Source organism: Streptomyces sp. NPDC057939 (assembly GCF_042887545.1).
GTDB lineage: Bacteria > Actinomycetota > Actinomycetes > Streptomycetales > Streptomycetaceae > Streptomyces.
The window spans coordinates 1-56,075 of sequence record NZ_JBHVPG010000030.1 but is presented as its reverse complement, the minus strand read 5'-3'; the positions used below and the strand labels follow the sequence as shown (position 1 = coordinate 56,075).

Annotated in this window: 47 protein-coding genes, 2 pseudogenes and 1 riboswitch; of the genes and pseudogenes, 28 read left to right on the top strand and 21 right to left on the bottom strand. The window is 73.5% G+C overall.

The window, feature by feature from the left end; translation table 11 throughout:
* Positions 1-28 precede the first annotated feature (28 nt).
* The 3 genes from ACFVS6_RS27690 to ACFVS6_RS27680 are packed head-to-tail and all read left to right on the top strand — an operon-like array spanning position 29 to position 2,768.
* The gene (locus ACFVS6_RS27690; RefSeq protein WP_389707933.1) at positions 29-1,570 is read left to right on the top strand and encodes an NAD(P)/FAD-dependent oxidoreductase; all 1,542 of its coding nucleotides are present in this window, start codon (positions 29-31) and stop codon (positions 1,568-1,570) included.
* On the top strand, positions 1,567-1,914 hold the full coding sequence (locus ACFVS6_RS27685) for a hypothetical protein (RefSeq protein ID WP_389707931.1): 348 nt from the start codon (positions 1,567-1,569) through the stop codon (positions 1,912-1,914). The genes ACFVS6_RS27690 and ACFVS6_RS27685 overlap by 4 nt, the downstream gene beginning before the upstream one ends.
* Positions 1,887-2,768 (top strand): DUF6545 domain-containing protein, encoded by an 882-nt coding sequence (locus tag ACFVS6_RS27680; protein WP_389707930.1) that lies wholly within the window; start codon positions 1,887-1,889, stop codon positions 2,766-2,768. The genes ACFVS6_RS27685 and ACFVS6_RS27680 overlap by 28 nt, the downstream gene beginning before the upstream one ends.
* Positions 2,769-3,030: 262 nt before the next feature.
* Here ACFVS6_RS27680 and ACFVS6_RS27675 read toward each other — a convergent pair whose 3' ends face one another.
* A complete protein-coding gene (locus ACFVS6_RS27675) occupies positions 3,031-3,900 on the bottom strand; it encodes a bifunctional 5,10-methylenetetrahydrofolate dehydrogenase/5,10-methenyltetrahydrofolate cyclohydrolase (protein ID WP_389707928.1) in 870 nt (289 codons plus the stop codon).
* A 27-nt stretch (positions 3,901-3,927) separates the two neighbouring features.
* Positions 3,928-4,020: riboswitch (ZMP/ZTP riboswitch) on the bottom strand.
* Between the two features lie 57 nt (positions 4,021-4,077).
* Between ACFVS6_RS27675 and ACFVS6_RS27670 the strand changes: the two genes are divergently transcribed.
* Complete coding sequence (locus ACFVS6_RS27670; RefSeq protein WP_389707926.1) at positions 4,078-4,839, top strand: methyltransferase domain-containing protein; 762 nt, start codon at positions 4,078-4,080, stop codon at positions 4,837-4,839.
* A gap of 237 nt (positions 4,840-5,076) precedes the next feature.
* A complete protein-coding gene (locus ACFVS6_RS27665) occupies positions 5,077-6,651 on the top strand; it encodes an RNA polymerase sigma factor (RefSeq protein WP_389707924.1) in 1,575 nt (524 codons plus the stop codon).
* 82 nt (positions 6,652-6,733) lie between these two features.
* Here ACFVS6_RS27665 and ACFVS6_RS27660 read toward each other — a convergent pair whose 3' ends face one another.
* From ACFVS6_RS27660 to ACFVS6_RS27650, 3 genes are all read right to left on the bottom strand, one after another.
* Complete coding sequence (locus ACFVS6_RS27660; RefSeq protein ID WP_389707922.1) at positions 6,734-8,179, bottom strand: amino acid permease; 1,446 nt, start codon at positions 8,177-8,179, stop codon at positions 6,734-6,736.
* A gap of 75 nt (positions 8,180-8,254) precedes the next feature.
* A complete protein-coding gene (locus tag ACFVS6_RS27655; protein WP_389707988.1) occupies positions 8,255-10,324 on the bottom strand; it encodes a phage holin family protein in 2,070 nt (689 codons plus the stop codon).
* Positions 10,325-10,631: 307 nt separating this feature from the next.
* On the bottom strand, positions 10,632-11,036 hold the full coding sequence (locus tag ACFVS6_RS27650) for a hypothetical protein (RefSeq protein WP_389707920.1): 405 nt from the start codon (positions 11,034-11,036) through the stop codon (positions 10,632-10,634).
* Positions 11,037-11,188: 152 nt separating this feature from the next.
* On the opposite strand from ACFVS6_RS27650, the gene ACFVS6_RS27645 reads away from it, so the two are divergent.
* Together ACFVS6_RS27645 and ACFVS6_RS27640 are read left to right on the top strand one after the other, a co-directional pair.
* Positions 11,189-11,965 (top strand): MBL fold metallo-hydrolase, encoded by a 777-nt coding sequence (locus ACFVS6_RS27645; protein ID WP_389707918.1) that lies wholly within the window; start codon positions 11,189-11,191, stop codon positions 11,963-11,965.
* Positions 11,965-12,588 (top strand): DedA family protein, encoded by a 624-nt coding sequence (locus ACFVS6_RS27640; RefSeq protein ID WP_389707986.1) that lies wholly within the window; start codon positions 11,965-11,967, stop codon positions 12,586-12,588. The genes ACFVS6_RS27645 and ACFVS6_RS27640 overlap by 1 nt, the downstream gene beginning before the upstream one ends.
* Positions 12,589-12,827: 239 nt before the next feature.
* Here ACFVS6_RS27640 and ACFVS6_RS27635 read toward each other — a convergent pair.
* From ACFVS6_RS27635 to ACFVS6_RS27625, 3 genes and pseudogenes are all read right to left on the bottom strand, one after another.
* Positions 12,828-14,036 (bottom strand): annotated as a pseudogene (locus ACFVS6_RS27635) (amidase); the annotation flags it as partial.
* Positions 14,037-14,154: 118 nt separating this feature from the next.
* Positions 14,155-14,823: pseudogene (locus ACFVS6_RS27630) on the bottom strand (formylglycine-generating enzyme family protein); the annotation flags it as partial.
* 42 nt (positions 14,824-14,865) lie between these two features.
* Positions 14,866-16,125, bottom strand: a complete 1,260-nt coding sequence (locus tag ACFVS6_RS27625) for an aminotransferase class I/II-fold pyridoxal phosphate-dependent enzyme (protein ID WP_389707916.1) — start codon at positions 16,123-16,125, stop codon at positions 14,866-14,868.
* Positions 16,126-16,388: 263 nt separating this feature from the next.
* Between ACFVS6_RS27625 and ACFVS6_RS27620 the strand changes: the two genes are divergently transcribed.
* The gene (locus tag ACFVS6_RS27620) at positions 16,389-17,255 is read left to right on the top strand and encodes a methyltransferase domain-containing protein (protein WP_389707914.1); all 867 of its coding nucleotides are present in this window, start codon (positions 16,389-16,391) and stop codon (positions 17,253-17,255) included.
* A gap of 13 nt (positions 17,256-17,268) precedes the next feature.
* On the opposite strand, the gene ACFVS6_RS27615 is transcribed toward ACFVS6_RS27620, so the two are convergent.
* The gene (locus ACFVS6_RS27615) at positions 17,269-18,642 is read right to left on the bottom strand and encodes an MFS transporter (protein ID WP_389707912.1); all 1,374 of its coding nucleotides are present in this window, start codon (positions 18,640-18,642) and stop codon (positions 17,269-17,271) included.
* Positions 18,643-18,764: 122 nt separating this feature from the next.
* On the opposite strand from ACFVS6_RS27615, the gene ACFVS6_RS27610 reads away from it, so the two are divergent.
* Positions 18,765-19,691 carry a LysR family transcriptional regulator gene (locus ACFVS6_RS27610; protein WP_389707911.1) on the top strand — a complete coding sequence of 309 codons (927 nt, stop codon included), beginning with the start codon at positions 18,765-18,767 and terminating at the stop codon, positions 19,689-19,691.
* On the opposite strand, the gene ACFVS6_RS27605 is transcribed toward ACFVS6_RS27610, so the two are convergent.
* The 3 genes from ACFVS6_RS27605 to ACFVS6_RS27595 form a co-directional block, all read right to left on the bottom strand.
* Positions 19,680-21,674, bottom strand: coding sequence for a DUF5107 domain-containing protein (locus tag ACFVS6_RS27605; protein WP_389707909.1), 1,995 nt, complete (start codon positions 21,672-21,674; stop codon positions 19,680-19,682). The two genes, ACFVS6_RS27610 and ACFVS6_RS27605, sit on opposite strands and share 12 nt — an antisense overlap.
* A gap of 64 nt (positions 21,675-21,738) precedes the next feature.
* Positions 21,739-22,638, bottom strand: coding sequence for an arginase family protein (locus ACFVS6_RS27600; protein WP_389707907.1), 900 nt, complete (start codon positions 22,636-22,638; stop codon positions 21,739-21,741).
* Positions 22,635-23,237: a GNAT family N-acetyltransferase gene (locus tag ACFVS6_RS27595; RefSeq protein ID WP_389707905.1), complete on the bottom strand. Its 603-nt coding sequence runs from the start codon at positions 23,235-23,237 to the stop codon at positions 22,635-22,637. The genes ACFVS6_RS27600 and ACFVS6_RS27595 overlap by 4 nt, the downstream gene beginning before the upstream one ends.
* Positions 23,238-23,274: 37 nt before the next feature.
* Between ACFVS6_RS27595 and ACFVS6_RS27590 the strand changes: the two genes are divergently transcribed.
* Positions 23,275-24,003 (top strand): hypothetical protein, encoded by a 729-nt coding sequence (locus ACFVS6_RS27590; protein ID WP_389707984.1) that lies wholly within the window; start codon positions 23,275-23,277, stop codon positions 24,001-24,003.
* 217 nt (positions 24,004-24,220) lie between these two features.
* On the opposite strand, the gene ACFVS6_RS27585 is transcribed toward ACFVS6_RS27590, so the two are convergent.
* From ACFVS6_RS27585 to ACFVS6_RS27565, 5 genes are all read right to left on the bottom strand, one after another.
* Complete coding sequence (locus tag ACFVS6_RS27585) at positions 24,221-24,460, bottom strand: DUF1049 domain-containing protein (RefSeq protein WP_389707903.1); 240 nt, start codon at positions 24,458-24,460, stop codon at positions 24,221-24,223.
* Between the two features lie 33 nt (positions 24,461-24,493).
* The gene (locus tag ACFVS6_RS27580) at positions 24,494-26,518 is read right to left on the bottom strand and encodes a prolyl oligopeptidase family serine peptidase (RefSeq protein ID WP_389707901.1); all 2,025 of its coding nucleotides are present in this window, start codon (positions 26,516-26,518) and stop codon (positions 24,494-24,496) included.
* A 13-nt stretch (positions 26,519-26,531) separates the two neighbouring features.
* The gene (locus ACFVS6_RS27575) at positions 26,532-27,875 is read right to left on the bottom strand and encodes a M20/M25/M40 family metallo-hydrolase (RefSeq protein WP_389707982.1); all 1,344 of its coding nucleotides are present in this window, start codon (positions 27,873-27,875) and stop codon (positions 26,532-26,534) included.
* 1 nt (position 27,876) lies between these two features.
* The gene (locus ACFVS6_RS27570; protein ID WP_389707899.1) at positions 27,877-28,710 is read right to left on the bottom strand and encodes a M55 family metallopeptidase; all 834 of its coding nucleotides are present in this window, start codon (positions 28,708-28,710) and stop codon (positions 27,877-27,879) included.
* A gap of 224 nt (positions 28,711-28,934) precedes the next feature.
* Positions 28,935-29,378: an SRPBCC family protein gene (locus tag ACFVS6_RS27565; protein ID WP_389707897.1), complete on the bottom strand. Its 444-nt coding sequence runs from the start codon at positions 29,376-29,378 to the stop codon at positions 28,935-28,937.
* A 174-nt stretch (positions 29,379-29,552) separates the two neighbouring features.
* On the opposite strand from ACFVS6_RS27565, the gene ACFVS6_RS27560 reads away from it, so the two are divergent.
* From ACFVS6_RS27560 to ACFVS6_RS27550, 3 genes are all read left to right on the top strand, one after another.
* Positions 29,553-30,620 carry an Rv2578c family radical SAM protein gene (locus ACFVS6_RS27560; RefSeq protein ID WP_389707895.1) on the top strand — a complete coding sequence of 356 codons (1,068 nt, stop codon included), beginning with the start codon at positions 29,553-29,555 and terminating at the stop codon, positions 30,618-30,620.
* A gap of 112 nt (positions 30,621-30,732) precedes the next feature.
* Positions 30,733-32,328, top strand: a complete 1,596-nt coding sequence (locus ACFVS6_RS27555) for an alpha/beta hydrolase (RefSeq protein ID WP_389707893.1) — start codon at positions 30,733-30,735, stop codon at positions 32,326-32,328.
* Between the two features lie 25 nt (positions 32,329-32,353).
* Complete coding sequence (locus tag ACFVS6_RS27550; RefSeq protein ID WP_389707891.1) at positions 32,354-32,773, top strand: RidA family protein; 420 nt, start codon at positions 32,354-32,356, stop codon at positions 32,771-32,773.
* Positions 32,774-32,842: 69 nt separating this feature from the next.
* Here ACFVS6_RS27550 and ACFVS6_RS27545 read toward each other — a convergent pair whose 3' ends face one another.
* Complete coding sequence (locus tag ACFVS6_RS27545) at positions 32,843-33,412, bottom strand: HEAT repeat domain-containing protein (protein WP_281206383.1); 570 nt, start codon at positions 33,410-33,412, stop codon at positions 32,843-32,845.
* A gap of 381 nt (positions 33,413-33,793) precedes the next feature.
* On the opposite strand from ACFVS6_RS27545, the gene ACFVS6_RS27540 reads away from it, so the two are divergent.
* From ACFVS6_RS27540 to ACFVS6_RS27490, 11 genes are all read left to right on the top strand, one after another.
* Positions 33,794-35,596, top strand: a complete 1,803-nt coding sequence (locus ACFVS6_RS27540) for a 3-hydroxyacyl-CoA dehydrogenase family protein (RefSeq protein ID WP_389707889.1) — start codon at positions 33,794-33,796, stop codon at positions 35,594-35,596.
* A gap of 163 nt (positions 35,597-35,759) precedes the next feature.
* Positions 35,760-36,572: a TetR family transcriptional regulator gene (locus ACFVS6_RS27535; RefSeq protein WP_389707887.1), complete on the top strand. Its 813-nt coding sequence runs from the start codon at positions 35,760-35,762 to the stop codon at positions 36,570-36,572.
* A gap of 418 nt (positions 36,573-36,990) precedes the next feature.
* Positions 36,991-38,328 (top strand): crotonyl-CoA carboxylase/reductase, encoded by a 1,338-nt coding sequence (gene ccrA, locus ACFVS6_RS27530; protein WP_389707885.1) that lies wholly within the window; start codon positions 36,991-36,993, stop codon positions 38,326-38,328.
* Positions 38,329-38,350: 22 nt separating this feature from the next.
* Complete coding sequence (locus ACFVS6_RS27525; RefSeq protein ID WP_389707883.1) at positions 38,351-40,411, top strand: protein meaA; 2,061 nt, start codon at positions 38,351-38,353, stop codon at positions 40,409-40,411.
* The gene (locus tag ACFVS6_RS27520) at positions 40,408-41,382 is read left to right on the top strand and encodes an HpcH/HpaI aldolase/citrate lyase family protein (RefSeq protein ID WP_389707881.1); all 975 of its coding nucleotides are present in this window, start codon (positions 40,408-40,410) and stop codon (positions 41,380-41,382) included. The genes ACFVS6_RS27525 and ACFVS6_RS27520 overlap by 4 nt, the downstream gene beginning before the upstream one ends.
* 16 nt (positions 41,383-41,398) lie before the next feature.
* Positions 41,399-41,911, top strand: coding sequence for a MaoC family dehydratase (locus ACFVS6_RS27515; RefSeq protein WP_112450492.1), 513 nt, complete (start codon positions 41,399-41,401; stop codon positions 41,909-41,911).
* Between the two features lie 2 nt (positions 41,912-41,913).
* Entirely contained in the window at positions 41,914-43,119 is a 1,206-nt protein-coding gene (locus tag ACFVS6_RS27510; protein WP_362882220.1) for an acyl-CoA dehydrogenase family protein, read from the top strand.
* A 186-nt stretch (positions 43,120-43,305) separates the two neighbouring features.
* Positions 43,306-43,962, top strand: coding sequence for a phosphatidylserine decarboxylase (locus ACFVS6_RS27505; RefSeq protein ID WP_389707879.1), 657 nt, complete (start codon positions 43,306-43,308; stop codon positions 43,960-43,962).
* 73 nt (positions 43,963-44,035) lie between these two features.
* Complete coding sequence (gene pssA, locus ACFVS6_RS27500) at positions 44,036-44,818, top strand: CDP-diacylglycerol--serine O-phosphatidyltransferase (protein WP_385577983.1); 783 nt, start codon at positions 44,036-44,038, stop codon at positions 44,816-44,818.
* A 164-nt stretch (positions 44,819-44,982) separates the two neighbouring features.
* The gene (locus ACFVS6_RS27495; protein ID WP_389707877.1) at positions 44,983-46,467 is read left to right on the top strand and encodes an AlkA N-terminal domain-containing protein; all 1,485 of its coding nucleotides are present in this window, start codon (positions 44,983-44,985) and stop codon (positions 46,465-46,467) included.
* A gap of 12 nt (positions 46,468-46,479) precedes the next feature.
* Positions 46,480-46,971 carry a methylated-DNA--[protein]-cysteine S-methyltransferase gene (locus ACFVS6_RS27490; RefSeq protein ID WP_389707876.1) on the top strand — a complete coding sequence of 164 codons (492 nt, stop codon included), beginning with the start codon at positions 46,480-46,482 and terminating at the stop codon, positions 46,969-46,971.
* 16 nt (positions 46,972-46,987) lie between these two features.
* Here ACFVS6_RS27490 and ACFVS6_RS27485 read toward each other — a convergent pair whose 3' ends face one another.
* The 3 genes from ACFVS6_RS27485 to ACFVS6_RS27475 are packed head-to-tail and all read right to left on the bottom strand — an operon-like array spanning position 46,988 to position 49,744.
* Positions 46,988-47,416 (bottom strand): hypothetical protein, encoded by a 429-nt coding sequence (locus ACFVS6_RS27485; RefSeq protein WP_389707874.1) that lies wholly within the window; start codon positions 47,414-47,416, stop codon positions 46,988-46,990.
* A gap of 59 nt (positions 47,417-47,475) precedes the next feature.
* Positions 47,476-47,973, bottom strand: a complete 498-nt coding sequence (locus tag ACFVS6_RS27480; protein ID WP_389707873.1) for an NUDIX domain-containing protein — start codon at positions 47,971-47,973, stop codon at positions 47,476-47,478.
* A 52-nt stretch (positions 47,974-48,025) separates the two neighbouring features.
* The gene (locus ACFVS6_RS27475; RefSeq protein ID WP_389707871.1) at positions 48,026-49,744 is read right to left on the bottom strand and encodes a BCCT family transporter; all 1,719 of its coding nucleotides are present in this window, start codon (positions 49,742-49,744) and stop codon (positions 48,026-48,028) included.
* Positions 49,745-49,887: 143 nt separating this feature from the next.
* On the opposite strand from ACFVS6_RS27475, the gene ACFVS6_RS27470 reads away from it, so the two are divergent.
* Together ACFVS6_RS27470 and ACFVS6_RS27465 are read left to right on the top strand one after the other, a co-directional pair.
* Positions 49,888-51,036: a glycerate kinase gene (locus tag ACFVS6_RS27470; RefSeq protein ID WP_389707869.1), complete on the top strand. Its 1,149-nt coding sequence runs from the start codon at positions 49,888-49,890 to the stop codon at positions 51,034-51,036.
* 151 nt (positions 51,037-51,187) lie between these two features.
* Positions 51,188-51,697, top strand: a complete 510-nt coding sequence (locus ACFVS6_RS27465) for a GNAT family N-acetyltransferase (protein WP_389707867.1) — start codon at positions 51,188-51,190, stop codon at positions 51,695-51,697.
* On the opposite strand, the gene ACFVS6_RS27460 is transcribed toward ACFVS6_RS27465, so the two are convergent.
* Complete coding sequence (locus ACFVS6_RS27460) at positions 51,658-52,305, bottom strand: cysteine hydrolase family protein (protein ID WP_389707865.1); 648 nt, start codon at positions 52,303-52,305, stop codon at positions 51,658-51,660. The genes ACFVS6_RS27465 and ACFVS6_RS27460 overlap by 40 nt on opposite strands.
* A gap of 113 nt (positions 52,306-52,418) precedes the next feature.
* On the opposite strand from ACFVS6_RS27460, the gene ACFVS6_RS27455 reads away from it, so the two are divergent.
* The gene (locus ACFVS6_RS27455) at positions 52,419-53,405 is read left to right on the top strand and encodes a GlxA family transcriptional regulator (protein WP_389707863.1); all 987 of its coding nucleotides are present in this window, start codon (positions 52,419-52,421) and stop codon (positions 53,403-53,405) included.
* Positions 53,402-56,075 (top strand): SpoIIE family protein phosphatase (locus tag ACFVS6_RS27450; RefSeq protein ID WP_389707861.1); only part of this gene is annotated, 2,674 nt, incomplete at its 3' end. The genes ACFVS6_RS27455 and ACFVS6_RS27450, both read left to right, overlap by 4 nt.

The following is a 56,075-nucleotide window of genomic DNA, read 5'->3' as shown; positions in this document are numbered from 1 at the left end:
CGTACGGCCCGACAGAGAGCACCACACGATGAACCGGTCCACCCCGCCCCGCCACGCCGTCGTCATCGGCGGCAGCCTGGCCGGCCTGCTCGCGGCCGCCGTGCTCGCCGAGCACGCGACGGTCACGATCATCGACGCCGACGCGCTGCCCGCCGGTCCGCGGCCCCGGCGCGGTCTCCCGCAGGCCCGGCACGTCCACGTCCTGTGGTCGGGCGGGGCCCGCGCGATCGAGGAGATCCTGCCGGGCATCGGCGAGGCGTGGACGGCGGCCGGGGCGATCCGCCGCAGCCTGCCCACGGACCTGGTCACCATGACCGCGCGGGGCTGGATCCCCCGGTGCGGCGAGAAGCAGTTCAGCGTCTCCTGCAGTCGGGACCTGCTCGATTCCGTGGTCCGTGCCCGCGTCACCGCGCTCCCCGGGGTCACCACCCTCCAACGGAGCCGCGTACGGGGCCTGGAGGGGACGGCCGCCCGGATCACCGGCGTCCGCGTCGACACCCCCGACGGGGTCGGACGGCTGGTGGAGGCCGATCTCGTCGTCGACGCGGGCGGCCGAGGCTCCCGGGCCCCGAGCTGGCTGGCGGCCCTCGGGGTGGACGGGGTCCGGCGGTCCGAGGTCGATTCCGGGCTGGTCTACGCGACCCGGCTCTTCAAGGCGCCCGAGGGGGCGCACGAGTTGGGGTTCCCGATCGTCAACGTGCAGTCCGACCCGCGGGTTCCCGTACCCGGGCGGACCGCGACGATCGTCCCGATCGAGAACGGGCTGTGGCAGGCCACCCTGTCCGGCACGCGGGGCGGCCGGCCCACCGACGACCCGGAGGCGTTCATCCCGTTCGCCAAGGCCGTCCGGCATCCCGTCGTCGGGGAACTCCTGGAGGGCCGCGAGCCGCTGAGCGACGTCGCCGTCACGCAGGGCACGGCGAACCGAAGGATCCACTACGAGAGGGCCGTCCTGCCCGAGGGGTTCTTCGCCGTCGGGGACTCGGTCGCCACCTTCAACCCGCTCTACGGGCAGGGCATGACGGTAGCCGCCCGCGGACTGCTCGGCGTCCGCGCCCTGCTCCGCGCCGGCGGCCTCGACCGGCCCGGCTTCGGCAACGCCGCCCAGCGCGCGCTCGCGCCGCCGGTCGCCACCGCGTGGGAACTGGCCACCTCGCAGGACATCCGGTACCCCGGGGCGATCGGCATGAGGCCCCGGCCCGGCGCGGGCCTCCTCGACGCGTACGTCGGCCGGCTCCTGACCGGGGCCACCACCCAGGAGCCGCTCACGGCGGCGTTCCTGGACGTCGTCACCATGTCCGGCCCGCCCACCCGCTGGCTTCGCCCCGGGATCGTCTGGCGGGTGCTGAGGGCCTCCCGGAGGGGCGCCCTCACGGCGCCGCCGCTGACCGCCGCCGAACGCGGCGTCGCGGGGCTCGACGCCGCGGACGGTACGGGTACCACCGGCGGACCCGCCACGGCCGACCGGCGCGCGCCCGGCACGGACCGGGGCGAGCCCGACCCTCACGAACCCGCCGCCGACCCGGGCGAGCCCACCGCGGACCAGGGCCCGACCGGCCGGGCCCTGTGAGGGAGGACCTCGCGCTGTACCCGGCGGGGTCGGTCATGGTCCTGGCCCTGCTGATCAAGGCCCCCGCGCTGCGCCGGAACTGGGACCAGCCGCTGATGCGGGCCGTCTGCGCGCTGCTGGTGGTCGGCTGCCTGCTCGCCTTCCTGGCGGCGCCGCCGTCGCCGGCCGCCGTCAACGAGATCACCGGCGTCGTGAACTGCGCCGCCCCGCTCGTGTACGGCGTGCTCACCGCGTTCTCGGGGGCCTCGGTCGTCCTGATCCTGCACTGGGCCGGGGGCCCGGCGGACGGGGTACGGCGGGCCACCCGGCTGACGGTGTGGGCGTTCGGCGCCGTGACGTCCTGATCGTCGCCCTGTTCGCGATCGGGGACGCGCCGGTGGAACGGCTGCGGGACCTCGACACGTACTACGCGAACACCCCCTGGCTCCGCGAGATGATCGTCTGCTACCTGCCGGCGCACACCGTGGGCAGCACGGCGCTGAGCGTGCTCTGCCTCAAGTGGACGCTGCGGGTCGACCCCGCGCTGCGGTCACTGCGGTGGGGGCTGGCGCTGCTGATGCTCGGCGGGCTGATGGACCTCGGGTACCTCGTCGCGAAGTGGGCCGCGGTGGGCGCGCGCCGGTCCGGGCGCGACTGGGACTTCCTGTCCACGTACGTGGCCCCGCCGATGGCCTCGGCGGCGGCGCTGCTGGTGGGCTCGGGGTTCATCGTGCCGATGCTCGGCGGGTCGGCGCTCTGGCGGGACTTCAGCCAGTACCGGCGGCTGCGCCCGCTGTGGAAGGCCCTGCGCGGGTTCGCCTCCCGGAGCGTGACGACGGTGCCGTTGACCTGGTGGTCGCCGGTCGGGATCCGGCTGATCCACCGCGAATCGGTCATCGACGACGGGCTGCCGGCCCTGGCGCACTGGTTCGACCCCGCCGTGCGGTCCGCCGCGTACGACGCCGCGCGCGGCCAGGGCCTCGGCGAACCGGCTGCCGCCGTGGTGGCGGACGCCGCCATGCCGGACGCCGCCTGCCGGCACCGGACGGCCGCCGAGCGTGTGTGCGAGGACGGGGCCACCCCGGCCGTCCCCGGGCCGGACGGGCCGGTTCCGTACCGGCTCGGCGGGCAGCCGCTGGGGCCGCCGGCCCGGGAGTTCCGGCGCTCCCCCGTCGTCGCCGCGGCCCGCCGCGCGGCCGCCGCGACCACTCCGGCCTGATCGGAACGCGCCGCAAGCCGCGAGCGCCGGTCGCCACGCGCCGCCTGCGGGACGGGACGGGGACGGTACGGGCGCGCGGGCCACGGACAGGCTCCGCACGGCGGGCAGGGTACGGCCCCCACCCGCCCCGGCGGCGGCGCCGGACACGCGGGACGCCCCGGACCGAAGGGCCCGGGGCGTCCACCGTGCGTCATCCACCGTGCGCCGTCGCGTCCGGTCCGGTGCCGTGCCGTCCGGTCCGGTGCCGCGCGGTGCCGTGCGGTCAGAGGGTCGCGAGGTCCAGGCCGGCCTGCGCGGCGGCGGCCCGCACGGTCTGTTCCAGCAGGACGGCGATGGTCATCGGGCCGACGCCGCCGGGCACGGGGGTGATCAGGGAGGCGCGGGCGGCGGCCGACTCGAAGTGGACGTCGCCGACGTTGCCCTCGTTGTAGCCGGCGTCCAGGACGACGGCACCCGGCTTGATGTCCTCGCCGCGGATGAACTCGGCCTTGCCGACGGCGGCGACCAGGACGTCCGCCTGGCGCACGATCGACGGCAGGTCGACGGTGCGGGAGTGACAGTAGGTGACGGTGGCGTTGCGCTCCAGCAGGAGCATCCCGGCGGGCTTGCCGAGGATGGCGCTGCGACCGACGACGACGGCGTGCTTGCCGGTGAGGTCCACGTCGTAGGCCTCCAGCAGGCGCATGATGCCGCCGGGCGTGCAGGACACGAAGCCGGGCAGGCCGAAGCCCATGGCCGCGAAGGAGTGCATGGTGACGCCGTCGACGTCCTTGCCCGGGGCGATGGCCTCGAAGGCGGCGCGCTCGTCGATGTGGTGCGGGACGGGGTGCTGCAACAGGATGCCGCTGATCAGCGGGTCCTCGGAGAGCTCGGTGAGCGTGGCGATCAGTTCGTCGGTCGTGGTGGTCGCCGGCAGTTCCACGTGGCGGGAGGTGATCCCGGCCTTGGCGCAACGGTTCTGCTTCATGCGCACGTACGTGACGGAGGCCGGGTCCTCGCCGACGAGGACGGTGGCCAGGCAGGGGGCGGTGCCGGTGCGCTCGGTGATCTTCGCCGCGTCGGCGGCGGTCTGCTCCGAAATGCGGCGGGCGACGGCGGTGCCGTCCATCAGCCGGGCAGTGGCGGTCGTCATGGGGTCTCCTGAACGTCGCTGCGGATCGCGGTTCGCCCAGGCGCGCGGCAGTCGACGTACGCGGTACGCCGGGCCGCTCCCCGGTGGTGATCCACCCGAACGCCAGTCACGGCCCGCCGCCCACTGTAGTCGACTTATCCACTGGTTCCTCGGCGCCGGAGCTGGGACGATCGAGACATGACGCGCACTTTCGACCATCTCGTCGCCGAGGCCGAATCCGTGTCCGTGGACGGCTGGGACTTCTCCTGGCTCGACGGGCGGGCGACCGAACAGCGACCCTCGTGGGGCTACCAGCGGCTCCTCGGGGAGCGCCTGGCCGGGGTGCGCTCCGCCCTGGACATCCAGACCGGGGGCGGTGAGGTGCTCGCCGGATCGGGCCCGCTGCCGCCGCTGATGGCGGCCACCGAATCGTGGCCGCCGAACATCGACAAGGCGACCCGCCTGCTGCACCCGCTGGGCGCCGTGGTGGTCGCCGACGCCGACGAACCCCCGCTGCCGTTCGGCGACGGGGCCTTCGAGCTGGTCACCAGTCGACACCCGGTGACCATCTGGTGGGACGAGATCGCCCGGGTGCTGACCCCGGGCGGCGCCTACCTCTCCCAGCAGGTCGGTCCGGCGAGCGTCTTCGAGCTCGTCGAGTACTTCCTGGGTCCTCAGCCGGATCACGTCCGGCGCGGCAGGCACCCCGACGACGCCGTCGCCGACGCGACGAAGGCGGGCCTGGAAGTGATCGACCTGCGTTCCGAACGACTGCGGACGGAGTTCCATGACATCGGAGCCGTGATCTACTTTCTACGGAAGGTGATCTGGATGGTGCCCGGCTTCACGGTCGGGCAGTACCGGGACCGGCTGCGCGAGCTCCACGAACGGATCGGGCGCGAGGGCCCGTTCGTCGCGCATACCGCCCGTTTCCTCATCGAAGCCCGCAAAACGGACTGAGAGGAGGGCCTACGGAAAGGCGTTCGCGGAGCGGACGGATCTTCGCCGGATCGGTTGCGCGGCCACAGCGTGGCGCAGGTCACTCAATTCAGCGCGTAACGAATCGACTCGGGCATGCGATGAACCGACAGGTGTCCTCGCGCGGCCCCGGAATACAGACCCCCCTCGGGTCTGTTTCCCGAGTTCGCGCGATGATGTCCCGCTCACCCCTTATCTGTTCGCAACGAGAGGCTCCTTGTGTCGCTCAGCCCGTCCCGTACGTTCCCTCCGGAGATCGCCGAATCGGAGGCCCTCGTCACGCTCGTCGAGCGCGGCCGCGAGCAGGGTCACATCAACGGTGACGACGTGCGCCAGGCCTTCGAGGCCGGCCGCATCCCGGTGGACCAGTGGAAGCGGGTCCTGCGCAGCCTGAACCAGGTCCTGGACGAGGAGGGCGTCGCCCTCCACGTCAGCGCCGCCCCCGCCACCAAGGCTCCCGCGAAGAAGCCCCGCAAGGCGGCCGCGGCCCCGGCCCGCACCGTGACCAAGAAGGCGGCCGCCGCGCCGCGCCCCATCGGCGCGCGCAAGACCGCCGCTCCGGCCACCGCGGCGGCGATATCCGCTTCGTCGACCGGCGCCGAGGGCGAGGTGGCGGCCGAGGCCGCCGCCGAGCCCAAGAAGCGCACGGTCAAGAAGACCGCCGCCAAGAAGGCGACGGCGACCAAGAAGACCGCCGCGACCAAGAAGGGCGCGAAGGACTCCGACGAGGGCGAGACCCCGGCCGCCGAGGGCGAGGACTGGGCAGCCGAGGACCTCGCCGACGAGCCCGAGGAGGAGGCGCCCAAGACCGGCGGCACCCAGGGCTTCGTCCTGTCCGACGACGACGAGGACGACGCCCCGGCACAGACGGTCATGGTGGCCGGTGCCACCGCCGACCCCGTCAAGGACTACCTGAAGCTGATCGGCAAGGTGCCGCTCCTCAACGCGGAGCAGGAGGTCGAGCTCGCCAAGCGCATCGAGGCGGGCCTGTTCTCCGAGTACAAGCTCGAAGAGGAGGAGGACCACAAGCCCGCGTTCAAGCGCGAGCTGGAGATCCTCGTCGAGGACGGCCGCCGGGCCAAGAACCACCTGCTGGAGGCCAACCTCCGTCTCGTGGTCTCCCTGGCCAAGCGCTACACGGGCCGCGGCATGCTCTTCCTGGACCTGATCCAGGAGGGCAACGTCGGTCTGATCCGCGCGGTGGAGAAGTTCGACTACACCAAGGGCTTCAAGTTCTCCACGTACGCGACCTGGTGGATCCGGCAGGCGATCACGCGTGCCATGGCCGACCAGTCGCGCACCATCCGCATCCCCGTCCACATGGTCGAGATCATCAACAAGCTCGCCCGCGTGCAGCGCCAGATGCTCCAGGACCTCGGCCGGGAGCCCACTCCGGAGGAGCTGGGCAAGGAACTCGACATGACCCCCGAGAAGGTCATCGAGGTCCAGAAGTACGGCCGCGAGCCGATCTCCCTGCACACCCCGCTGGGTGAGGAGGGCGACAGCGAGTTCGGTGACCTCATCGAGGACTCCGAGGCGGTCGTGCCGGCCGACGCGGTGTCGTTCACGTTCCTCCAGGAGCAGCTCCAGTCGATCCTGGGGACGCTCTCCGAGCGCGAGGCGGGCGTGGTCTCCATGCGCTACGGCCTCAACGACGGCCAGCCGAAGACGCTGGACGAGATCGGCCGCGTGTACGGGGTCACCCGTGAGCGCATCCGTCAGATCGAGTCCAAGACCATGTCGAAGCTGCGCCACCCGTCGCGTTCGCAGGTGCTGCGCGACTACCTCGACTAAACCGTCGGGAGTCACCCCGCGGTTCCGGGACGAGCGTGCTCGCTTCCGGAACCGCGGGGTTTTCCGTTTTCCCGTCCGGTTCCTACGGGGTGGGGTCGGTGGCCCGCCGGCGCGCGGCCATCAGGGCGTGCACGAGCACGCCCGCGAAGAGGAACAGGACGCCCTGGTGGACGGCCGCCTGACCGGAGCCCGCGACCAGCCACATGGAGAAGCCGAAGGCCAGGCAGGCCATGGTGGCGTCGCGGACCAGGCGGCCGCGCGAGACCTCGTCGGCGCGCCCCGAGGCGAGGAAGTACAGCTGCGCGGCGGTCGACAGCAGGTACGGAACGGTCGCGGTGAAGGTCGTGACGAGGACCAGGACCTCGAAGACGCCCTCGGAGCCGGCCGTGTAGTTGTAGACCGTGAGGCCGGAGGCCAGGACCACGGTGACGAGGACGCCCACCACGGGGACGCCGCGGCGCTTGACCGCGAAGGCCTTCGGGAAGAGCCCGTCCTCGGCGGCCGCGTACGGGGTCTGCGCGCTGAGCAGGGTCCATCCGTTGAGCGCGCCGACCATCGACACCACCGCGGCGCAGGCGACGACCGTGCCGCCCCAGGTGCCGCCGAACATGGCGTTGACCGCGTCGCTGAAGGGGGCCTGCGAGGAGACCAGCGCGTCGTGGGAGACCAGTCCGAACACCGCGAGGGTGCCGAGGAGGTAGACGGTGGCCGCGCCCGCGGTGCCGAGAACGGTGGCGCGGGCCACGTTGCGGGCCGGATCGCGGACCTCGCCGGCGCTGACGGCGGCCGACTCGACGCCCAGGTAGCTGAAGAGCAGGATCGCGGCGGACGCGGAGACGGCTCCGACGGCGCTCTGGTCGGTGGCACGGAACGGACCGAGGTTCGCCGGGTCGAAGAAGAACAGCCCTCCGACGGCGACCAGCAGCAGCGGAGCCAGCTTCAGGACGGTCGCCACGACCTGGACGGCGCCCACGTACCGGGTGCCCGCCAGGTTGGCGAGGGCGGGCAGCCACTGGACGGCGAGCGCCGCCAGGCACATGGACCACTTGTGTTCCCCGATCGCGGGGAACAGCACCGCGAGGTAGCCGACGGCCGCCACGGCGAGGGCGGCGTTCGAGACCCAGGTGGTGATCCAGTAGCTGTAGGCGGCGAGGAAGCCCGCGAAGTCACCGAACGCGGCGCGGACGTAGACGTACGGGCCTCCGGTGCGCGGGTGGCGTTCGGCGAGGCGGCCGAAGACCAGGGCGAGGGCGATCGCACCGAGGGTGAGGACGGCGAAGGCGACCAGGCTGATGGTGCCGAAGGGCGCCACCGAGGCCGGTAGCAGGAAGATCCCGCCGCCGATGATGTTGCCCATGACCAGGCAGAGGGCGACCGGGAGGCCGAAGCGCCGGGCGTGGGGGCCGCCGTTGCGGCCGATGCCGTCGTGGCTGCCGGCGTCGTGGCCGTGAACGCGGGGGTCGGTGGGGTCCGCGACCTCCGCGGGGCCCGTGGCCCCGGTGGTGGTCGGGGCTGCGGTGCTGGTCATCGGTGGTGCGCCTCGGAATGTCTCACATGCTGGGCAGGACGCCCCATGGTCGACCACCGTGAACTCCGTACCAAATCACCGGGTTTCGTCCGGTGCGGGCACCCCCGCGGAAGGAAGGCTTCCACCCGGGTCGGGCTCCTGCCGGGGATCCTCCGCCGACCGGTCCGTGAGCGGGACCTGGGGGCCGTCCGCCTCCCGCAGCCAGCCACGCAGGACGTCGTGCACGTCCTCGGCGCCCACCAGCTCCCGGCCCGGATCGGACAGCTCCGTGGGCCACATCAGGAACGGGCGGGCCTGCTCCCCGCCCAGGCCGCCGTGCGAGCCGATCTGTTCCTCGAAGGCGTGCACGGAGCCGCTCACCGGGTCGTACGCCGAGTTGACCATGATGTCGGCCACGTGCGGGAAGGAGTCCGTCCGGCGGACCGCCTCGGCCGCGCCCGGTCCGAACGGCGCCAGCAGTTCCTCCGCCGCGCCCGGTGCGTCCAGCCGTGCCGAGGCGCCGCCCGGGCCCAGCACCTCGCCGTCCACCAGCAGGAAGCCGACCCCGGGGTGGTTGGCCAGGGTGGCCAGCAGGGCGGGGTGGGCCCGCTCGATCCACCGGCGCGTGGCCCGCCCGGGCAGGTCCGGGAAGGAGATCAACGCGAGGTTCCCCGACGCCAGCACCACCGGGTCGGAACCCGACTCCGGCCGACCCTCCTCACCCTCGTCCTCGGGTCGGTGCAGGGCCGCCAGGACGGCCGCGCGGGCCTCGGCGCCGCTGCGGGTGCCGCCGGCGCGCCGGGAGACGGGCAGCCCGCAGCCCGCCCGGACGAGGTCCTTCAGCGTCAGTCCGTACCGGCCCAGGAAGGTCTCCCCGGGGCTCTGGCCGTGGTCGGAGAGCAGGACGAAGCGGTAGCCGCGCGGGGCGTGCTCGGCCGCCCGGGCGATCAGCGCGAGGCTCCGGTCCAGCCGTGCCAGCACCCGGTCGGTGTCGCCTCCGTGCGGGCCCGAGTGGTGGGCGACCTCGTCGTAGGCGACCAGGTCGGCGTAGACGGCGGTGCGGCCCGCCAGCACGTCCCCGATCACCGCGGCGACGACCACGTCCCGTTCGATCACCGTCGCGAAGGCCCGGATGATCGGGTACAGCCCGCCGCGCGCCACCCGCGGCTCGGTCCTGCGGGCGCGGGACCGCAGCGACTGGCCGATCTCGCGGCCCACCTCGGCGGTGAAGGACAGGGCGGTGCGCACGGCGTTCGCCGGGTCGGAGAAGTACGCGAAGTAGCCCGCGCGGGAGCGGTTGTCGCGCCCCCGCCGGGCGGCGACGGACAGCACGAGCGCCAGCTGGTCGGCCCCGCCGCTGAACAGGTTGCCCCGACTGGCGCCGTCGAGGGTGAGCAGGCCGGCGTCCCCGGTGCGGCGCACGGCCCGGCGCTGGAGCTCGGCGGCGCTCGTGGGCCGGTTGCAGACCATCACCTCGCCGGTGTCCTTCTCGTACCAGCGGAAGGCCGGTACGTCGAAGTTGGAGCCGTGCAGGATGCCGAGTTGGCTGGCGCCGGTCTGGCTGGACCAGTCCGTGCGCCAGGACGCGAGACGGTGGCTGCGCCCGAGCCAGTCCGCCACCGTCGGCATCAACCCGGCGGCGACCGCCGCGCGCAGCACCTCGTACCCGACGCCGTCCAGCTGGAGGAGGATCAGCCCGGGTGCGGCCTCCGCCTCGCCCGGGGCGCCCTCGCGGCGCCGGCGACGGCGCCTGCGGTCGGCGAGGCGGTACAGCCGGCGCCGGTACGCCTCGTCGTCGCGGACCGCGAGGGCGGTGGAGGTGGCGGACGCCACCGCGGACATCACCGCGGCGACCACGACGGCCGTCTCGGGGGCCACCGCGCCGCGGCCGTCCGGGATCAGGCTGAGCGCGATCAGCAGGATCGAGCCGTTGAGGAAGAACACGAGCAGCCCGAGCACCAGCGCGGGCACCAGCAGCAGGGCCCGTACCACCACCGGCCACACCAGCGCGCTCAACAGGCCGAAGGCGCCGGCGCCCCAGGCCGCGGTCAGCCCGATCCGGGTGATGCTGTCGCCGTCGGAGGACTGGAGGCGGAAGTCGGGCAGGATCCCGGCGAGGACGAGCATGGTGAGCGTGGACACCGCCCACACGATCACCACCCGCATCAGCGCACCGCCCGCGGCCCGCCAGCGCCAACGCCCTCGCCCCACGCCCGTTCTCCGTCTTCCGTCCCGGGCCGCGCCCCGCCGGCGGCCCTCCCGGCCAGCGTCGCACAGGGTGGTGGGGCGGTGCGGCGGACACGGGTGGCGCACGAACGTACGGCGGGTGCCGGGCCCGGAGGTCGGCCTGACCGATCGGCCGGGGAGCGGCGGGCGGGGAGCGACGGGCGGGGAGCGACGGGCGGGGGCGACGGGCGGGGAGCGACGGGCGGGGGCGACGGGCGGGGGCGACGGAGTGCGGGGCGGGGCGGGCCTACGTGCCGTCGTAGCCGGCGGTCGGCATGGAGAGCCGGCGGTGCACCTCGGCCTTCATCGCCGAGGTGTACCGCGGTTCGTCGAGCCCGGCGGTCTCCAGCCGGACGCCGCGCCGTTCGCACTCCGCGGCGAACTCGTCGACCGAGCTCAGGGCCCGGGCCAGGACCCGCCTGTTGGGGGCGACGAACAGGTCGATCTGGCCGGCGTCGACGTCGCACCACAGCCCGCAGTGGTCGGCCCGCAGCCCGTAGAAGAGCAGGTGCCGGGTGACCACGTAGCCGTGGTCGGCAGCCCAGCGCGCGCACATGTCGTGCTGGCTCCGGGTGTCCACGGCGAAGGGATCGGTGTCGAGTTCCTCAAGCGGGGCCAGGCTGGCGATCGCGGCCACGCGCAGCTCATCCATGGCGCCCGACCCTACTCCGATCCGGGCCCGTGGAGGAGGGGACCGCGAGGATCCGATCGGGGACGGCCCCGTCCGCGCGGATCCCCCCGGGCGCCCCTAAGCTCGGGAGGAGCGGGGGCCGAGGGCGTGGGACCGAGGGAGGGAGGACCGGGGTGCCGGTCGAGATCACCTGGTGGGGGCACGCGACGTGCACGGTGCGGGACTCGGGGGTGCGGCTGCTGACCGACCCGCTGTTCGCCCGTCGGCTCGCGCACCTGCGGCGGCGGCGCGGCGCGCCGCCCCCGCCCGAGGCGGCCCGGGCGGACGTGGTGCTGGTGTCGCACCTGCACGCCGACCACCTGCACCTGCCGTCCCTGGCCCGCGTGCCGCGCGGTACCAGGCTGGTGGTGCCGCGGGGTGCGCGCGGGGCGGTGCCGGGTCTGGAGCGGCTCGCGGAGCTGCGTGACCTGGTGGTGGCGGAGGTGGCCCCGGGCGACGAGGTCGCCGTACGGGACGGTGTGCGGGTACGGGTGGTCAGTGCGCGGCACGACGGGCGGCGGTTGCCGTTCGGTCCGCAGCGGTCGCCGGCGCTCGGGTACGTGGTCGAGGGCGCGTCGAGGACGTACTTCGCCGGGGACACGGGCCTGTTCGACACGATGGCCGAGGAGGTCGGGCCGGTGGACGTGGCCCTGCTGCCCGTGGGCGGCTGGGGGCCCTACCTGGGGCCGGGGCACCTGGACGCGGAGCGGGCGGCGCGGGCGTTGGCGGAGCTGGCTCCCGCCGCGGCGGTGCCGGTGCACTACGGGACGTACTGGCCGATCGGCATGGACGCGGTGCGTCCGCACGAGTTCCACGCGCCCGGCGAGGAGTTCGCGCGGCACGCGCTGCGGCTCGCGCCGAAGGTGACGGTTCGGGTGCCGGCCCACGGGGAGCGGGTGCGGCTTCCGTGATCCCGTGGCGGGAGGCGGCGGCGGCCGCCGGTCAGGTACCGCCGGAGACCACCCAGCAGGCGGTCGGGTACCCGGCGTTGTTCGTGCTGGTGGCGCTGGGCGCGCTGGTGCCGGTGATCCCCACGGGGGCGCTCGTGAGCACCGCGGCCGTGGTGGCGTTCCACCACCAGACCTTGCCGTTCGGGCTGTTGCTGGTGTTCGGGGTGTCCGCGGCGGCGGCGTTCCTCGGCGACGTCACGCTGTACTGGCTGGGGCGGCGCGGGGTGCGTTCGCGCGGTGGCTCGCGGTGGCTGGAGTCGCTGCGCGGCCGGGCCACGCCGGAACGGCTGGAACGGGCGCAGGCGAAGCTCGACGAGAACGGCGTGATGGTGCTGGTGCTGTCGCGGCTGGTCCCGGCGGGTCGGATCCCGGTGATGCTGGCCTGCCTGCTGGCCGGGATGCCGCTGCGGCGCTTCGCCCGGGGCGACGCCCCGGCCTGCCTGGCCTGGGCGGCGACGTACGGGTTGATCGGGATCCTGGGCGGGTCGCTGTTCTCCGAGCCGTGGAAGGGCGTGGCGCTGGCCGTCGGCCTCACGCTGCTGATCAGCGCGGGCCCGGCCGTGTGGCGGCGGGCACGGCGGTAGGCGGCGACTGCGACTGCGACTGCTCGACGGGGTCGGGGGTCACGGGCCGGGGGTCCGGTGGGCCCAGGGGCGGACGGCTTCGAGCTGGGCCGCGACCTGGAGGACGGTCGTCTCCTGGTGTTCCCTGCCGACCAGTTGGACGGCGAGCGGGAGCCCGTCGGAGCCGAAGCCGGCCGGGACTGAAGCCGCGGGTGACCGGTGACGTTCCACAGGGCGGTGTAGGCGATCATCGGGAGCGAGCGGAGCATCGCACCGACCGGCCCCACCCCGTCGAGGGCTCCGACGCGCCGGGGCCGGGCGGCCAGGGTCGGCGTGAGCAGCAGATCGGCCCCGGCGAAGCAGCGCCCGGCCCGCGCCGCCAGCCGTTCGCCCGCGCGGACGGCCCGCTCCACCACGGCCCCGGACACCGGCCGGGCGAGGCGCAGGGTGCCGCGGGTGCGCCGCTCCAGGAGCTCCGGCCGTTCCACGGCCGCCGCCTCTGCGCGCACGCCCCCGAAGAACTGCGCCACGAAGGCCGCCGTGCTGTCGGGGTACCGGGGGTCCACCTCCCGTACGTCGTGCCCGAGTTCCCGCAGGATCCGTACGGTGTCGTGGAGGGCGGCGACGTGCTCGGGGTGCGGGCGCACTCCGAGCACCGCGGGGGTCGCCGAGTAGCCGATCCGCAGCCTGCCGGGTTCCGTGGACGCCGCGTGGACGAAGCTCGTCCGGGCGGGACGCGCCGTCCAGCGGTCCCCTTCGGCCCGGCCGCTGAGCACGTCGTACAGCAGGGCGCTGTCCAGCACCGTGCGGGTCAACGGTCCGATCGTGCCGAGGGCGTACCAGAGGTGGGGGTGCGGGGCGGTGGGAACGCGACCGCGTTGCGGTTTGAGGCCGAACAGGCCGCAGCAGGCGGCCGGGATCCGGATGGAACCGCCGCCGTCCCCGCCGAGCGCGGCGCCGGCAAGGCCCGCGGCGACGGCGGCGGCGCTGCCCCCGCTGGATCCGCCGGTGGTGTGCGTGGGGTTCCAGGGGTTGCGGGCGTAGCCGTGCGCGGCCGACTCGGTGAACGGCCACTGGCCGAACTCGGGCATCGTGGTCTTCCCGATGACCACCGCTCCGGCGGCCCGCAGCCGCCGGACGGCCTCGGCGTCGTGCGCGGCCGGCGTCAGGTTGGCCGCGCCGCCGAAGGTGGTCACCTCCCCGGCGACGTCCAGCTCGTCCTTGATCGCGACGGGTACCCCGAACAGCGGCCCGACCGCACCGGGCCCGCCCGCCGCGAGCGCGGCGTCGCGGGCGTCCGCCTCGGCCGGGGCGCGTTCCGTGAGCAGCACGCGGAAGGCGCCGAGGTGGTCCATCCGCTCGGCCCGGCGCAGCGTCGCCTCCACCAACCGGCGCGCCGACACCTTTCCGGTGCGCACGAGTTCGGCCTGTCGGGCGGCGCCCAGGAACACCAGCTCACGGTCGTCCATCGACGTCCTCCCCGTTCCGTCCGTCGTGCACGTCGTGCACGTTCCGCACATCCGTTGCGTCCCGCTCCGCGTCCAGCACGTCATGCACGTCCCGCCCGGTCGTGCTCGTGGCGCCGGGCAGGGAGCGTGCCACGCGGAATCCGACGTCCTCGACCCGGAAGCTCGGGTGGCTGCGGCGGCGCGCGGAGGCCCGGCAGCTCCAGTGCTCGTCGAACCAGCCGCCCCCGCGCAGCACCCGGTAACTCCCGTACACCTCGGCGTCGTAGACGTCCCAGCACCAGTTCCAGACGTTGCCTAGCATGTCGTACAGGCCCCACGCGTTGGGGAGCCTGCCGCCCACCTCGTGGATGCGCTCCAGCGAGTTGCCGCGGTACCAGGCGATCTCGTCGAGGGGTCCGTAGTGCGGTCCGGTGGTGCCGGCCCGGCAGGCGTGCTCCCACTCGGCCTCGGTGGGCAGCCGGTACCCGTCGGCGGATTCCTCACGGTCGACGCCCTGACCGTCGGGGTGGAAGCGGTAGACGGGCGTGAGGCCCTCGCCCGCCGACAGTTCGTTGCAGAACCGGACGGCGTCCCACCAGGACACGCTCTCGACGGGCAGCCGGTCACCCGGGGCGGCGGCGCTGGGGCGCAGGCCGGTGACCTCCGCGTACCGGGCCTGGGTGACGGGGAGGGCCGCGATCCGGTACGGCGCGAGGTCCACGGCCCAGCTGCGCATCGTCCGCCGGTCCGACAGGGTGACCCGTCCCGACGGCACGGCGATCATCCCCGGTTCCGCGCTCGCGTCCATGAACAGGGGATCCTACGACACGAGTTCGAGCACGGGCGGGAGTCAGTCGGCCAGCCCGGAGAGGACCGAGTCGAGCAGGTCGAGCGCCCCTCGGACGTGCGGCAGCGCCAGGGGGTCCGGGGACTCCAGGGCGGCCAGTCGCTGTCGCGGTCCGCCGCCCAGCAGCGGCCCGGTCGACAGCCGTACGCGCAACGCTCCCAGGTCGTCCGCGAAGCGTTGGCCGCCGGGCGTCGCCGCGCCCAACCGGGCGCCGAGCCAGTCCTCGAGTTCCATGGCGTCGCCCACGCCGTGCCGGGCCAGCCCGGCGCGCAGCGGCGTCAGGTCGGCGTACAGGTGTCGACCGGCCTCGGGGGGCCGTGCGAAGGCCCCGGCGGCCAGCAGCACCCGGTGCGCGGCGGCGGCGACCGTGCCGTGCAGGGCGGCGGCCTCGCGGGCCCGCTCGGTGACCGGGTCGGGCTCGTCCAGCGCGTGCGTGGCGGCCCCCGCGACGGGACCGGCGACCAGGGCACCGGTGGCGGTGAGGATGTCCAGGGTCCGGGCGCGCAGCCAGGTGCCGCGCGGGGTTCCGGGGAGGCGGAGCACGGCGGCGGGCCAGCCGCCGGGCAGCAGTGCGCCGGAGAGGTCGACCAGGACGGCGACCTGGTCGGGGAGCATTTCGGCGGGGCTCAGCACCAGGGTGTCGCGGGGCCGGTGGACGGTGTCGCGCCAGCTCTCGTCGCTGACGACGAACAGGCCCTCGGACTCCGCCGCCTCGCAGGCCTCGCGGAGCAGCTCGGGAGGGGGCACGGTCCCCGTCGGGTCGTCGGCGACGGACAGCAGCAGCACGCGCGGGTCGCCGCCCTCGGCCCGGACCCTGCGTACGGTTTCCAGCAGCGCGTAGGGGTCCGGTACGCCTCCGCATTCGGCGGGGGTCGGCACGTGGTAGGCCCGCCGTCCCAGCAGTCGGACCTGTGGGGTCCACCAGGCGGGACAGGGACGGGGCAGCATGACGTCGCCCCCGTACGCGCCGAGCAGGGCCAACAGCAGGGCGGGGGCGCCGGGCCCCGCGGCCACGTTCTCCGGGGCGGTGGCGAGCCCGCGCCGGGCCCAGTGCCGACAGGCGGCCTCGCGCAGCGGCTCCCCGCCGCCCGGCGACTCGGGGGCGGCCCGATCCGCCGCCCCGGCCAGGGCGGCGGTGAGTTCCGGGAGGGCGGGCAGGCCGGGTTCCGGGGCGGGGGGTCCGTACCGGACGGGCCCGCGCCCGACGGACACCGGACCCCAGCCCCGGGCGGTGCCCGGGCCGTGCGTCGTCCCTTCGGCCATCCCCGCCACCGTGCCCGCCTTCCGCCACCACCGCCACGGCCGCCGACCGGCCGCATCACTGCCCTTTATACGGTCATTCGGCCCAGTGTGCCCGCCGGCCCGCCCACCGAACCGCCGAGCCGGACCTACGAGCACTCCCCCAAGACGCCTCCGCCTCACCCCTTCTCGCACAAGGATCGTGTCCACATGTCAAAACACAGGTCTCAGATGTCGGTCGAATCCCCTACCGTGATCACGACGCTTCGACGAGGAGGGGTTCCGCCATGAACGACGCCACGCACGCCACGCACGCCACCCACGAGAACGACGCCCGCACGGCCCGCGAGACGGCCGTCTACACGCACGGCCACCACGAGTCCGTGCTGCGCTCCCACCGCTGGCGCACCGCCGCCAACTCGGCCGCCTACCTGACCGGGGAACTGCGCCCGGGCATGCGGGTGCTGGACGTGGGCTGCGGGCCCGGCACCATCACGGCGGACCTGGCGGAACTGGTCGCCCCCGGCGGCCGGGTGACGGCCGTGGACGCGGCGGCGGACGTGGTCGAGCAGGCCCGCGCCCACGCCGCCGAACGCGGCCTGGCCGGGTCCATCGACTTCGGCACGGCCGACGTCCATGCCCTGGACTTCCCCGACGACACCTTCGACGTGGTCCACGCCCACCAGGTCCTGCAACACGTCGGCGACCCGGTACGGGCCCTGCGCGAGATGCGCCGCGTCTGCCGGCCGGGCGGCATCGTGGCCGTGCGCGACGCCGACTACGCGGCGATGACCTGGTACCCGGCGACCCCGGGCCTGGAGGAGTGGCTGGACCTGTACCGGCGGGTGGCCCGGGCGAACGGCGGCGAGCCCGACGCCGGCCGCCGGCTGCTGTCGTGGGCCCGCGCGGCGGGCTTCACGGAGATCTCCGCGTCGGCGACGGCCTGGTGCTACGCCACCGCCGAGGAGGTCGCCTGGTGGTCCTCCCTGTGGGCGGACCGCACGACGGCCTCCGCCTACGCGGCCATCGCGACGGACGGCGGCCACGGCACCCCCGCCGACCTGGACGCCGCCGCCCACGCCTGGCACGCGTGGGGCACCGCCCCCGACGCCTGGTTCTCCGTCCTGAACGGCGAACTGATCTGCCGCGCCTAGGGCATGAGCCGCCCTACGGCCGGCGCCACCAGGACAGGGTGAGGAGCGAGCCGGCGAGCACGAGGACGGCGACGACGCGCAGGCCGAAGGACATCGCCTCGGAGAAGTCCTGCGAGCCGTGGGAGGAGAGGGCGGTGCCGAGGACGGCGACGCCCAGCGCGCTGCCGATCTCACGCGTCGCGCCGTTCAGGCCCGAGCCGAGACCGGCCCGGTCCTGGGGCAGGGACGTCGTGACGGCGGAGGACAGGACGGGTACGCACAGGCCCATGCCGAGGGAGAGGACCACGAGGAAGAGGGCGTAGACGGGATAGGGGGTGGAGGCCGTGGCGAAGGAGATCAGGATGAGGCCCGTGACGATCCCGGCGAGGCCGACGGCGACGACGGCGTCACCGAACCGCTCGGCCAGGGCGATGCTGCGGCGGGAGGCGACCATCATGCCGACGGCGAGGGGGACGATCGCGCAGCCCGTGAGCAGCGGCGAGTACCCCTTGGCGTACTGGAGGTACTGGGCGTTGACGTAGAACAGCGAGAACAGTCCGAAGAAGGCGACGCCGACGCCGAGGGAACCGGCCCGCAGCCCGCGGTCGCGGAACAGGCGCGGGTCGATCAGCGGGTGGGCCGTGCGCAGCGAGCGGGCCACGAACAGCGCCAGCAGGACGGCCGACGCGGCGAGCGCGCCGAGCACCCGTACGGAGGTCCAGCCGGCCGAGGGGCCCTCGATGATGCCGTCGAGCAGGGTCGCGGCGGCCGCGACGAGGAGGACCGAGCCGATCGCGTCGAGTGCCGCGGGGCGCCGTTCGCCGCGCGGGGCGAAGCGGGCCGCCAGCAGGCCCAGGACGGTTGCGGCCGGTGCGACGGCGAGGAACAGGGCCTGCCAGGGCAGGTATTGCAGGACGAGACCGCCGCCGACGTTCCCGACGACGCCGGCGATGCCGGTCGCGGCCGTCCACACGGCGACGGCCTGGGGACGTCCGGCGGGTTCGGTCACCTCCAGCATCAGCGACAGGGTGGCCGGCATCACGAGGGCCGCTCCCACGCCGGTGACGGCCCGTCCGGCGATGAGTACGGCCACGCCGGGGGCCGCGGCGGACAGCAGGGCGCCGGCGGCCACCAAGGCCAGCCCTGCCAGCAGGGCGCCCTTGCGGCCGTGGCGGTCGCCGATCGCGCCGGCGGGTATCAGCAGGCAGCCGAACACCAGGACGTAGGTGTCGACGATCCACAGGAGTTGGCCGGCGGACGGTTCGAGGGGGCTCGCCGCCAGCTTGGGGATCGCGAGGTTGACCGCCGCCACGAGGGACACCACGAGCACGGAACACGCGGCCATCACGATGTACACGGCTCGGCGGCCGGCGGGCCGTGGTGTGCGGCGCTCTGCAACCAGGTTCATTTCAGGGGTCTTTCGTCCGAGGGAGGGTGACGGGGCCGGCCGTGCTCCCACGGTAGGCTCGCATCGGACTTGCCTTCAAATGCAACCTTGCGAAGAGATAAGTGCACCGCATGCACCTGGATATGAATCTGCTGATCGCCCTGGACGCCCTGCTGGAAGAGGGCAGTGTCGGCGGCGCCGCCGACCGCCTCAACCTGTCGTCGCCCGCGATGAGCCGGACCCTCGCCCGCATCCGGCGGGCCCTCGGCGATCCGGTGCTGGTCCGGTCGGGGCGGGTCATGGTGCCCACGCCGCGCGCGCTGGCCCTCCGGGCGGAGGTCCACGAGCTGGTCTCCCGGGCCCGGGCCGTCTTCACCCCAGCCGGGGAGATCGATCCGGCACGGCTGGAACGGGTCTTCACCGTCCAGGCGGACGAGTCGCTGGTCGTCCGCCTCGGGGCGCCGCTGCTGACCCGGATCCGGGCCGAGGCGCCCGGCGTCTCGCTCCGGTTCCTGGGCGAGGGCCCGCAGGACGTCCAGTACCTCCGCGAGGGCCTCGCGGACCTGGAACTCGGCAACGTCACCGATCCCAGCCCGGAGACCCGGATCGAACCGCTCCTGGAGGACCGCTTCGTGGGCGTGGTCCGGGCCGGCCACCCCCTTTTGGACGGCGACGTCACCGTCGACCGGTTCGCCTCCGCCGACCACCTCAACTACTCGCGCCGCGGCCGGTTCGGCGGACCGATCGACACGGCCCTGGCCGATCGGGGCCTGGCGCGCCGGGTGGTGGCCGTGTACCCGACGTTCGCCTCGGCCCTGCTGGCCCTGCTCGACACCGACCTCGTCGGCATCCTCGGGGACCGCGTCCACTCGGCGACGGCCCGCCGGTTCGGGTTGGCCACGTTCCCCGTGCCGCTCGACCTGCCGTCCCTGGAACTGTCCCTCGCCTGGCACCCCCGGTACGCGGCCGACCCCGCCCACGCCTGGCTGCGCGGCCTGGTGCGCGGGGTCGTCCGGGACGAGCTCGGGCGGGCCGGGCCGTCGGGCCGGGACCCGTCGTCAGGGGGCTGATCGGCCCGAGCCGCCGGGCGGGCGCATGCGGAAGTCGTACGCGGGCGGCAGCGGGGCGTCCGTGAGGCCGGCCCAGAGCTCGGACAGGGCCTCCTCGCCCTCGCGTAGGTCGGCGAGTTCGAAGCCGTCGTCGAAGAGCCGGCGCGCCGCGCCGACGTGGCCCTCCGCCGCGAGCAGCCGGGCGGCGAGCAGCCGGAACCGGCCCTGCTCGCGCAACGCCGGGCGGAGCCCGTCCCACACCTCGCGGGCGGCTGCCGGCCGACCGGCGGCCAGCAGCGCGGTCATCGCCTCCCGGCCCAGGGCGGATTCGGCGGCGGTCCAGGCATCGCCGCCCCGGCTCTCCGCGACCAGGTCCGCGAAGGCCTCGGCGTACCGGTCGGCGGCCCGCAGCGGATCCCCGGCGAGGGCGTCGGCGACCGCGAGGCAGCGCAGCAGGGGCCAGCGGGAGGGCGCCAGGACCAGGCCGCGTTCCCAACTCCGCACGGCCTGGGCGACGTCACCGGCGTGCCACTGGGCGACGCCCAGGTGGTACTCGGTGAGCGGGTCGGCGGGGGCCGTCTCCAGCATGTCCCGCCAGTGCCCGGCGACGAGGGCCTCGCCGGGCGGGCCGGCCCTGCGCGGCGCGGGCAGGGCCCCTGCGCGCCACAGCCTCAGCCAGGGTTCCTGGGCGGCACCGAGGGTGGATTCCTCGAAGGGGGTGCCGGGCAGGGAGTGGCCCGCGCACAGCACCTCCAGCGCGCCCCACCCGGAGCCGGTGGCGATCCGCTCCCCCGGTTCGGTGTCGGCGCGGGCCCGCCAGGCCTTGTGGGCGGCGTCGAGGGTCGCGGCGGGCATGACGGCGTCCAGGGCCTCGGCGGCCGCGCCGCGGGCGGCCGCCCAGTCGGCTCCGTGCACCCGGGCGGGGTCGGCTCGCAGCGGCCCGTAGACCTCCAGCCAGCTGAACTCGGCGCCGGCTTCGAGGCGTACGTGTTCCAACTGGGTTCGGGCCAGGCCGGCTTGGATCTCGGCGTAGCCGCCGGTCCCGGGCCGGGTCAGCCACTCCTGCCAGCGCCGGCCGCCCGCCCCGGCTCCCCACACGAACAGCTTGCGGCCGCGCAGTCGGGCGGTGGAGGCCTGCGCCAGCCCGTACCCGTCGGCGTCGAGGGAGGCGATCCAGGGACGGTCCGCTTCGGCGTCGCGGACCTCGAAGAAGAAGTCGGTGGGGTATTCGCTGCGCAGCGGGTACGTGCGGTCCTCGCCGGCCCAGGCGGGTACGGGTACGCGGCTCAGGGAGCGTTCGTGGCCGAAGTGCCAGGCCTCGTCCGCGGGGGCGAGGACCCGGCTGCCCGGATCCTCGGGGACTGCCGTGTTGGACCACCAGTACACGGGTGCGGGGTGTTCGTGCGGGTTGCGGACGCGGACGCCGACGTGGAGGAACTCCGAGTCGGCGGGGAGCCACAGGTCCACCTGGAACGGCAGGTCGCGCAGCCGTTCCCATTCCCACATCCGCAGCATCACGCCCCCGTCGGGTGCGGGGACGGGGGCCGCGTGCAGCGGGGCGCAGGACAGGGTGGTGTGTCCGGTGGCGCCGATGTTCCATTCGATGCCGCCGGAGAACCAGGCTCCGTTGAGGGCGAGGTTCGCGGGCTGGAACACCGGGTTGCGGTAGAGCAGTTCGCGGCCGGTCGGCAGGTGGACGAGGGAGTGGATCCGGCCGCCGAGTCCGGGCAGCACGGTGACGAGGAGCAGGCCGTTCTCGATGACGACCGATTCGAACTCGCGCTCCGCGCGCTCGCGTCCGTACCCGTCCCGGACCGGGACGGGCAGGAGCGAGCGCAGCGGTTCGTACCCGATCTGGCGGGCCATGTCGCGCGGCAGCCCGTCGCGCGCGCGTTCGTCCAGTACGTGCACCCCGTCGGGTGCGCGCAGGGCGGGGAGGGGATTGTCGGGACCCAACGGGGCTGCGGGAAGGGTCAGCAGGGCACGTCGGACGGTTGTGGCCATGGGGAAATGGAACACGCCGGCGCGGCCGGTGCACAGGGGTTCCGCCGATCACCACCGGTCAGGATTACGCAAAGGCGTCCGATACGAGATCGGCGAGCAGCGCTCCCGCACGCCCGTCCGGATCCAGGTCCGGGTCGTAGACGGTGACGTTGAGCCCGACGCAGCGCGGCGAACGGGCCAGTACGTCGAGCAGTCCGGCGAGTTCGTCGGGCAGCAGCCCGCCCGGTTCGGGGCTGTCCACGGCGGGCATGACGGACGGGTCCAGCACGTCGGCGTCCAGGTGGATCCAGAAACCGTCCGTGCGCGGCGGGTGCAGCCCCTCCAACGCGGCCCGGGCCACGGCCGCGGCGCCCCGCTCCCGGATGTCGCCGACGGTGGCGGCGGCGATCCCGGCGGCGCGCAGTTCGGGCAGGTCCGGGTCGCCGTCGCGGAGTCCGAAGAGGCGTACGTCCTCGTCGCGCAGGTAGGGGCCGAGGTCTTCCAGGCCGGTCAGGTCGGCCTGGCCGCGGCCGGTGGCCAGGGCGAGTTCCTCGCCGGCGGCGGCGCCGACGGGCCCGTTGACGGCCTCGTTGCCGGGGTGGCGGAAGTCGGCGGACCCGTCGATCGCGGCCAGCCCGTAGTGGCCGATGCGGCGCATGGCGAGAGCGGCGCCGAGTTGGATGGAGCAGTCGCCGCCGAGTACGACGGGGAACTCGCCGGCCCGCAGGTGCTTCTCGATGCGGTCGGCGAGGACGGTGGTGTACCCGGCGATGGGTTCCGCGTGGAAGACGCCGTCGCCCTCCCGCCAGTCGCCCCGGTCGTAGCGGGGCGGGACGACGACCCCGCCCTCGCGTGCGCCGAGCCGGTGCAGCAGTCCCTGCTCCCGCAGGGCACCGGCCAGTTTGTGGACCCCGGGGACCGTGCCGGGCGCGGGCGGCCGCAGGCCGAGGTTGGAGGGTGCGTCGATGAGTACGAGGCTTCTCATGACTCCATCCTGGGCGACTCGGGCTCCGCGGTCCCGGTTTTCGGCCGGCGGGGTCCGCCGGCCGTGAAGGCCCAGCGTTCGTGGTCGCGCCAGGCGCCGTCGACGTGCAGGAAGTCCGGGGAGAAGCCTTCGAGGCGGAAGCCACGGCTCCTGACCAGGGCGATGGAGGCGGCGTTGGCCGGCTGGATGTTGGCCTCCAGGCGGTGCAGGCCGAGGCCGCCCCGGTCCTGGGGTGCGAAGGCGTGTTCGACGACGAGGTCGAGGGCCTCGCCCATCAGGCCGCGGCCGGCGGCGTGGGCGAAGGCGCCGTAGCCCAGGGCGCCGCACCGGAAGGCGCCCAGGACGATGTTGTTGACGTTGACGAAACCGGCGATGGCCCCGGTGGCGAGTTCGCAGACCAGGAACCCGGCGCGGGCCTCGTCGCCCGCGAGGCGGGTCGCGTAGGGCTCGTACTCCGCGACGGTGACGGGCGGGAACAGCCAGGGCCGGTGCAGGTGCAGGCTCTCGTGCGCGCGGGCGGTGAACTCGGGGCCGTCGGACTGTCGGTAGGGCCGCAGGCCGACCGCCGGGCCGGTGGCGACGTAGTGTGAATATTCCATCGCCCCAGGCTAGGGGCCGTGGCACCATCCCCCGGTGATGATCGCTGAGGACGTTTCCGCCCTGCTGCTCGCCGCGGCCCGCAACAACGCCGACTGGTGCGACGCCGTCAGCCGCGCCCACGGAGTGCCGACGGTCTTCGCGCCGGCCGCCTGGAGCGGTGCCGCGCGCACCCCCGCGCTGTATCCGGACGCGGTGTCCCTGACTCCGGGGGCCACCGCGGCCGAGGTGCTGGGCGGCGTCGACACGGCCTCGCCGGGGTGCAGCGTGAAGGACAGCTTCGCCGCGCTGGACCTGGGCCCGGCGGGCTTCGAGGTGCTCTTCGAGGCCCGGTGGATCCACCGTCCGGCGGGGCCCGCGGCCGCCGGCGGGGGCGACGGGGGCGACGGGGGCCCGGTGTGGTCGCGGGTCCGCGACGCCGGGGAGCTGGCCGACTGGGAGGCGGCGTGGGACGAAGGGGAGCCGTCCGGGCTGTTCCGACCGGAGCTGATCTCCCCGGAGGTCGTCTTCCTGGCGGGCCGCGCCGGTGGCCGGATCGTGGCCGGGGCCGTTCTCAGCCTCGGGGGCGGGGTCGTCGGCGTGTCCAACCTGTTCGCCCCGGACCCGGCCGGCTCGGACTCCGCGTGGGCGGCCGCCGTCGGCGCCGCCCACGAGCTGTGGCCGGGGCTGCATGTCGTGGGCTACGAGCACGGGGAGGACCTCGACGCGGCCGTCCGCGCCGGGTTCGCCCCGATCGGACCGCTCCGCGTCTGGCTCCACACGACCTGAGCGGCCGGCCGTCGCGGACCGCGGCGGCCTCGTCGGCGCCCGACACGGCACGACCCCCGCGACCGGGCCCGCACCCGCCACGGAACGGCCCGCGCGGCCTCGTCGGCACCCGACACGGCACCACCCGCGCGACCGGGCCCGCGCCCGACGCGGATCGGCCCGTGCGGCCTCGTCGGCCGCCTTCGCGCGCCGGCCGCCCGGGGCGGCACGACCCGCGCTACCTGGGGCGGCGGCGCCGGGCCAGGTACGCGCCGCAGAGCGCGCCGAGCAGTGCCGTGCTGAGCAGGGCCACCCAGAGCGGCATCGTGACGATGGGGACCAGCAGCCGGATCTCCGTCGACCGGGTGTTCTCGAAGATGAAGACGAGGGTGAGGACCGCGAGGGCGAGGATGCCCACGCGGGCCGGGGTGAACGTGCCGCGGCCCTGGGAGCCGCTCTTCGGGGCTTGGTGGGTCATGGGCCCATGATCCGCCCGCGGGGCGTCCGGGGGTCAGCTGTGCAGGGCCAGACGGGGGACGTCGTCCCGGTCGATCCCGAAGACCTGTGCGTACAGCGACAGTTCCGCCTCCAGTGCCGTGACGATCGTCTCCGCGCGCCGGAACCCGTGGCCCTCGCCCTCGAAGGTGAGGTAGGCGTGCGGTACCGCGCGGCCCCGCAGCGCGGTGAGCAGCCGCTCGGCCTGGGCGGGCGGGCAGACCGGGTCGTCCAGCCCCTGGAGCAGCAGGAAGGGGGCGGTGATCCGGTCGGCGCGGGCCACCGGGGACCGCTCGCGGCTGCGCAGGGCCAGGGTCTGCGGCGGTCCGGCCAGCCCGTCGGTGTAGTGGGATTCGAGGTCGTGGGTCTCGGCGGCGAAGGCCCGCAGGTCCAGTACCGGGTAGATGATCGCGGCACAGGCGTAGAGGTCGGTGGCCGCCAGGGAGGCGGCCGCCGTCCAGCCGCCGGCGCTGCCGCCGCGGACGGCGAGCCGGGCGGGGTCGGCGGTGCCCTCGGCGGCCAGCGCCCGGGCGACGGCCGCGCAGTCCTCGACGTCGACCACCCCCCACTGTTCGCGCAGCCGCTCCCGGTAGGCGCGTCCGTATCCGGTGGAGCCCCCGTAGTTCACCTCGACGACGCCGATGCCGCGCGAGGTGAAGTAGGCGATGTGCAGGTCCAGGGCGGGCGGGACGTGGTCGGTGGGGCCGCCGTGCGCCCACACCACGTACGGGGGCCGTTCGTCGGCCGGGGCCCGCACGGCGGGGTGGTGCGGCGGGTAGACGTGCGCGTGGATCTCCCGCCCGCCGGGGCCGGGGAAGGTCCTGGTCTGCGGTTCCGGGTAGTGGGCGGGGTCCACGGGGTCGGCGGCGTGGGCGCCGACGGCCCGGGCGTGGCCCGTGGTGGTGTCCAGTTCGACGACCTCGTAGGCGCTGCGCGGGCTCGCCGCGACGCCGTAGACGCGGGTACCGCTGACGGCCAGGGTCGGCTGCCAGGCGGTCCAGGGTCCCGCGGCGTCGACGAGGTCCCCGCTGTCGGGGTCGAGGACGCCGAGGACCGAGGAGCCGCGGCCGTGCAGGACGGCGAGGAGCCCGCCGCCGGAGCCCTCGGCGCGGGACCCGGAGAGCGGGGCCAGCCAGCTCAGCCCCGGCTTCCACAGGGGGCCGCCGAACTCCTCCTCGCGGGGGCACAGGTTGACCGCCCCGCCGCCCCCGGTGTCCACCCGGTACGGGTTCCACCAGCCGCTGCGATCGCTCACCGCGAGCAGGCTGCCGTCGGCGGCCCACGCCACCTGGGCGACGGCCTCGTCCGGGCCGCCCAGGACGGTGCGGGGGGTGTCGAGCGTGCCGTCCGGGGTCACGTCGGCGACCTGGAGTTCGGTGCCGTCCCAGGGCATCCGGGGGTGGTCCCAGACCAGCCAGGCGGCGCGCCGCCCGTCGGGGGACAGCCGGGGCCCGGTCCGGAAGCGGTGCCGGTCGTCGGTGAGTTCCCGTACGGCGGTCCGGTCGTCGGCGGCCGAGCCGTCGAGCGGTACGGCAGCGGTCACCCGGCGCACGTCACCCGGTCCGGGGCCGGTGAACTCCTCCAGCGCGCACCACACCTCGGCGCCGCGCAGCACGGGGTCGGCCCACCGCAGGCCGCCCCACCCCGCCGGTCGGGGGCACAGGGGCGTCAGCGGGCGCGGTGCGGGGCTGCCGGGCGCGTCGGGTTCGTACGCGTACATCCGCTGGTCGGCGTGGTGGACGAACACCACGAGCGGTCCCCCGGCCGGCCGTTCGGCGCCCGCCCAGGGCATGGCGCCGTACTCGGTGAACCGGCTGCGCACGTTCCAGGGGGCGGGCAGCACGGACCGGGCGGCCCGTCCGTCGGCGGGGCGGCGCACCAGGGCGCGCCGGCCGCCCTCCTTCGGGCGGGGCTCGGTCCACCACACCTCGGCGCCGACGGTGCCCAGGTACTCGGGGCGACCGTCGTGGGAGGCGGCGAGCACGGCGTCGATCGGGGAGGGCCAGCTGCCGTACGGCAGGTACGGGCCTGGGGCCGCCATCACCGGGCTCCCTTCACAGCGCGCGCAGGGCGCGGTCGAGGACGCGGACGCCGAAGTGGAGTGCGTCGACGGGGACCCGTTCGTCCACGCCGTGGAAGAGGGACCAGTAGTCGAAGCCGGGCGGGAGTCTGAGCGGGGAGTAGCCGTAGCCCTTGATGCCGAGCCGGGAGAACTGTTTGGCGTCGGTGCCGCCCGCCATGCAGAAGGGGACGACGTTTCCGTCGGGGTCGAAGTGCTCGACGCTCTCGCGCAGCACGGCGAAGGTGCGGCCGTCCACGGGGGCTTCGAGCGCGACCTCCCGGTGGTGGAACTCCCAGTGCACGTCGGGGCCGGTGAGTTCCTGGAGGGTCGCCATGAACTCGGCCTCGCCGCCGGGCAGGATGCGCCCGTCGACGTAGGCGGTGGCGTGGCCGGGGATGACGTTCAGTTTGTAACCGGCGCTGAGCATCGTCGGGTTGGCGCTGTTGCGGACGGTGGCCTCGACGAGCGCGCCGACCGGTCCGAGCTTGGGCAGGAACGCGTCGACGTCGAAGCCCGGGGCGCGCGGGGTGACCGACAGGCCCTGCAGGGCGGCGAGTTCGGTGATGCAGGCGGTGACGGTGTCGGTGAGGCGGACCGGCCACTGGTGTGCGCCGATCCGGGCGACGGCCGCGGCGAGCCGGGTGACGGCGTTGGCCCGGTTCGGCTTGGAGCCGTGCCCGGTGGTGCCGTGTGCGGTGAGTTTCAGCCAGGCGGTGCCGCGTTCGCCGGCCGCGATCGGGTAGAGGGTGCGGCCCGGTCCGGCGTGCACGGTGAAGGCGCCGGACTCGCCGAGTCCCTCCGTGCAGCCCTCGAAGAGGTGGGGGTGGTGGTCGGCCAGGAAGCCGGACCCGTCGACGGCGCTGTCCTCCTCGTCGGCGGTGTAGGCGATCACGATGTCCCGGCGGGGCCGAACGCCCCGGCGCGCCCAGGCCCGTACGAGGGCCAGCACCATCGCGTCCATGTTCTTCATGTCCACGGCGCCGCGGCCCCAGACCACCCCGTCCCGGACCTCGCCGGAGAAGGGGTTCACGCTCCAGTCGGCGGCCTCGGCCGGGACGACGTCGAGGTGGCCGTGGACGAGGAGGGCCTCGGCCGTGGGGTCGGTGCCCTCGATGCGGGCCACCACGTTGGTGCGGCCAGGGGTGCGCTCCAGCAGGACGGGATCCAGTCCGGCGCCGGCCAGGCGTTCGGCCACGTACTCGGCGGCGGGCCGCTCGCGGCAGTCGCCGCCGCCGCGGTTGCTCGTGTCGATCCGGATCAGCGCGGAGGTGAACTCGACCACCTCGTCGAACGCCGTCCGGTCCAGTGCTGCGTCGTCCTCGGCCACCGGGTGCATGTCAGCCATACTGCTCCTCCACGGCCGCCGAGACGACCGTCGTGACCGCCTTGAAGGTGCGGATCCCCTCGTACATGGTCCCGCTGGTGTACTCGACCCGACGCTCGCCGGAACGTTCGACGCCGGGGACGACGGCGGCGGCCAGCGACAGGTGTTCGGCGTCGAACTCCACCTCGACGGTGAACGGGCCGCCGCGCACCGGCTCGTGGCGAACGGCGAGCGCCGCGGCCTCGGTGGCGGCGGCCCGGATGTCGGCCGCGGTGCGGGCCGGGGTGCGGCACACGGCCGCGTAGCGCGACACGTGGTCCTTGACGGCGACGGTGATCGCGTCCGGGGCGTAGCCGGCGGCGTCGACGCAGGTCAGGTCGTCGCCGGTGACGAGGATGACGGGGACTCCGTACTCGGCGACGACGTGTGCGTTGAGGGTGCCCTCGCTGGCGGGCAGGCCGTTCAGCCAGACGCCGGTGATGGAGTTGGCGAGGTAGGTGTGGGCGAGGACTCCCTCGGCCCCCGCGCCGGTGTGGTAGGCGAGGAACGCGATGCCGTCGACGTCGCCGCGCTGGACGCCCTCGACCATGGAGAGGTTCTTGTGGCGGCCGGTCAGCAGTTCGACGCGGGCGTCGAGCCTCTCCAGCAGCAGGTTGCGCATCGTCGAGTGGGCCTCGTTGATGAGGACCTGGTCGGCGCCGCCGTCGTAGAAGCCGAGTACGGCGGCGTTCACGTCGGAGGTCAGCAGGCCGCGGCAGCGTTCCCACTGGGACGCGCCGGGCAGGACGTCCTCGGGCCAGGTGACGCCCGTGGCGCCCTCCATGTCGGCGGAGATGAGGATCTTCATCGGGCCCCCGGTGGGTCGGGTCGCGGGAGGCCCACCCTAGGCCCTGGCCGGGCGATCCGCGGGGAGCGGCCCGCCCCGGACGGCGCGGCGCACCGCGGGTCGCGCGGGGCGGGGCGCCGGGGCGTCCGGCGGCGCGGGGCCGGGGCGGGGTTCCGGCGACGGGGGGCCGCCGGAACTCCACCCGAACCGGTGAGCCCCGGGGGGCGCCGTGCGAGCGGCGCCGCTCAGCTCTCCACTTCCCGGGCCAGGTTGTCGAGGAGGGTGTCGTAGATGCGGCCGAGGCCCTTGGGGGCGAAGGTGCGCTCGAAGAAGCCGCCGATGCCGCCGGCGCCGTTCCAGACGGTGCTGGCCACGACCTTGGACTTGCCCTCGCCGGCCGGGGTCACGGTCCAGGTGGTGACCATGGAGGAGTTGCGGTCCTTCTCCACGAGCTGGCCGTTCGTGGGCTCGGTGACCTCCAGCAGGCAGTCGCGCACGCGCTTGCTGGTGGCCTGGAGCTTCCAGTGGACGAGGGTGCCCTCGCCGTCGCCGCCCTCGCGGACCTCGTACTCGCTGAAGTGCTCGGGGAGCAGCTTGCCGCGGGAGCCGCTGTAGTCAGCCAGCGTGTCGAACACGGTCTCCGCGTCGGCCGCGATGATCCGCTCCGTGGTGGCCTCGACCTGCGCCATACCTGTTCCTCCAGCAGTTGTGATCGCTCGTCACGGCGAAGCCAACCACCTCGGGCCCGGGCGCCCAAATCCGGTCCGCCCCGGCACCGGCCCCCTCGGGCCGCAGGTGCCGGTCCGCACGATCATGGGAACGTTTGTTCTATTCTCGGGGTCGAGCCACCGAGGGAGGCGCCGATGCGCTGGGACAGCCTGACCGATGACGCCGACGGAGCCGGGGACGTGCGCGCCGGCGGCCCCGCAGCGCTGTTCGGGGCGGGCGCCGTCGTGACCCGCACGATCGACACCCCGGAGTTCCGGGGGATCACCTTCCACGAGGTCCGGGCACGGTCCCTCGTCAACAAGGTCCCGGGCGCCTCGCGCATGCCGTTCGAATGGACGGTCAACCCGTACCGCGGTTGCAGTCACGCGTGCGTGTACTGCTTCGCCCGCCGCACCCACGCCTACCTCGATCTCGACACGGGCCTCGGGTTCGACTCGCAGATCGTCGTCAAGACGAACGCCCCGGAGCTGCTGCGCCGCGAGCTCGCCGCGCCCCGGTGGACGGGCGCGCACATCGCGATGGGCACCAACGTGGACTGCTACCAACGCGCGGAGGGCCGCTACCGGCTGATGCCGGGCATCATCGAGGCGCTGCGGGACCGCGCCAATCCCTTCTCCATCCTGACCAAGGGCACGCTGATCCTGCGCGACCTCCCCCTGCTCCGGGAGGCGGCCGAGGTCACCGACGTGGGCATCTCCGTCTCCGTCGGCTTCACCGACACCTCCCTGTGGCGGACCGTGGAGCCCGGGACGCCCTCCCCCGCCGCCCGGCTGGACGCCGTACGGACCCTGACCGACGCGGGCATCGAGTGCGGGGTGCTGATGGCCCCGGTGATCCCCTTCCTCGGCGACTCCCCGGAGCAGCTGCGGGACACCGTCCGGGCCGTCGCGGAGTCCGGGGCCACGTCCGTGACACCCCTGGTACTCCATCTGCGGCCCGGGGCGCGCGAGTGGTTCACGGCCTGGCTGGGCGAGCACCACCCCCACCTGGTCGAACGGTACGAACGGATGTACGCGGGCGGTTCGTACGCGCCGACCTGGTACCAGCGGCAGATCACCCGTCAAGTCCACCGGCTGGCGGCCGAATTCGGCATCGGTCCGGGCGGCCGCGGGGCGTCCCGCCGGGCGGGGGCGGTCCCGCCGCCGCCCGCGGGAGCGGCAGGGGCGGCCGCGGCCGGGCCGACGCAGCTGACCCTGTTGTGACCCGCGACGGCCCTCGAAGGGTCATCACATCGGGCCAATGCGACGCCCAATCCCGCTTTCCGGGCACGGTTTCCGGGACGATTCCGCCCAGAACCCTCGGCTGGGAGGCCCCATGCTCCACCCCACGAAGAAGCGCGCCGCCGCGAAGAGGCGCGCCGCCGTCCTGCTGTCGATCTCCGCCGTCGCCGCCGTGCTGACGAGTCCCGTGACGGCCGCCCCCGCGGACCCGGCGGCCCCGGCCGCCTCCGCGCCCGGGCAGGCGGCGCTGCGCTGGACCGGCTGCGCGACCCCCCGCCACCCGACGCTCCAGTGCGCCTCCCTCCCCGTCCCCCTCGACCACGACCGGCCCGCCGGGCGGCAGATCTCGCTGGCCCTGACCCGGGTGCCGCACACCGCCGCCACCTCCCAGGGCCCGCTGCTGGTCAACCCCGGCGGCCCGGGCGGCAGCGGCCGCGCCCTGGCCGGGTTCGTCGCCGCCACGCTGCCCAAGGACGTGGCAGCCCAGTACGACGTGATCGGCTTCGACCCCCGGGGCGTCGGCCGGAGCGAGCCGTCCCTGGACTGCGCCGCGGGGCACTTCAACCCCGTCCGCCCGGACTCCGTGCCGCTCGACGCGGCGACCGAGCGGGCCAACCTGGAGCGGGTGCGCGCCTTCGCCGATTCCTGCCGGACCAAGCACGCGGACGTCCTCCCGCACGTCGGCACCGTCTCCGCCGCCCGCGACCTGGAGGTCCTGCGCACGGCCCTCGGGGCGCAGCGCCTCAGCTACTTCGGCTACTCGTACGGGACCTACCTGGGCGCGGTGTACGCCCGCCTCCACCCGGACCGGGTGCACCGCCTCGTCCTGGACTCCGTGGTCGACCCGGCCGGGGTCTGGTACGAGGACAACCTCTCCCAGGACCTGGCCTTCGACGCCCGCCACAAGGCGTTCCTGGCGTGGGTGGCCAAGTACGACGCGACGTACGGGCTGGGCACCGACCCGGCGCGGGTCGAGAAGCTCTGGTACGGGATGCGGGACGCGCTGCGCGCCGCCCCGGCGGGCGGCAAGGTGGGCCCGGCCGAGCTGGAGGACACGTACATGCCGGGCGGCTACTACAACGGCTACTGGCCGAACCTGGCCGAGGCCTTCGCCGCGTACGTCCTGAAGCAGGACCAGAAGCCGCTCGTGGCGGCGTACGAGCGGTTCGGCGCGGTCGAGCCCTCGGCGGGCAACGGGTACAGCGTGTACACGGCGGTCCAGTGCCGGGACTCGGCCTGGCCGACCGACTGGAACGCGTGGCGCGCCGACATGTGGCGCACGCACGCCAAGGCGCCCTTCATGACCTGGAACAACGCCTGGTACAACGCGCCCTGCGCGTTCTGGCCGACGGAGTCCCTGCGGGCGCCGGACGTGACGAACTCCGAACTCCCGCCCGCGCTGCTGTTCCAGGCGACGGAGGACGCGGCGACGCCCTTCGGCGGCGCGGTGAGCATGCGGGACAAGCTGAAGGGTTCGGCGCTGGTGGTCGAGGAGGGCGGCGGCAACCACGGCATCGCCCTCAGCGGCAACAAGTGCCTGGACGAGAAGCTCGCCGCGTACCTGCGGACGGGAGCGGCCGCCGACGCGACCTGCCCGGCGCAGCCCGCCCCGACCCCGGCTGCGACCAAGGCCCTCCCGCCCTCGTCGGGCGGCGCCGCCCTGCACGGCCTGCTGGGGTTCCGCCACTGACCCCGGCCGGGGCAGGATCGTTCCCATGATCACGACACCGCACCCGGCCGGCGGGCTCACCCGCGTCACCGCTCCCGAGGGCGTCGCGCCCGGCACGGGATACAGCCACGTCGTCTGGGGGACCGGCCGTTTCGTGGCGGTCTCCGGACAGTGCGCCTTCGACGAGGAGGGGGATGTGGTCGGCGAGGGCGACGCCGCCGCCCAGGCCCGGCAGGTCTTCGAGAACCTGCGCCGGTGCCTGGCGGCGGCGGGCGCGGGCTTCGAACACGTGGTGAAGCTGACCTACTTCGTCACGGACGTCGCCCACCTGCCCGCCGTGCGCGCGGTCCGGGACGAGGTGATCGCCCCGGACCTCCTCCCGGCGTCCTCGGCGGTCCAGGTCGCGGCCCTCGTCCGACCGGAACTCCTGCTTGAGGTGGAGGCGTTCGCGGTCCTGCCCGCCTGACCCGTCCCCAGGACCTGCCGGGACCCGGGGACCGCGTCTCCGGGACCGGGCGGATACGCGTCCGGGCGGCTACGCGTCCGGGTGACCGCCCAGCAACCGGCCCAGGGCGTCCGTCGCCGCGACCGCGAGGCGCGGGTGGGACTGCGCCCGCACGAGCACGTCGCGGGCCCGGGCGTCGGCCAGGGCCCCCAGCCCCTCCACGCAGGCGAGCGCCACCCGCCAGTACGGGTCGTGCGGCGCGAGCAGTCGCGACAGGGTGGCGATCAGGGCGGGGGCCGACTCGGGGGCGCGCAGCGCTGCCAGCAGCCGCACCGGGTGCAGGGCGTAGGCGGTGCGCAGGGAGTTGGTGGCCAGGGCCGCCGCCGCGCGTGCGGTGCGCGGGTCCCCCAGGACGGCCAGGGCCCGGGCGGCGGCCTCGCAGCGCGGCGGATCCCGGTGGTTCAGGAGCAGCACCAGCGGCTCGAAGGCGCGCCGGTCCCCGGCCAGGCCGAGGCGGTAGGCGGCCAGTTCGCGGGCCCACAGGGGCCGGCCGGCCGAGGTCAGGGAGTCCGCGAGTGCGTCGGGGTCCGCCGCGAGCAGCGCCTCGTACTCCGGGGACCCGGTCGACTCCGCCCGCAGGCGCTCCAGCACGTCGTTCACCCGACCACCCTAGGGGTGCCGGCTCCGCGGTACGGGGTGTTCCGCGGACCTCGTTGATCGATGATCGATGATCGGTACATTTGGGCGTTCCAGGTCACATCTCCGCACTCTGGCGGACCAGTTACCGGCGGGTTAGAGTCACTGACACACGTACGAGGACGGCCTGGTGACGCAGCCGCCCCGTACCAGTCGGTTCGCCCGCCTCACCACACGGCAGGACCCCGGGACAGGGTCGTGCCGCTTCTCCGCCCGCCGCGCCCCTCCCTCAGGGCGCTGTCCGCCGGGCCCGCTCCGCACGGTTTCCTCCGTACGGCTTCCGCGCGCGCCGTGCACCGCGCGCCGCCACCCTCAGTCGTCACCCTCTTCCACTGGAGTCCCGCGATGGACCGTCCGTCCACGTCCAGTCAGTCCACCCTCCGCACCGTCGCCGTCGTCGGCCTCGGCACCATGGGCACCGGCATCGCCGAGATCCTGGCCCGGGCCGGCCGCGAGGTCATCGGCATCGACGTCAGCGAGGCCGCGGCCCGGCGCGCCACCGCCGCCCTCGCCTCCGCCACGGCCCGTTCCGTCACCCGGGAACTGATCACCGAGCAGGAGCGGGAGGGCGTCCTCGCCCGGTTCCGCACCTTCACCGACCTGGCCGCGGCCGCCGAGGCCGACCTCGTCATCGAGGTCGTCCCGGAGGACTACGAGCTCAAGCACCGGCTGTTCTGCGAGCTCGACGCGATCGTGCGGCCCGACACGATCCTGGCCACCGGCACCAACGCCCTCTCGGTGACCCGGCTCGCCGCCGAGTCGCTGCGCCCCGAACGCGTGCTGGGCCTGCACTTCTTCAACCCGGCGCCCGCGATGAAGCTCGTCGAGATCGTCTCCTGCGTGCTCACCGCGCCGCCGGCCGTCGAGGCGGTCACCGAGCTGGCCCGCGAGCTCGGCAAGGAGCCCGTGTCGGTCGGCGACCGACCCGGATTCGTCGCCGACGGCCTGCTGTTCGGCTACCTCAACCAGGCCGCCGCCATGTTCGAGGCCAAGTACGCCTCCCGCGAGGACATCGACGCCGCGATGCGGCTCGGTTGCGGCCTGCCGATGGGGCCGCTGGCCCTGCTCGACCTGGTCGGCGTGGACACGGCCCGTACCGTCCTGGAGGCGATGTACGCCTCCTCCGGTGACCGGCTGCACGCCCCGGCCCCGATCCTGGGCCACCTCGCCGAGGCCGGCCTGACCGGACAGAAGTCCGGGCGCGGCTTCTACACGTACGAGGCTCCGGGCAGTTCGGTGATCGTCCGCGACCTGCAGACCCCGCCGGACGGTTCGCTGCTCGGCGCTGGTCGCCCGGTCTCCTCGGTCGGCGTGGCCGGTTCGGGGACGATGGCGAGCGGTATCGCCCAGGTCTTCGCGCAGGCCGGCTACGACGTGGTGCTGGCGGCCCGCAGCCAGGAGAAGGCGGAGGCCGCCAAGGCCGCGATCGGGAAGTCCCTGGGCCGTGCGGTGTCCAAGGGCCGACTGACCGAGGAGGCCGCCGGGCTGACCCTGGCGCGGATCACGCCGGCCGGTTCGCTGGAGGCGTTCGCCGAGGTGGACCTGGCCGTCGAGGCCGTCGCCGAGGACCTCGCGGTCAAGCAGGAGCTGTTCGCCGGGCTGGACAAGGTCTGCAAGCCGGGCGCGGTGCTGGCCACCACCACCTCCTCGCTCCCGGTGATCGCCGTGGCCCGTGCGACGTCGCGGCCCCAGGACGTGATCGGGATGCACTTCTTCAACCCGGCTCCCGCGATGAAGCTGGTCGAGGTCGTGCGGACCGTCCTGACGGCCGACGACGTGCACGCCACCGTCCGCGAGGTCTGCGTCAAGGTGCGCAAGCACCCGGTGGACTGCGGCGACCGGGCCGGCTTCATCGTGAACGCGCTGCTGTTCCCGTACCTGAACAACGCCATCAAGATGGTCGAGCAGCACTATGCGGGCATCGACGAGATCGACGCCGCGATGAAGCTGGGCGGCGGCTACCCGATGGGGCCCTTCGAGCTCCTCGACGTGGTCGGCCTGGACGTGTCGCTCGCCATCGAGAAGGTGCTCCACCAGGAGTTCCGCGACCCCGGTCTGGCCCCGTCCCCGCTGCTGGAACACCTGGTGGCGGCGGGCTGCCTTGGGCGCAAGACCGGCCGCGGATTCCGTGAGTACGCCCGCCGGTAACCGGCCGGGCCCCGAGCAGGATGCGTGGGGAGGGTTGCTCGGGTCCGCCGGACCCTCACGGCGGACGAACCCTCCCGAGCCCAGTGCGGGCCCTCCCCCGCATCCATCCCCCCTCCACCCCCCACAGGCGCGCTCCCCTGCGCGAATGAAGTACTTTCGCTCTATGTCCCAGCCCGCCAAGACCTCACCCCGCGCCTCCTCCGCCCCGGACGTCCCGGAGAGCGCGGCCGGCACCCGAGCGGCCGCCCAGCGGCTCAAGATGCGCCGGGAGCTGGCCACGGCGGCCATGGAGCTGTTCGCGACCAAGGGGTACGAGGCCACGACGGTCGACGAGATCGCCGCGACCGCCGGGGTGGCCCGCCGGACGTTCTTCCGGCACTTCCGGTCCAAGGAAGAGGCGATCTTCCCGGACCACGACGACACCCTGACCCGCGCCGAGGCCGTGCTGGACGTGGCGCCGGCGCACGAGCACCCGCTCGACACGGTGTGCCGGGGGATCAAGGAAGTCATGAAGATGTACGCCGCCGCCCCGTCGGTGTCGGTGGAGCGCTACCGGCTGACCCGCGAGGTGCCGGCGCTGCGCGAGCGGGAGATCGCCTCGGTGGCCCGCTACGAGCGGCTGTTCACCCGGTACCTGCTGGCGCACTTCGACGAGACCGACCACCACGACGGCAACGACGACCCGCTGCTGGCGGAGGTGGCCGCCTCGGCGGTGGTGACCGCCCACAACCACGTGCTGCGGCGCTGGCTGCGGGCCGGCGGGCAGGGCGACGTGGAGGCGCAGCTGGACCACGCCTTCTCGATCGTGCGCAAGACGTTCGGGTCCGGGATCGGCGCGGGCCGCACGGCGGGCGCCCCGGCGCCGGCGCCGGCGGCGGTGCGCACCGAGGGCGAGGTGCTGGTCGCGGTGGCCCGCACGGACGCTCCGCTGGACGAGGTCATGCGGACCATCGAAGAGGCACTCAGGAACAAGTAGGCGGACTTCCCGGCCATCGGCCGGGTGGTTCCGGTCACAGCGGCCGCTCCCGGTTTCGGGGGCGGCCGTTGTCGTATGTCCACCTTGCCCCTACTCGCGGGTAACTCTGATCGATCATCGCTCATCTGCGCAGGTCAATCGGCAAATGAGAGAAAGTTTTGGCACGCGGTGCCTTGTCGAGTGACACGGGGTGCCATACGTTGAATCTCGTCCGGATGTCCCCGCGGCCCACGCCCACTCGGCACGGAACGCGCCCCGGATGCCTGCGTCACCAGGCCACCGGGCCCGCCTCACCACAGGCGGGCCGGCACCACAGCTCCGCCGGACCGACGGCACCCGCACCACCCACACCACACGCACCCCGCGCACCCGCGTATCCCTCAGCGCACCCTCACCAGCGCTCGCCGGAGGCAATACCGTGAAGGACATCCTGGACGCGATTCAGTCGCAGTCCGCCACCGCCGCAGACTTCGCGGCGCTGCCGCTGCCCGACTCGTACCGCGCGATCACCGTGCACAAGGACGAAGCGGAAATGTTCGCGGGGCTCACGACCCGCGAGAAGGACCCCCGCAAGTCCCTCCACCTCGACCACGTCCCGCTGCCCGAGCTGGGCCCGGGCGAGGCCCTGGTGGCCGTCATGGCCTCGTCGGTCAACTACAACTCCGTGTGGACCTCGATCTTCGAGCCGGTCTCCACGTTCAGCTTCCTGGAGCGCTACGGCAAGCTCAGCGACCTGAGCAAGCGCCACGACCTGCCGTACCACGTCATCGGCTCCGACCTCGCGGGCGTCGTGCTGCGCACCGGCCCCGGCGTCAACGCCTGGCAGCCCGGTGACGAGGTCGTCGCGCACTGCCTCTCGGTCGAGCTGGAGTCCTCCGACGGCCACAACGACACGATGCTCGACCCCGAGCAGCGCATCTGGGGCTTCGAGACGAACTTCGGCGGCCTGGCGGAGATCGCCCTGGTCAAGTCGAACCAGCTGATGCCCAAGCCGGACCACCTCAGCTGGGAGGAGGCCGCCTCCCCCGGCCTGGTCAACTCCACCGCCTACCGCCAGCTGGTCTCCCGCAACGGCGCCGGCATGAAGCAGGGCGACAACGTCCTGATCTGGGGCGCCAGCGGCGGCCTCGGCAGCTACGCCACCCAGTTCGCGCTGGCCGGCGGCGCCAACCCGATCTGCGTGGTCTCCAGCCCCGAGAAGGCCGACATCTGTCGGGCCATGGGCGCGACCGCGGTCATCGACCGCAACGCCGAGGGCTACAAGTTCTGGAAGGACGAGCACACCCAGGACCCGAAGGAGTGGAAGCGCTTCGGCAAGCGCATCCGCGAGCTGACCGGCGGCGAGGACATCGACATCGTCTTCGAGCACCCCGGCCGCGAGACCTTCGGCGCCTCGGTCTACGTCACCCGCAAGGGCGGCACCATCACCACCTGCGCCTCCACCTCGGGCTACATGCACGAGTACGACAACCGCTACCTGTGGATGTCCCTCAAGCGGATCATCGGCTCGCACTTCGCGAACTACCGCGAGGCCTGGGAGGCCAACCGCCTCATCGCCAAGGGCAAGATCCACCCCACGCTGTCGAAGGTCTACTCCCTGGAGGAGACCGGGCAGGCCGCCTACGACGTCCACCGCAACCTCCACCAGGGCAAGGTCGGCGTCCTCGCGCTGGCCCCCGAGGAGGGCCTGGGCGTCCGCGACCACGAGCTGCGCGCCCAGCACATCGACGCCATCAACCGGTTCCGGAACATCTGAAGTCCGCAGAGGATCGCCTGAGATGACAGAGCGCCAGAAGGACAGGCCGTGGCTCATGCGGACGTACGCCGGCCACTCCACGGCCGAGGCGTCCAACGAGCTGTACCGCCGCAACCTCGCCAAGGGCCAGACCGGCCTGTCCGTCGCCTTCGACCTGCCGACGCAGACGGGCTACGACCCCGACCACATCCTCGCCCGCGGCGAGGTCGGTCGGGTCGGGGTCCCGGTCTCCCACCTGGGTGACATGCGCCGGCTGTTCCAGGACATCCCCCTGGAACAGATGAACACCTCGATGACGATCAACGCCACCGCCATGTGGCTACTGGCGCTCTACCAGGTGGCCGCCGAGGAGCAGGGCGCGGACATCGCCCTGCTCCAGGGCACCACCCAGAACGACATCGTCAAGGAGTACCTCTCGCGCGGGACGCACGTCTTCCCGCCCGGGCCCTCGCTCCGCCTGACGACGGACATGATCGCGTACACGGTCAACCACATCCCCAAGTGGAACCCGATCAACATCTGCAGCTACCACCTGCAGGAGGCCGGGGCCACCCCGGTCCAGGAGATCTCGTACGCGATGTCCACCGCCATCGCCGTCCTGGACTCGGTCCGCGACTCCGGCCAGGTGCCCGAGGAGCGGTTCGGCGAGGTCGTGGCCCGGATCTCCTTCTTCGTGAACGCGGGCGTCCGCTTCATCGAGGAGATGTGCAAGATGCGCGCCTTCGGCCGCATCTGGGACAAGGTCACCCACGAGCGCTACGGCATCACCAACGAGAAGCAGCGGCGCTTCCGCTACGGCGTCCAGGTCAACTCCCTGGGCCTGACCGAGGCGCAGCCCGAGAACAACGTCCAGCGCATCGTGCTGGAGATGCTGGCCGTCACCCTCTCCAAGGACGCCCGCGCCCGCGCCGTGCAGCTGCCGGCCTGGAACGAGGCGCTCGGCCTGCCCCGCCCGTGGGACCAGCAGTGGTCGCTGCGGATCCAGCAGGTCCTGGCCCACGAGAGCGACCTGCTGGAGTACGAGGACGTCTTCGCGGGCTCCCACGTGATCGAGGCGAAGGTCGGATCGCTCGTCGAGGAGTGCCTCGCCGAGATCGACCGGATCCAGGAGATGGGCGGCGCGATGGCGGCCGTCGAGTCCGGCTACCTCAAGTCGCAGCTGGTCTCCTCGCACGCCGAGCGGCGCGCCCGGATCGAGGCCGGCGAGGACAAGATCGTCGGCGTCAACTGCTTCCAGCAGACCGAGGAGAACCCGCTCACCGCCGACCTGGACGGCGCCATCATGACGGTCGACCCGGCCACCGAGGCCGTGACCGTCGAGCGCATCCGCCGCTGGCGCGCCGAGCGACAGGAGTCCTCGGACCGCCAGGGCAACGGCGACCCCTTCGTCTTCCCGACCACCCAGCAGGCCCTCGAACGCCTGAAGGAAGCCGCGGCGGGCACCGAGAACCTGATGGAGGCCACCCTGGAGTGCGCCCGGGCGGGCGTCACCACCGGCGAGTGGTCGAGCGCCCTGCGCGAGGTCTTCGGCGAGTTCCGGGCCCCGACCGGCGTCTCCTCGGCCCCGGTCGCGGTCACCGCCGAGGCGGGCACGCCGATGGCGCTCGTCCGCGAGAAGGTCTCCCGCACGGCCGACGAGCTCGGCTCCGGCCGGCTGCGCCTGCTGGTCGGCAAGCCCGGCCTGGACGGGCACTCCAACGGCGCCGAGCAGATCGCCGTGCGGGCCCGCGACGCGGGCTTCGAGGTGGTCTACCAGGGGATCCGGCTGACGCCCGAGGAGATCTCCTCGGCGGCGCTGGCCGAGGACGTCCACTGCGTGGGACTGTCCATCCTGTCCGGTTCGCACAGCGCGCTGGTGCCCGACGTCCTGGAACGCCTGCGCGCGGCGGGGGCGGGCGACATCCCCGTCATCGTCGGCGGCATCATTCCCAATGCCGACGCGGTGTCGCTGAAGGCGGCCGGGGTGGCCGCAGTGTTCACTCCGAAGGACTTCGGCATCACGGAGATCATCGGCCGTATCGTCGACGAGATCCGCAAGGCCAACAAGCTCGACTCTCTCGAAAGCACGGAGGTCCCCGCATGACCACGCCCTCTTCCCCGGTGAACCGGCTGCGGCCGCGCCGTTCCTGCCTCGCGGTGCCGGGCTCCAACCCGCGCTTCCTGGAGAAGGCCCAGGGCCTGCCCGCCGACCAGGTCTTCCTGGACCTGGAGGACGCCTGCGCCCCGCTCGCCAAGGAAGGCGCCCGCCACACCATCGTGGACGCGCTGAACAACGGCGACTGGACCGGCAAGACCCGCGTCGTGCGCGTCAACGACTGGACGACGCACTGGACGTACCGCGACGTCATCACGGTCGTCGAGGGCGCCGGCCAGAACCTCGACTGCATCATGCTGCCGAAGGTCCAGGACGCCCAGCAGGTCGTGGCGCTCGACCTCCTGCTCACCCAGATCGAGAAGACCATGGGCTTCGAGGTCGGCAGGATCGGCATCGAGGCGCAGATCGAGAACGCCAAGGGCCTGGTGAACGTCGACGCCATCGCGGGCGCCTCGCCGCGCCTGGAGACCATCATCTTCGGACCGGCCGACTTCATGGCCTCGATCAACATGAAGTCCCTGGTCGTGGGCATGCAGCCGCCCGGCTACGGCGCGGACGCCTACCACTACATCCTGATGCGCATCCTGATGGCCGCCCGGACCCACGACCTCCAGGCGATCGACGGCCCCTTCCTCCAGATCAAGAACGTGGACGGCTACCGCGAGGTCGCCGGCCGCGCCGCGGCCCTCGGCTTCGACGGCAAGTGGGTGCTGCACCCCGGCCAGGTCGACGCGGCCAACGAGGTCTTCTCCCCGTCGCAGGAGGACTACGACCACTCCGAGCTGATCCTCGACGCGTACGACTGGTGCACGTCCGAGGCGGGCGGCAAGAAGGGCTCCGCGATGCTCGGCGACGAGATGATCGACGAGGCCAGCCGCAAGATGGCCCTGGTCATCGCCGGCAAGGGCCGGGCCGCGGGCATGCAGCGGACCAGCAAGTTCGAAATCCCCGTCGGCTAGAAAGGCCTTGAACCCCATGCAGTTCGGACGCACGTACGAAGAGTTCGAGGTCGGGGCGGTCTACAAGCACTGGCCCGGGAAAACGGTCACCGAGTACGACGACCACCTGTTCTGTCTGCTGACCATGAACCACCACCCGCTCCACATGGACAGCAACTACGCCGAGAACACGACCGACTTCGGCAAGAACGTGGTCGTGGGCAACTACATCTACTCGCTGCTGCTCGGCATGTCCGTGCCGGACGTCTCCGGGAAGGCCATCGCCAACCTGGAGATCGAGTCGCTGCGGCACGTGGCGCCGACCTTCCACGGCGACACGCTCTACGGCGAGACCACGGTCCTCGACAAGACGCCGTCGAAGTCTAAGAACGACCGCGGCATCGTGTACGTGGAGACCAAGGGCTACAAGCAGGACGGCACCCTCGTCTGCGTCTTCCGGCGCAAGGTGATGGTCCCGACCGAGACGTACATCAAGGAGCGCGGCGGCGAGCAGCCCGGCCGGCCCACGCTGAAGGAACAGGGGAAGTAGCCATGGCCCGACTCGCCCAGACCGCCGGGCTGACCGACGTCCAGCGGGAGATCCTCAAGACCGTCCGGGAGTTCGTCGACAAGGAGATCATCCCGGTCGCGACCGAGCTGGAGCACCGCGACGAGTACCCGCAGCAGATCGTCGACGGCCTCAAGGAACTCGGCCTCTTCGGGCTGATGATCCCCGAGGAGTACGGCGGCCTGGGTGAGTCGCTGCTCACCTACGCGCTGTGCGTGGAGGAGATAGCGCGGGGCTGGATGTCCGTCTCGGGCATCATCAACACCCACTTCATCGTGGCGTACATGCTCAAGCAGCACGGCACGCAGGAGCAGAAGGACCACTTCCTCCCGCGGATGGCGCTGGGCGAGGTGCGCGGCGCGTTCTCGATGTCCGAGCCGGGGCTGGGTTCCGATGTGTCGGCCATCACGTCCAAGGCGGTGCGGGACGGTGACGAGTACGTCCTGAACGGCCAGAAGATGTGGCTGACGAACGGCGGCACGTCCACCCTGGTGGCCGTTCTGGTGCGAAGTGACGAAGGACACCCCGAGGGCACGGCGCCCCACAAGTCGATGACGACCTTCCTCGTCGAGAAGGAGCCGGGCTTCGGTGAGGTCCGTCCGGGCCTGACCATCCCCGGCAAGATCGACAAGATGGGCTACAAGGGCGTCGACACGACCGAGCTCATCATGGACGGACTGCGCATTCCGGCCAATCGCGTCCTCGGCGGACAGACGGGCCGAGGATTTTACCAAATGATGGACGGCGTCGAGGTCGGCCGCGTGAACGTGGCGGCCCGTGGTTGTGGCGTCGCACAACGTGCCTTCGAACTGGGTGTCTCTTATGCCCAGCAACGTCACACTTTCGGCAAGGCCATCGCTGAGCACCAGGCCATCCAGTTCAAGCTGGCCGAGATGGCTACCAAGGTCGAAGCCGCCCATGCGATGATGGTCAATGCGGCACGCAAAAAGGACTCCGGGGAACGAAACGACCTCGAAGCAGGGATGGCGAAGTACCTCGCCTCCGAATACTGCAAGGAAGTCGTGGAAGACGCGTTCCGTATCCACGGTGGATACGGATTCTCGAAGGAGTACGAGATCGAGCGCCTCTACCGGGAGGCTCCGATGCTGCTGATCGGCGAAGGTACCGCCGAGATCCAGAAAATGATCATCGGGCGACGCCTGCTCGAGGAGTACCGGCTCCAGGGCTGAAAGTCCCATTTGCGGTGGATCGCCCAGTGATCCCTCGCAACGGGATCACAGCCAGTGACTGGACGGCGGCCATCGACTCGGCTTCTGGCTTGCCCAGTTGTTGCGCGCAACCGATAGCATTCCAGTAAAGCCGCCGTCCCGTCCCCCCGTTTACGGCGCGGCAATCACCCGCTACGAAGGTCATCCATGCCCCACAGCCAAACCTCTGCACCTCGCGTCGGCCTCCTCGGCGGACGTATCGCTCGCGGAGCATCGCCGTGGCTTCTGCCGACCGTCGCCACCGCGGCGCTCAGCCTCACCCGGGCCCGCAAGTCCGGACGCTGGGCCGCGGCGGCCGTGCCCGCCACCGCGCTCGCGGCGGGCATGCTGTGGTTCTTCCGCGACCCCGAGCGTGAGATCGCGCAGGGCCGCGTCATCTCGCCCGCCGACGGTGTGGTGCAGAGCATCATGCCGTGGAAGGACGGGCGGACCCGCGTCGCGATCTTCATGAGCCCGCTGAACGTCCACGTCAACCGTGCGCCCCTCTCGGGCACGGTGACGTCCGTGGAGCACGTCCCCGGCGGGTTCGTCCCGGCGTTCAACAAGGAGAGCGAGAACAACGAGCGCGTTGTCTGGCACTTCGACACCGAACTGGGCGACATCGAAATGGTGCAGATCGCCGGCGCCGTCGCCCGGCGCATCGTCCCGTACCTGCCGGCCGGCACCAAGGTGGAGCAGGGCGAACGCATCGGACTGATCCGCTTCGGCTCGCGCGTCGACATCTACCTCCCCGAGGGCGTCGAGGTCGCGGTCGAGGTCGGTCAGGCCACCACCGCGGGGGTGACCCGAATTGACCGTGACTGACCCTGAGACTCCCTCCACCCCGTCCGCGGGGTGGGTGCCCGAGTCCGCCGAGGAGGAGTCCGCCGAGGACGACATGCCGCTCTCGTTGCGGCTGTCGATAGCGGACACCCTCACGCTCGGCAACGCGACGTGCGGATTCATGGCGGTGTACTTCACCACCACCGGAATCCTCATTCCGCACCTCACCGGCAGCGGTGAGTCGGGCATGGCCCGGCACAGCGCCGCGACGGCGGTGATACTGATGCTGCTCGCCGCGGTCTTCGACCTCTTCGACGGCATCGTGGCCCGCAAGCTGCGCAGCTCGCCGATGGGCGCCGAACTGGACAACCTGTCCGACCTGATCAGCTTCGGTCTGGCTCCCGCCTACTTCGTGCTCGTCTACGGCATGGTCGCCGACGACGCGCACCAGAAGATGTCGGCGCTGGCCGCGATCGTCGTCCTGCTCGCGGTCGTGCTCAGACTCGCGAGATTCAGCTGCGTGACGATGAAGGACGGCATGTTCCAGGGCATGCCGAGCCCCTTCGGCGCGCTCACGGTCGTCTCGATCGTGCTGCTGGAGCTGCCCTTCATCCCGACGCTGCTGGCGATCATCGGGGTGGCCTGGCTGATGGTGAGCCGGGTCGAGTACCCCAAGCCGCGGGGAGTCCTCGCGGCGGCGATGCTCAGCTGGATCGTCGGGGCCATGGGGCTGCTGGCGGCCTGGGCGTTCGACGCCCCGGGCGGCCAGATCCTGCTCCAGGCCGGCTGTGCGCTCCAGATCGCGCTGGCCGCGACCATCCCGCTGTTCGCGACGACCCGGAGGGCCAACACCTTCCGGCACAACCGGCGCGAGGCACGGGCGGCGCAGCTGCCGTAGGGCTGCCGCCGAACGAACGTGACGAAGGCCCCGGGTGCCCCTGGCACCCGGGGCCTTCGCCGTTCCCCGCTCCGGACCGGGAGCCGCCCGCGCACCCGGCCCGGCGTAGCCTTGATGTCGGAAAACCGCCAGCCCGGAGGGTCCGGGGTCGGGATCCTGGAGCCATGCACACCGATACAGACCGCTGCGTGAGAGCCGTACAGTCCAAGGACGCCCGCTTCGACGGGTGGTTCTTCACCGCGGTCCGCACTACGGGGATCTACTGCCGGCCCAGTTGCCCGGCCGTGCCTCCCAAGGTCCAGAACATGAGCTTCATGCCCAGCGCCGCGGCCTGCCAGCAGGCCGGCTACCGGGCCTGCAAGCGGTGCCGGCCCGACACCAGTCCCGGCTCCCCCGAGTGGAACGCCCGCGCCGACTCGGTCGCGCGCGCCGTACGGCTGATCCAGGACGGGGTCGTCGACCGGGAGGGCGTGCCCGGGCTCGCCACCCGGCTCGGCTACTCGACCCGGCAGGTGGAGCGCCAGCTCCTCGCCGAGCTCGGAGCCGGTCCCCTGGCCCTGGCCCGGGCCCAGCGGGCCCAGACGGCCAGGCTGCTGATCGAGACCTCCGAGCTGCCGATGGGCGACGTGGCCTTCGCCGCCGGGTTCTCCTCGATCCGCGCGTTCAACGACACCGTCCGGGAGGTCTTCGCGCTCTCCCCCAGCGACCTGCGGACCCGGGCCGGCCGGGCGGCCGGGCGGCCCGAGGCGCAACCGCGGATCCCGGGCACGCTCAGCCTGCGCCTGCCGTACCGGGCCCCGCTGAACCCGGACAACCTGTTCGGGCACCTCGCCGCGACCGCCGTCCCCGGGGTCGAGGAGTGGCGCGACGGCGCCTACCGGCGGACGCTGAGGCTCCCGTACGGCACCGGCGTGGTGGCCCTGACGCCCGGGCCCGACCACATCGGCTGTCGGCTGGCCCTGACCGACCTGCGCGACCTGACCATCGCCATCAGCCGCTGCCGCTGGATGCTCGACCTCGACGCCGACCCGGAGGCCGTGGACGACCAGCTGCGCGCCGACCCGCTGCTGGCCCCGCTCGTGGACAAGGCGCCGGGGCGCCGGGTGCCGCGCACGGTCGACGCGGCGGAGTTCGCGGTCCGGGCGGTGCTGGGACAACAGGTGTCCACCGCCGCCGCGCGGACGCACGCCGCCCGGCTGGTGGCCGCCCACGGGGAGCCGGTCCAGGACCCCCACGGCGGCCTCACGCACCTGTTCCCCTCCCCGCAGGCCCTGGCGGCCCTCGACCCCGAGACCCTGTCGATGCCGCGCAGCCGCCGTACGACGCTCACCACCCTGGTCGGGGCGCTGGCCGACGGCTCGCTGCCGCTGGGCATCGACAGCGACTGGGAGGCCGCCCGCGCCGGGCTGGGCGCCCTGCCCGGCTTCGGGCCCTGGACCACCGAGATCATCGCGATGCGGGCGTTGGGCGACCCGGACGCGTTCCTGCCGTCGGACCTGGGGGTGCGGCGGGCGGCCCAGGGCCTCGGGCTGCCCTCCACCCCGGCCGCGCTGACGGCCCGGGCGGCGCTCTGGCGGCCCTGGCGCGCCTACGCCGTCCAGTACCTGTGGGCCACCGACGCCCACCCCATCAACCACCTGCCAGTCTGAGGAGCGCACCCCATGAGCAGCAAGCAGCACACCGTCGTGGACAGCCCCTACGGCCCGTTGACCCTCGTCGCCACCGACGGCGTACTCAGCGGCCTGTACATGACCGGTCAGCGCCACCGGCCCGCCGAGGAGTCCTTCGGCGAACGGGTCGCGGACACCGAGGAACCCTTCCCGGAGGTGCGCCGGCAGCTGACCGCGTACTTCGCCGGTGAGCTGAGGGAGTTCACCGTCCCGGTGCGGATGGAGGGCACCGCCTTCCAGCGCAGCGTGTGGGAGCAGCTGGTGCGGATCCCGTACGGCGAGACGTGGTCGTACGGGCAGCTCGCGGCGGAACTGGGCAAGCCGAACGCCTCGCGCGCGGTGGGCCTGGCCAACGGGAAGAACCCGGTCGGCATCATCGTGCCCTGCCACCGCGTGATCGGTGCCTCGGGCGGCATGACGGGCTACGGCGGCGGCATCGAGCGCAAGGTGCGGCTGCTGGAGTTCGAGGGGGCGGGTAAGTAGCCGGCGGGGAAGTGGCTCAGATCACCGAGAGCGGGACGAGGAGGGCGAAGCCGGCGCCCGCCTCCACCGCGTAGGCGTAGAGGTCCGGGTGCTGGACGGGGGCCGCCAGGAGGACGACGCTCTGCTGGGCGGAGGCCGCGTCCACCCAGGCCGGGTCGGCGCCGAGGCGGCCCTGGTACCAGCCCTCGCAGGAGGCGGGGCCGGTGACGGCGAGGAGGTCGTCCTCGCGGCGGTAGAAGGCCTGCCAGCCCTCGGCGGGCGCGGACCAGCCCTCGAAGTCCTCGAAGGGGGCCCAGCCGCCCTCGCGTATCGCGTTGTCGAACAGCCAGACGGGCGAGCCGTCTTCGGTGACCTCGTCACCGGCCTGCTGGTCGGTGGTGAAGTGGACCATGGGGAGGGCGTCGGGCCCGTCGGCCGTGCTCGGCCAGGCGTACATCGTGATCATCTGCTGATTCTGTCCTGCTCGTGTCCGCTGCGGGTACCCGCCTGCCCTGCGATCTGTCGCTACGCCACGGGGCGCCGGCCGTTCTCCAGTTCCACGGTGCCCTCGCCGGACTCCAGCACGCGGTAGGCCTCTTCGGTCCGCCGCCCGAGGGATCCGAGGAGGTACGTGGTGAGTTCGCCCGGTTCGACCAGCTTCCAGGAGAGGAGTTCCTCCTCCTGGAGCACGATCGAGGCGAGCTGCGCGTCGTCGAGCACTCCGCCGTCGTAGAGGTAGGCGGCCAGCGGCGGGCGGTCGGCGCCCACCGACCAGTCCACGGCGAGGAGCCGGCCGAGCGGGACGTCGAGGCCGATCTCCTCCGCGCTCTCGCGGCGGGCCGCCGTCCGCGGGGTCTCGCCCAGGTCGGATTCGATCGTGCCGCCGGGCAGGGCCCAGCCCTCACGGTAGTTGGGCTCCACGAGGAGGACCCGGCCCGCGGCGTCCCGGAAGAGGGCGGCCGCGCCGGCCAGCACCCGGGGCAGGCTCGCGATGTACGTGGCGAAGTCTTCGGTGGTGGTCACGGCGCCACCCTACCCAGCCGTTCCCGGCCGTCCGCAGGGCAGCCCCGCGCGATCACACCCCCGGGGTACCGCCGTCCTCGCGGTCCCGTCCCCTGGACTCGGCGACGCGCCGCAGCCGGGGGTGGCGGCCCGCCCCCTGTTCGGTGACGGCGTCGCCGACCATGGCCTTGACGGCGTCCCGCATGCCGTGCAGGGCGTGGTGGCGGGCGGGGCCGGCGCCGGGGTCCTCGCGCAACTCCTTCACCAGGGCCCAGCACAGCAGCAGCATGACGATGACGAAGGGCAGGGCGACCAGGATGGTCGCGGTCTGCAGGGACTTCAGCCCGCCCGCGACGAGGAGCACGGCGGCCACGGCGGCCATGAGCACGCCCCAGGTGACGACGAGCCAGGTGGGAGGGTTCAGCGAGCCGCGGCTGGTGAGCGAGCCCATGACCAGGGAGGCCGAGTCGGCGCTGGTGACGAAGTACGTCATGACCAGGACCATCGCGACCCAGGAGGTGACGGTGCCGAGCGGCAGCGCGTCGAGCATCGCGAACAGCGAGGCCTCGGTGCCCTCCTTGAGCTTGCTCGCGAGGTCGGCGGCGCCGGTGGACTGGAGCCGGATGGCGGTGCCGCCCATGACGCAGAACCAGACCACGGTGGCGCCGCTGGGGACGAGCAGGACGCCGACGAGGAACTCCCGGATGGTTCGACCCCGGGAGATCCGGGCGATGAAGGTGCCGACGAAGGGCGCCCAGGAGAGCCACCACGCCCAGTAGAAGATGGTCCAGGCGCCGAGCCAGGCGCTGTCGGTGAAGGCCCCGGTGCGACTGGCCATGGGCAGCAGCTCGTCCAGGTATCCGCCGACACTGGAGGGGATCACGTCCAGGATGTGGACGGTGGGGCCGAGCACGAAGACGAAGAGCATCAGCGTCGCGGCGAGCACGATGTTGATGGTGCTCAGCCACTTGACGCCCTTGTGCAGGCCGGAGAAGGCGGAGAGCACGAACGCGGCGGAGAGCGAGCCGATGATGATCAGCTCGACCGTGGTGGAGTCCTCGACGCCGGTGGTGATGTTGAGGCCCTTCGACACCTGGAGGGCGCCGAGGCCCAGGCTGGTCGCGGTGCCGAAGACGGTGGCGAAGACGGCGAGCAGGTCGATGGCCTTCCCGGCCGGGCCGTTGGCCCGCGCCGCGCCCATCAGCGGTACGAAGGCGGAGCTGAGGCGGTTGCCGCGGCCCTTGCGGAAGGTCGCGTAGGCGAGGGCGAGGCCGGCGATGCCGTAGATGGCCCAGGGGGTGAGCGTCCAGTGGAAGAAGGAGTACTCCATGGCCGCGAGGGCGGCCGCGCCGGTACCGGGGGCCGCGCCGGAGGCGGGGGGCGGGGCCAGGTAGTGGGTGAGCGGCTCGCCGACCCCGTAGAACATGAGGCCGATGCCCATGCCGGCGCTGAACATCATCGCGATCCACGCGAGGTTCGTGAACTCCGGTTCGGAGTCGTCGGCGCCGAGCCGGATCCGGCCGAAGCGGCTGAACGCGAGCACGACGCACATGACGAGGAAGACGTCCGCGGCGATCACGAACAGCCAGGCGAAGTTGTTCAGCACCCAGGCGAGGGCGGTTCCGGAGGCGGAGTCGAAGGAGCCCTTGCCCAGGGCCGCCCAGGCGACGAGGGCCAGCACGGCGATCACGCCGATGGTGACGACGCCGCGGTCGGGCGTGCCGTCCGCGGGAGTGCCGGACCCCCCGCCCGGGGTATCCGGACGTGGCTGTTCCAGTGAATCCGTGCTCATGCGGCCACACTATGCAGGCGTATATCCGTATTTAGTGGCATGGCGCGCCGCCTGTGGCGTAGGCCACCCATGGGCATAGGAGGATCCTCCGGATAGGCTCATGGGGGCGCGACTGCACTGTTCGATAGCAAGGGATTAGCAAGGTGACGGACGGAGCAGTAACTGAGACCGCGCGCGTGCTCATCGCCGCGGACAAATTCAAGGGCTCGCTCACGGCCGTTCAGGTCGCGGAGCGGGTGACGGCCGGCCTTCGCAGGGCCGTACCGGACGTGGAGATCGAGACCCTCCCCGTCGCGGACGGCGGCGACGGTACGGTCGCGGCCGCCGTGGCGGCCGGTTTCGAACGCCGGGAGGTACGGGTCACCGGACCCCTCGGCGACCAGGTCACGGCCGCTTTCGCGCTGCGCGACGGTACCGCCGTGGTCGAGATGGCGGAGGCCTCCGGCCTCCAGCTGCTGCCCGCCGGCACCTTCGCCGCGCTGACGGCCACCACGTACGGCTCGGGCGAGCTGCTGAAGGCCGCCCTGGACGCGGGCGCCCGCTCGATCGTCTTCGGTGTCGGCGGCAGCGCCACCACCGACGGCGGCGCGGGCATGCTGGCGGCGCTGGGCGCGGTGTTCCTGGACGCGAACGGTGAACCGGTCGGTCCGGGCGGCGGCGCGCTGGCCGGTCTGGCCTCGGCCGACCTGTCCGGGATCGACCCCCGCTTCGCCGAGGTCGAGTTCGTCCTGGCGAGCGACGTGGACAACCCGCTGACGGGCCCGAAGGGCGCGCCCGCGGTCTACGGCCCGCAGAAGGGCGCCTCGCCCGAGGACGTGGCGACGCTCGACGCGGCGCTGGCGCACTTCGCGGTGGTGCTGGAGAAGTCGATCGGCGCGAAGGCCGCCGAGTGCGCGGTGCTGCCGGGCGCGGGCGGCGCCGGCGGCATCGGCTACGGCGCGCTGCTCCTCGGGGCGACGTTCCGTCCCGGCATCGAGCTGATGCTGGAGGTGCTGGGCTTCGCGCCCGCCCTGGAGCGGGCCACGCTGGTCATCACCGGTGAGGGTTCCCTCGACGAGCAGACCCTGCACGGCAAGGCCCCGGCGGGCGTCGCGGCCGCGGCGCGCGCGGCGGGCAAGCCGGTCGTGGCGGTCTGCGGACGGCTGCTGCTGGACCAGGGGGCGCTGGAGGCCGCGGGCATCCGCAAGGCCTACCCGCTGACCGACCTGGAGCCCGACCCGGCGAAGTCCATCCCGAACGCCGGCCCCCTGCTGGAGCGGGTCGCGGAGAACATCGCCGCCGACGTGCTCTGACGCACGGACCGGCCCGTACGGTCGAAGGCCCGGAACCCGCGACGACGGGGGTCCGGGCCTTCGCCGTCCCCCCTCGTCGGGCCGGGCCCGGGCGGACCGCCGGCGATATCCGGGTGCGCCGGCCCGGGGCCGGCTGGTACTCCGGGGTGCCATGGACACGCTGACAACGCCCCGACTGGACCTGCTGCCCCTCGACGCGGACGGCGCCCGCCGCATCCTGGCCGGCGGCCCCGCCGCGGACCGCCCGCGGTGCCCCGGTTATCCGGACGCCGGGGACCGGGCGGGGGCCGAGCGGTACCTGCGGGTCCTGGCCGCGAGCGGGGACCCCGCGCCGTTCGGGGCCTACGAGATCCTGCGCCGTGCGGACGGGACGGTGATCGGCGGCGCCGGGTTCCACGGGCCGGCCGACGGGACGGGCCGGGTGACCATCGGCTACGGGCTGGTCCCGGCGGCCCGGGGCCGGGGTCACGCGACCGAGGCGCTGCGCGCCCTGGTGGAGCACGCCCGACGGCACGGGGCGACCGCGGTGCTGGGCGACACCGACCGGGGGAACACGGCCTCCCGGCGGGTCATGGCCGCCGCCGGGATGCGGCTCGTCGGCGAGGACGCCCGGCTCGCCCACTACGCGGTGACCTGGACGCCGGCGGCCGACAGCAGCTGAGCGGTGGTCACGACCCGGGCGAAGCCGCCGCCGTGCAGGTTCACCGCGGTGGCCGTGGCCAGTTCGTCGGCGGTCAGGGACAGTCCCTCGGGGCCGGCGAGGTCGAAGGTGTGGGTGGCGTCCAGGGGCACGAGGACCCGGTGGCCGAGGTTGCCCGCCATCCGGGCCGTGGTCTCGACGCACATGTTGGTCTGGATCCCGGCGACGACCACCTGGCGGATGCCCCGGGCGGTGAGCCAGTCGGCCAGGTCGGGCGTCCCGTAGAAGGCCGAGTTGACGGTCTTGGTGATCAGCAGGTCCTCGTACCGGCGCTCCTCCACCAGGTCCTTGAAGGCGTACCCGGGCAGGTCCTCGGCCAGTACGGATCCGGGCAGCACCGACCTGTGCCGCACGAGGACCACCGGGCGGCCCGATTCCCGCCAGGCGTCCATCAGGGCGGCGATGTTGTCCTCGGCCTCCGGGTTGTTGCGCCGGCCCCAGAAGGAGGCGTCGTCGAAGGCCTTCTGCACGTCGATGACGATCAGGGCGCTGTCGGCGTCGAGCTGCGGGGCACCGGTTCCGGGGGTGGTCGGGGCCGGGCGGGGCGTGGTGTGCGCGGTGTCGGTCATGGCTCCATCGTGTCCCCGGCGGCGCACCCGTCCCAGGGGTTGCCGGGACCGTGATCGATGGGATCCTGCCGGCCTGGCAGGACGTTGCCGGCGGGGTCTGGCACAGTGGCCCCATGGAGCGCGTCGCGATCGTCGCCCAGCCCGGGATCCGGAGCTTCGACCTCGCCGTCATCACCGAGGTGTGGGGACCGGACCGCAGCCGGGTCGGGGTGCCCCCCTTCGAGCTGCGCCGGTGCGCGTCGGACGGCGGCCCGATCGCACTGCCCGGCGGGCTGACCCTCATGCCCGACCGCGGACTCGACTGGCTCAGTACCGCCGACCTCGTCGTCGTGCCCGCCCTGGCCGAGCCCGACGACCCGACGCCCGAGCCGATCCTCGCCGCCCTGCGCGCCGCGCACGCCCGCGGGGTGCCGGTGGCCGCCCTGTGCGCCGGGGCCTTCGTACTGGCCGAGGCCGGGCTGTTGGAGGGTCGCCGGGCGGTGACCCACTGGTGGCTCGCCCCGCGGCTCGCGGCCCGCTACCCGGGGGTGCTGGTCGAGGACGCCCCGCTGTACGTGGAGGACGACGGGCTGTGGACCTCCGCGGGGGTGGCCTCGGGGATCGACCTGTGCCTGCACCTCGTGCGCGAGGCCCACGGGGCCGAGGCCGCGGCGGCCGTCGCCCGCTCGATGGTGACCGGGCCCTTCCGCACCGGTGACCACGCCCAGTACCTGGACCGGCCCGTCCCGGCGGCGGACCGGATCACCGAGACCCTCGCCGCCGTACGGGAACAGGCCCTGCGCCGGCTGCACGAGCCGCTGGACGTGGCCACGCTGGCCCGCTGGGCCGGGATGTCGCCCCGTTCCTTCGCCCGGCACTTCACTGCGGCGACCGGCACCACCCCGCACCGGTGGCTGCTCGGCCGGCGTCTGGACGAGGCCCGCAAACTCCTGGAGCGCACCGACCACCCCGTCCCGGAAGTGGCCCGGCGGGCCGGCTTCGCCAGCGAGGTCACCTTCCGCCAGCACTTCGGCGCACGGGTCGGCCTCAGCCCGCGCGCGTACCGTGCGGCGGCGGCCACCGCACCGGGACGCGACGACAGTGTTAGAAAGGGCTCATGACCGGAAGTTCGGGTCGACACGGGGAAGCGCGGCCGGCAAGCCTGCTCGCGCGCCTCTCCCTGGCGCCGGGCACCGTCGCCGGGCAGGTGTTCGCGCTCCAGGCCGTGATCGTCGCGGTGTTGATCACCGCGGCCGCGCTGGCCCTGGTGTTCCAGGCCCGCTACGACAGCCGGCAGGACGCCCGCAACCGCTCGCTGGCCGCCGCCGAGGCCTTCGCCCACGCCCCCGGTCTGCCCGCCGCCCTGCGGGCCCCGGACCCCACGGCCGGTCTCCAGGCACTGGCCGAGGGCGCCCGCAAGGGCTCCGGCGTCGACTTCGTCGCGGTCATGACCACCGACGGGGTCCGCTACACCGACTCCCGGCCCGAACTGATCGGGCAGCGGGCCTCCGGCGACCTCGCCCGCGCGGCGGCCGGCCGCTCGTTCACCGAGGTGTTCCAGGGCAAGCCCAGTGACGCGGTCCGCGCGGTGGTCCCCGTACGGGACGAGAGCGGCGCCGTCGTGGGCCTGGTCTCCACCGGCATCGAGATCGAGAACGTCGCGGACGTGGTCGAGGGGCAGCTGCCGCTGCTCCTCGGCGCGGCGGCGGGCGCCCTGCTCCTCGGCACCGGCGGCGCCGCCCTGGTCAGCCGGCGGTTGCGGCGCCAGACCCGGGGGCTGGGCGCGGCCGAGATGGCCCGGATGAACGAGCACCACGAGGCGGTGCTGCACGCCGTGCGCGAGGGCGTGCTGATCATCGACGCCTCCGACCGGTTGGTCCTCGCCAACGACGAGGCCCGCCGGCTGCTGGACCTGCCGCCCGACGCCGAGCAGCGGCACGTCGCGGAGCTGGGCCTGGACCCGCGCACCGCCGAGCTGCTGACCTCCGGCAGGGTCGTGACGGACGAGGTCCACCGGGCGGGCGACCGGCTCATCGCGGTGAACGTGCGCCCCACCGAAACCTTCTCCGGACGACCGTCGGGCAGCGTCATGACCCTGCGCGACTCCACCGAGCTCGCCGCGCTCGCCGGCCGCGCCGAGGTGGCCCGCGAGCGGCTCCAGATGCTCTACGACGCCGGGGTGCGGATCGGCACCACCCTGGACGTGGTGCGCACCGCGGAGGAACTCTCCGAGGTGGCCGTGCCGCGGTTCGCGGACTTCGTCACCGTCGAGCTGCTGGAGCCGGTGCTGCGCGGCGAGGAGCCGTCCCCCGCCGCGGGCGTGCACACCGAGATGCGCCGCGCGGCGATGTCGGGGGTGCGCACCGACCAGCCGCTCCAGCCCGTCGGCGACGTGATCCGGTTCGCCGTCCCCACCGCCCCGATGGCCGCTGCCCTGGACGCCGGGCACGCGGTGCTCGCGGCCGACCTGAACGCCGCGATGGGCTGGCGGGCCCAGGACGCCGCGGGTACCCGGATCGCCCTCGACTACGGGCTGCACTCGCTGATCTCCGTACCGCTCCAGGCGAGGGGCGTGGTGCTGGGCATGGCGAACTTCTGGCGGGCCGCGGACACCCAGGAGTCCTTCGACGAGGAGGACCTGTCGTTCGCCGAGGAGCTGGGCGCGCGGGCGGCGGTGTCGATCGACAACGCCCGCCGCTTCACCCGGGAACACGCCACGGCCGTGACCCTCCAGCGCAGTCTGCTGCCCAGGGTGCTGCCCGACCTGAGCGCCGTCGACGTCGCCTTCCGGTACCTGCCCGCGAAGGCGGGGGTGGGCGGCGACTGGTTCGACGTGATCCCGCTGCCCGGCGCCCGGGTGGCGCTGGTGGTGGGCGACGTGGTGGGGCACGGCGTGCACGCGGCGGCGACCATGGGTCGGCTGCGCACGGCCGTGCACAACTTCTCCACCCTCGACATGCCGCCCGACGAGTTGCTGGGGCACCTGGACGAGCTCATCGACCGGATCGACCAGCTGGAACGCGGTGTGCCGGCCACCGGCCCGGGCGGCGCGGCTTCGGCCCGGGGCGGTGACGAGCCTTCGTGGACGGGCGGCCGGGCAGGTTCAGGCGTGGACGGGGAGGGCCCGGACACCGGGGAGGAGCCCGCCGGGATCACCGGCGCCACCTGCCTGTACGCGGTCTACGACCCGGCCTCCGGGGCCTGCACGATCGCCAGCGCGGGCCATCCCGGGCCGGCCCTGGTGCACGCCGACGGACGGGTGGAGTTCCCCGAGCTGCCGCCGGGTCTGCCCCTCGGTGTGGGCGGCATGCCGTTCGAGGCGACGGGGCTGCGGCTGCCCGAGGGAAGCCGGCTCGTGCTGTTCACCGACGGTCTCCTGGAGGACCGGGACCGGGACTTCGACTCCGGGCTCGCGCTGCTGCGCGAGACCCTTTCGCAGCCCGGCCGCAGCCCGGACCAGGCCTGCGCGGACGTGCTGGCCGCGCTGCTGTTCCCGTCGCCGAGCGACGACATCGCCCTGCTGATCGCCGACACCAGGCGGTTGGACCCCGGCCGGATCGCGGAATGGGAGGTGCCCGGCGACCCGTCGGCCGTGTCCCGGGTGCGGGGCGCGGGCGCCGCCCAGCTCGCCGCCTGGGGGCTGGAGGAGATCTCCTTCACCGCGGAGCTCGTCCTCAGCGAGCTGATCACCAACGCCATCCGGTACGGGTCGGCGCCCGTCCGGGTCCGCCTGCTGTACGACCGGAACCTGATCTGCGAGGTCTCCGACGGCAGCAGCACCTCCCCGCACC

Bases quoted from the DNA above. Each gene is read 5' to 3' on its own strand.
- ACFVS6_RS27455 (WP_389707863.1), top strand. From the start codon at position 52,419: ATGGAGCGCGTCGCGATCGTCGCCCAGCCCGGGATCCGGAGCTTCGAC.
- ACFVS6_RS27460 (WP_389707865.1), bottom strand. From the start codon at position 52,305: ATGACCGACACCGCGCACACCACGCCCCGCCCGGCCCCGACCACCCCC.
- pssA (WP_385577983.1), top strand. From the start codon at position 44,036: ATGCCGCTCTCGTTGCGGCTGTCGATAGCGGACACCCTCACGCTCGGC.
- ACFVS6_RS27575 (WP_389707982.1), bottom strand. From the start codon at position 27,875: ATGCACCCGGTGGCCGAGGACGACGCAGCACTGGACCGGACGGCGTTC.
- ACFVS6_RS27660 (WP_389707922.1), bottom strand. From the start codon at position 8,179: ATGACCAGCACCGCAGCCCCGACCACCACCGGGGCCACGGGCCCCGCG.
- ACFVS6_RS27510 (WP_362882220.1), top strand. From the start codon at position 41,914: ATGGCCCGACTCGCCCAGACCGCCGGGCTGACCGACGTCCAGCGGGAG.
- ACFVS6_RS27560 (WP_389707895.1), top strand. From the start codon at position 29,553: ATGCGCTGGGACAGCCTGACCGATGACGCCGACGGAGCCGGGGACGTG.
- ACFVS6_RS27465 (WP_389707867.1), top strand. From the start codon at position 51,188: ATGGACACGCTGACAACGCCCCGACTGGACCTGCTGCCCCTCGACGCG.
- ACFVS6_RS27475 (WP_389707871.1), bottom strand. From the start codon at position 49,744: ATGAGCACGGATTCACTGGAACAGCCACGTCCGGATACCCCGGGCGGG.
- ACFVS6_RS27690 (WP_389707933.1), top strand. From the start codon at position 29: ATGAACCGGTCCACCCCGCCCCGCCACGCCGTCGTCATCGGCGGCAGC.
- ACFVS6_RS27605 (WP_389707909.1), bottom strand. From the start codon at position 21,674: ATGGCCACAACCGTCCGACGTGCCCTGCTGACCCTTCCCGCAGCCCCG.
- ACFVS6_RS27515 (WP_112450492.1), top strand. From the start codon at position 41,399: ATGCAGTTCGGACGCACGTACGAAGAGTTCGAGGTCGGGGCGGTCTAC.
- ACFVS6_RS27535 (WP_389707887.1), top strand. From the start codon at position 35,760: ATGTCCCAGCCCGCCAAGACCTCACCCCGCGCCTCCTCCGCCCCGGAC.
- ACFVS6_RS27610 (WP_389707911.1), top strand. From the start codon at position 18,765: ATGAATCTGCTGATCGCCCTGGACGCCCTGCTGGAAGAGGGCAGTGTC.
- ACFVS6_RS27505 (WP_389707879.1), top strand. From the start codon at position 43,306: ATGCCCCACAGCCAAACCTCTGCACCTCGCGTCGGCCTCCTCGGCGGA.
- ACFVS6_RS27670 (WP_389707926.1), top strand. From the start codon at position 4,078: ATGACGCGCACTTTCGACCATCTCGTCGCCGAGGCCGAATCCGTGTCC.
- ACFVS6_RS27650 (WP_389707920.1), bottom strand. From the start codon at position 11,036: ATGGATGAGCTGCGCGTGGCCGCGATCGCCAGCCTGGCCCCGCTTGAG.
- ACFVS6_RS27570 (WP_389707899.1), bottom strand. From the start codon at position 28,710: ATGAAGATCCTCATCTCCGCCGACATGGAGGGCGCCACGGGCGTCACC.
- ACFVS6_RS27520 (WP_389707881.1), top strand. From the start codon at position 40,408: ATGACCACGCCCTCTTCCCCGGTGAACCGGCTGCGGCCGCGCCGTTCC.
- ACFVS6_RS27495 (WP_389707877.1), top strand. From the start codon at position 44,983: ATGCACACCGATACAGACCGCTGCGTGAGAGCCGTACAGTCCAAGGAC.
- ACFVS6_RS27565 (WP_389707897.1), bottom strand. From the start codon at position 29,378: ATGGCGCAGGTCGAGGCCACCACGGAGCGGATCATCGCGGCCGACGCG.
- ACFVS6_RS27580 (WP_389707901.1), bottom strand. From the start codon at position 26,518: ATGGCGGCCCCAGGCCCGTACCTGCCGTACGGCAGCTGGCCCTCCCCG.
- ACFVS6_RS27620 (WP_389707914.1), top strand. From the start codon at position 16,389: ATGAACGACGCCACGCACGCCACGCACGCCACCCACGAGAACGACGCC.
- ACFVS6_RS27675 (WP_389707928.1), bottom strand. From the start codon at position 3,900: ATGACGACCGCCACTGCCCGGCTGATGGACGGCACCGCCGTCGCCCGC.
- ACFVS6_RS27490 (WP_389707876.1), top strand. From the start codon at position 46,480: ATGAGCAGCAAGCAGCACACCGTCGTGGACAGCCCCTACGGCCCGTTG.
- ACFVS6_RS27485 (WP_389707874.1), bottom strand. From the start codon at position 47,416: ATGATCACGATGTACGCCTGGCCGAGCACGGCCGACGGGCCCGACGCC.
- ACFVS6_RS27600 (WP_389707907.1), bottom strand. From the start codon at position 22,638: ATGAGAAGCCTCGTACTCATCGACGCACCCTCCAACCTCGGCCTGCGG.
- ACFVS6_RS27595 (WP_389707905.1), bottom strand. From the start codon at position 23,237: ATGGAATATTCACACTACGTCGCCACCGGCCCGGCGGTCGGCCTGCGG.
- ACFVS6_RS27655 (WP_389707988.1), bottom strand. From the start codon at position 10,324: ATGCGGGTGGTGATCGTGTGGGCGGTGTCCACGCTCACCATGCTCGTC.
- ACFVS6_RS27615 (WP_389707912.1), bottom strand. From the start codon at position 18,642: ATGAACCTGGTTGCAGAGCGCCGCACACCACGGCCCGCCGGCCGCCGA.
- ACFVS6_RS27590 (WP_389707984.1), top strand. From the start codon at position 23,275: ATGATCGCTGAGGACGTTTCCGCCCTGCTGCTCGCCGCGGCCCGCAAC.
- ACFVS6_RS27555 (WP_389707893.1), top strand. From the start codon at position 30,733: ATGCTCCACCCCACGAAGAAGCGCGCCGCCGCGAAGAGGCGCGCCGCC.
- ACFVS6_RS27585 (WP_389707903.1), bottom strand. From the start codon at position 24,460: ATGACCCACCAAGCCCCGAAGAGCGGCTCCCAGGGCCGCGGCACGTTC.
- ACFVS6_RS27525 (WP_389707883.1), top strand. From the start codon at position 38,351: ATGACAGAGCGCCAGAAGGACAGGCCGTGGCTCATGCGGACGTACGCC.
- ACFVS6_RS27540 (WP_389707889.1), top strand. From the start codon at position 33,794: ATGGACCGTCCGTCCACGTCCAGTCAGTCCACCCTCCGCACCGTCGCC.
- ACFVS6_RS27625 (WP_389707916.1), bottom strand. From the start codon at position 16,125: ATGGCCGAAGGGACGACGCACGGCCCGGGCACCGCCCGGGGCTGGGGT.
- ACFVS6_RS27550 (WP_389707891.1), top strand. From the start codon at position 32,354: ATGATCACGACACCGCACCCGGCCGGCGGGCTCACCCGCGTCACCGCT.